The organism is Methanospirillum hungatei, assembly GCF_019263745.1.
Classification (GTDB): domain Archaea; phylum Halobacteriota; class Methanomicrobia; order Methanomicrobiales; family Methanospirillaceae; genus Methanospirillum; species Methanospirillum purgamenti.
In genome coordinates this window covers 460272-517942 of sequence record NZ_CP077107.1, presented here as the reverse complement: position 1 = coordinate 517942, position 57671 = coordinate 460272, and the positions used below count along the sequence as shown (strand labels likewise).

Genomic DNA, 57671 nt, shown 5'->3' with positions numbered 1-57671 from the left:
CAGAAGGGATGCAAACATACCTGTTTTTAATATCTTTGAACTTCGTGCCTGAATAATTTCTTCAGAATTTTTTGCAGATAATCCTTTTATTGAACCATATAGGAGAACGAAGTCAACAAGGAGAATTGCAGCCAGATAGACTATTCCCCATCTGTATACAAGCAATATGCTGATGATGACACCAAATATCGTACTTGCAAGAGCTAGGAGAAGTGTGGGCCGAATACCATACACAAGCGGAAAGGTCCGAGCTCCATGCTCTTTGTCACCTGGCATATCTTCTGCATCTTTGATAAGTTCACGTGCCAGCATCAATCCAAAGGTTGCCCCGGCCACTGGCAAGACGGTAATAATTCCTGAAATTCCTTCAATCGCACCACCAAAGAGGAAGATACTGGCAGCAAGGTATGATACAGAAATATTTCCTATGAGGGGCATTCCCTTCAGATATGCAGCATATAACCAAAGAAGTGCTGAATTGCCCAAAGCAATGCAGGTGAGTGGGACTGGTGTGAAGAGAATTGCAATAGCATTTCCTGCGAAAAATAAAAGAACAGCATAAATGAGGGCATATGACGGAGAGATCAATCCTGCAGGGATGGGTCTGTCCGGTTGGTTTATTGCATCAATATCACGATCATAATAGTCATTGATAACATTCCCTGCACCGGTGATTAACAGGACAATTAAAAATATAAATAAGAATTCTGCTGGAATTGTTCCGGTAGCTATCACAGTAGCTAATATTCCGGCAAGTCCTGCGACCACAGAATTTACCGGTCGGGTAATAGAAAGATATGCTGCGCCGTTCATCTCACACCTTTTTCAAAAAAGAATACGGACGTGGAGGGATTTGAACCCCCGGCATTCAGCTTAGGAGGCTGACGCCATATCCTGACTAGGCCACACGTCCTGCCTTATTACATGTAGCAGGGATAGGTATAAGATTATCGAACACCATTTGTAGCGGAATGGACCTCACCTGGGTCACGGAAGGCAGGACCACCATTGCAGTGCCCTGCCAGAATCCTGACGTTCCTTTTCCGCCTGGTACTGCGCCAGTCTTTTACAACTCCCGAATGGCACTCAACCGGGACACCACAGTCCTGATTGTCAGACAGACAAATCCTCATTCCTACCTTGATGCAATGGCTGCTTCAGGGATCCGGGGATGTAGAGTTGGGTATGAATCTGAAGTACCAGTTACCCTCAATGATCGGGATCCGCTTGCCATTGACCTCATCACGCATAATGTGCAGTCTCTCGGGATTGATGCTCATGTAACGTGTCGGGATGCAAATAGTCTGATGTCTGAAGAAAAATTCGGGTTTGTAGATCTGGATCCTTTTGGGACTCCGGCACCGTTTGTTGATGCAGCAATCCGTTCCACCGGAAAATATCTGGGAGTTACCGCGACTGATACAGCTCCGTTATGTGGTGCCCATCTGAAAGCCGGAATACGAAGATACATGGCACGACCACTCAATACTGAATACCATACAGAAGTTGGGCTTCGAATACTTCTTGGAAATGTTGCCAGGCATGCTGCAGTGTATGATAAAGGTGTTACCCCGCTTTTTTGTTATGCGCATGAACATTTTGTCAGACTCCATCTTCAACTAAAAAGTAGTGCCACAGCTGCAGACAAGAGTATTGCACGACTTGGATATGTGCATCAGTGTCCGAAATGTCCGTACCGGATGGAAGAACAAAAGTTCTTCCCGGGAACATATACATGTCCATTATGCGGAGCCTCTCTTACTCCGACTGGCCCTTTATGGACCGGATCTATTCATGATCCTGATATTCTGGCGGGTATGATCCGGGATAGCGAGACATTTACTGCTGGTGATCCTGCTGGTTTGTCAAAACTTTTAGCAGTATGCAGGGATGAACCTGATATCTCCTTTAGTTATGATTACCACAAACTAGGGAAGTATTATCGGCTCTCACCAGGACCGATTGATGTGTTGCTGAACCGATTAAGAGATAAGGGGTATTGTGCTGGTCGGGTCCATTATTCCGGGTATGGAATTAAGACCGATGCACCATTGGAAATAATCAGAGATTGTCTCATTCAATGAGTAATTTATCGTTCGATGATTATCTGCAGGATATCTCCATCATCCAGGGAATGTGCAATCCCAACCCGTTGTGCCTCATGCTTCACTGATGTACCCCATACTCTTGCATATCTGAATTTATCGACAAAGTCACGGTGAAGTTTCCGGCAGACATCTTCTATTTTTGAACCTATTCGCATGATGAGTGGTTCATCCATATCTGCCGGTCCAGCCTGTGGTTTTAGGTATATCCGAATAAATCCGAGTGCATCATAGACAGCATCCTTTAATTCTTCCATGTGATATCCGGTTGCTGCAGATATCATAAGCGGATTTTGTCCAAACCGTTCGGTAAGATCCTCTTCGATCTTTTTTCTATCTTTCTCATCGATAAGGTCAACCTTATTGACCGCGATGATTGCAGGGATATATACTCTGCTCCCCATGATTGCATCGATCAGGTCATCCTGGGTTGCATTGCCTCTGATGAGAATATCAGCACTTGCAATACGGTTCTCAGTCAGGATTGATCTGACTTCTTCGATATCAAGATCCAATGTACCCACTGCATTCAGGCGTACACCCCCTCGTGAGGTTTTCTTGATGGTGATGTCAGGTTTTGGAACGTTTACCCGTATACCTGCATCATAGAGTTCGCGGAAGAGGACATCGACGTGTTTTTCATTGAATACGTCCACAAGAAGGACGATCATATCTGCATTCCTGACAACGGCAATTACTTCTTTGCCCCGACCTTTTCCCATCGCGGCACCTGCGATCAGTCCGGGAATATCCAGGAGCTGAATCTTTGCGCCTTTGTGCTCAAGAGCGCCGGGAACCACAGTCAATGTTGTGAATGCGTATGCTCCAGTCTCACTTTCAGTGCCTGTAAGAACGTTCAGGAGCGTGGATTTACCAGTAGAAGGAAATCCGACGAGAACCACCGTAGCATCGCCGGATTTTTTGACAGCATACCCCTCGCCGCCACCTCCGGCTTTCATTGCACGGTTAACGGCATCCTCTTTCATCTTGGCGAGTTTTGCTTTTAAACGCCCGATATGCTTTGAGGTCGCCTTGTTATAAACGGTATTCTGGATCTCGTCCTCTATTTCCTTGATTTGATCCTCAATACCAGCCATGTATCCTAATAAGTTCCTCTCTGTGATTCTTATATCTGTGGGATCATTGTTAGAAAAATCGGTTTATTTATATATGACAAATGACAACATTTAGAGGCACAGCTGATATAGTGTAGGGGTCAATCATGCAGGACTCTCACTCCTGCGACTGGGGTTCAAATCCCCATATCAGCATTTTTTCTTCTAATTTTCTTTTAAATTTTAAATTATTAGCGGAATATTTTTTTTCAGGCCGATACATCATGGCTGACAATAGAAAGATTGTAGTCCTGGAATCATTCACATGGAATTCTGAAGAAGAAAATATCAAAATTCATAAGAAACCTTGATTCGCATCTTATGGATTTGCTCATAAAATAATACTGCACGAATCGGTGTAATCTCGCGAAAAATTTCCATGAAAAAAGCGATATTCAGATTCTTATTACAGATGCTTAGTCCCTTGTTTAGTATGAAAATCAACCTTACTTATCTCGCTGGATTATTGAGAATTCGTAATAATTCAGGAAGGTCATTTTTTACAGACTGCCAGATGATATCGGTATCAATCTTCGCATAAGAATGAATAAGAAAATCGCGTGTCTTTGCATATTCAGACCATGGTATTTCAGGATATCGATCTTTGGTATCTGAAGATACTAATTTTGCAGCCTCACCTATCACTTCTAGACACCGAATCAGGGCATACTGAAGTTGTCTATCCTTCATAAGATCTTCCCTAGATCTGTTTCCTAGAAAGGAGATAGCATCAGAACACATTATTTGAATATCTTTGAGAAGGGAGAGATCACGATCCATATATTCTCACCATGGTTGAGAGAATCTCTTGTTTTAGAAATGGATTCATAAAATCATCAATCGCCTTACGAGTGATGATATCAACCTTTCTTCCAAAGGAATTCTCCAAACTAGTTTGCAGTGCTGCAAGCTTGAGAAGTGTTATCTTTGCATCGGGCTTAAATTCGACAATTAGATCAATATCGCTCTCTTCAGAATAATCCTCACGGATTGCAGAGCCAAATATCCATAATGAGGAGATATGAAACTGAGGGATAATCGTTGTTTTGATATCTGATGGAATTTCTGGAATGTTCATCGTTTATCCAAACCGTCAATTAGTAGTACTATATTCCTTGTACCATAGATATCAGTATTGGCTCATAATACTCTCGTAATTCTTCGTAATCTGCTCCAAGAAATCCACGTCAATCTCTTCTCAATCGTTGACACTTATATGTATATATCAAGATTCAGGAGATATCATTTCCCCTCGATCTCTGGTTGTTTAACTCTTTTTCTGACCGTTCACATATCTCTCGCTGGTTGGCTTTTTCTTTTTACGGCTAAAATAACCGATACTTAATATGAATATACCCTCTATCTATTGAGCCGGTTGAAAAAATCTTTCATCGATCAAATAAACCGAGAGGGTTTGCCTGATATGAGATCGATGATGGGGATGCGATCGCCTGGCAGGATCCGGGTGATCACTTTGGGATGTGTGAGACCTGCTTCTCCCAGCTCTGCGAGTCAGAGGTGAGAACGTGATCACTCCCCTGGCCGTGGACCGGTTTCCAGTCTTCCGGAGTATCTACTGCCCGCATACCCTCGGGCAATGTCCGCTGCACCGCTGGCAGATGAACTGCCTGGCATGCGACCGGTATTCCTGGGTAAGGAGGCTTGTGTTTGGGGGTTCTGCATGAAACTGTCCCGAAGGCCGATCATTGAAGCCTGTTTCACGAAACGGTATCCTCACCTGAAGTTCGTGCAATGTTTGGTCCGGAGAAACCGGATCTGTGAATTATCCGGGAAAGGGATCGGGTATCTCCGGGTCTGTCCACTGAAGGAGGCCTGTGCAGCTTGCTGATGCCCTCCAGCTGGTCCGGAGTGAATACCCTGTCTTCGGCATAGAAAGCTCACGGGCATATTATCACCGGAACCGTGAAAAGATCCTGCAGCGGAGGAGAGAGAAGAGGTTTCTGAACTTTTGCGGACCAGAGGCTGCAAGGTCCTGACTGGAAGGAGTACTTCCCTCTGGAGGTGTGTTATGGAAAGGTTTGCGGTTGTTCGAGAGTGTTTGTCTCGTTCGCTGGAGAATCTTGGGCGGTTCCGGGTTGTAGGGGAGATGATTGTGATATACCTGGATGGGATCGGATCGTTTCAGGTCGAGATAGCCCAGGTTATCCCGGTTCTTCTCCGGTTAGGGGATGAGGTAATCCGGGACCGGGTGGGAGGAGCAGTCGGTATGATGAGTCTGTCCGGGAGGGGGAAAGGAGTGAAGGTGGTTAATCGGGAGCGGTTGTATGTGGTTCCGGTCCGGAGGGTAAAGCGAGTACTGGAGGGGAAGGAGAAGAAGGGGGCGGTGTTTGAGGTGAGATAATTAATTAATTAATGAGGAAAGATGTAATGACTAAAAAATTATGACAAAACATTATTAAATAACTCAATGAGGTCCAAAATTTCGTATTTTTCTATTGGAGATAATTTATCACTATGAATTATCGATTGGTTGAAATTGTTGATTATATACGATTTTTCTCTTTGAACTGTTAAATCGTGAAGCAATTTTACAAGTAAAACATTTCGTGAATCTATTTTCTCAGGTTTTTGCCATAATAATTCTGTGAATTGTATTCCAACACTAGTTGAAGAATCGATATCAGATTTACCTTCTTTCAAGCATTCGAGAACTTCAATAAATGGAGATTTAATATCCCATTCAGCTAGTTCCGCGGCTTTCAACAAAACATAAGAATTAACACTTGTGTGGAAATAATGACGCAAAATAAGTTGAATTGTAAATTTTTCTAGTTGATCAGACGTGATCATATTACTAGCAAACAGGTCCATTAACAGAACCTGTGTCCAAACACACGAGCAGGAGTATAGTTGTTTAGCAATTGCCTGAAGGAGTCCATCGTCAGAAAAGAGAATATAATTCGGTTGAGATGCAACAAGAATTGTATCAGTAGACGATTCCCCAAAAAGATTATTATATTCCTCTTTCTTTGTCGATTTTAGATTCAAGGCTGGATAACAAGGGATTATTTCACATTTTAATCGGACCCATTCCAACATTTTCTCGAGGTTCTCTCTCGCCTTTTTTATTTGGTCAGGACTTATTGGTACATAACCGAGATTATCTCCAATTTGGAAAATCGTCATATAACCTCGCGCTTTTTGGCCTTTATAGTTCAGAATAGCACTGTGAATCAAATCTATTGTACTTTGTGTAATCCCAAATTTTCCAAATTTTTTAACAATAATGTCCCCGATGCCAAGAGAATAAACAGTTTGAAGGGCGATAGGATCTATTATTAGTTTACAATTGAGGTTTAGGCTTTGTATTGCCTCATCTCTTTCATTACCATTCCCCGAACAACAGAAAATCCCGAGCGTAGAATCATTAGAGAGGCATTCACAAACCGAGAATATATCTCCCCTAATTCCCTCTGTAACGGCAGCAATGGTTAATTGTCGTTTTTTATAACAATCAAAAATTGGACTGGCATGTTGTTGATTCAGGCTCACTATCTTCTTGAGATTCTGAATATCATCGGGCACAAGTTTCCCATCAGGTCCAGTTCCGAATGGAATACGATAGATTCCAGGACTACTTGGGAATAATTGGTTGAAACTGTTTACACTTTCTTGAAAGGCGTAAATATATTTGCTGAGAATACTTGTAATCTGGATTGTGTTTTCGATGAATGGAGTTTTTTGCAAGGATATTGATTGACCATCACTTTTCCCTAATAGTTGTTTTCCGAGATCGCTATCCAACCTCAATTCAAATTTTTCAGGATCCTTTAGGGATGTGTCAGATATTATGTACTGTGAAGTTTTTCCAAAATGATCTATCAGTTGTACTGCAGAATCAATACCAACAGAAGATGGCTTTGCTAATATGGGTGAGCGGTCTTCAATATTTAAAATTAAATGAATATAATCGAGGTGCGCTTCAGGGAGGCAATAGTATTTATTTCTGAGAACATATGCCAATTGGATTGCATCATCAAACATTCCCATTGAATAGTATAAATGAGCTAACTTCGCTCCCACATTATAAGCAAGGTTCTCATTTTTGGGCCGAGTTTTTAAAAACTCGAGGACTTTTTCGGAATTATCCAAACGCAAATTTACTATTGCCTCATTCAATTTCATTTCATAATCTTCGGGGTGGAGTTTAAGGTATTGTGCACAAACATTTGCAGCTCGAATCAGATCGCCGATTTTATGATAAATTGCTAGTTCAATAGTCGTAGAATGTGGAAGTGGCCCATGGATTGCATGTAATGAGCGGCATAATTCTAACGCACGTTTATGATTACCGCCGAGATAATAAGCGTCAATCAGCTTTTGGGCGAACGGTGTATTTTGTATTGGATCGATGACACTCTCAAATATCGTCGCGGCCTCATCGAAATGGTGTAATTTCAAGAAAATATCGGCAATCTCTAATTTCTGTAATGGAGGAATTGACTCTGAATATAACGCCTTTATTTTTTGAATAAATGGCTCAATTTTATCATTTTCTCCAATGAACTGTAAAAGTTTTACGAGTTCAACTACCTTCGTAACATCATTTTCATTCTTTTCATATTGAGATTGAGCGATGGATTTAGCTTCAGAATAGAACTCTTTTCCTTTATCAGTAGTAAATGCGATTAAAAAATGATAGAGAACACTTTCTTGTTCCTTAGTTCTGTTCTCTCGGAGAAAATCATTTAGTATTTTAATACCTTCATCGAATTTATTCTGCTTTCTTAAAGAATTCAAGTACATCCACAATGCATCGGGCGTAGAAGGATCCCATAGAACTTGTTTAAACAAAGATTCTGCGACAGAAATATGTCCTAACTCAAACTCAACAAGTCCTTTTAGGTGAATATAACTTGGATTTTTTGGATCTAAATCATACGCTTCGTTAATATCTTTTGAGGATTCATTTTTTTGACCAAGAATTCGTTTGGCAACGCCTCTTTCTGCAATCCACGATGAATGTACCTTTTGAAGATTAGGATCGACTGAGATACGTGACCATACTTCGTCAAAAAGTAAAATAGACCTCATTAATAGTTGACGAGGCTCATCTGATAATTGCAGACCTTCAAGCGTCTTATCATTACTTTTAACACCATTTAGGAGGGATGATGCAAGCAATCCTTTTAAGATTAAATCTTCCTTTTGCTCTGTATTCTTGAGTGCTATTTCGAGCCAATTTGAAGATTCTACGAAATTTCCATGATTATAATAAATATGTCCTAAAGCTTCGGCGATATCTTGAGTATCGATCACTTCTTGTGGAATGGATGGCAATATTTTATCTATTGATTCGCTTCGGATTTTCGATTGAATAATTATCGAATAGGCACGTGCACTCGATGGATTATTTTGCAGTACCATATGTGCATATTCTAGGGCTTTACTATAATTTTGATTCAGTAAATACCCAAATGCAACATTTTCAAGAGATTTTTCGCTATTTGGATTATATTGCAAGGCTTGTATCAGTAATTTTCCACCATCTGAAAATTTTTTTAACTGAATATTTGCAACTGCTTCATTCGTAAGTATACGAAATTTTACTTCATTTGAGGCTCTCATTGATGTTCTATCTTTAAGTGAATAGAGCAGGGAAAGAGCAGTTGAGGGATTATATTCATCGAGTAACTTTTTGATAGCGTTTAATTCTGCATTATATTCGGTACTAAGTAGTTCTTCGGTAAAATCAGATGAGAATATGTGTGTATTTTCAAAAGAAAGCCTTTGAATATCCTTCGGGGTATGACATGAAAATTGCGTTAACTGTGTCTTACTTGTTGGAATACGGGTGATAATCTCCAAATCATCCCCTGAACTCTTCTTTAGTGGCCCATAATTTGCTAACACCTCGAACGCAAAAGCGCTTGCATTTTTTACCGCACTTTCCTGTGACCCCGATGCATCGGATTCAGATTTTTTATCAATCAAATCGGATATCCCACGAATCAATAATGCATCTATTTCTCTATGATCTGTTGCAACTTGTAAGAACCCAAGACCTTCCATCTCGACTGCTAGTGCATCGCCATAAAAATCCTTTATTTCTTTATATTCCTTCGATTCTTTTGATGCAATTACTTTCGCACCCGCGACGATTGCTCCCACGAAAGCCTTTGGCGGTTTCTGTTGAAGAGGAAGGTTCAGCCTTTCGACCCATTTTTCCTCCCGTACAATTGCTCGAGAAAGATGTACCATAAAATTATTCGGAGTAACGACCTCGGGTCTTGGATGAAATTCAACTTCAGCTTTTCCAGATTCATACCCGTAAACTTTCGTTGATGACACAACATCACCAACAGCTACATCTTTTAATCCTCCAGCAACACCGACAAAAAGAACAATATTTGGATTGAATATCGCGAGGGCACGTTCTGTTTCTTTAGCTGCTTTTATGTTGTAGGCCCCTGTTTCAACTAAAGTCACTTCCCATTCAAAATTATTTAATGTGATTGAACCTGTCTCGTATATTGATCCATTGTGATGAACTTTTTTTTCCGGGTTAGTGAGATATGACAGAACAGCATTATATTCAAGTCCCAGTGCAGTGAGAATTACTGCTCGATAACGGAAAGGAACTGCTTCTTGAATAAATTCGGAACCCGTACCTGTTTCTTTCGTCATAACTTACTCCAAAATATGTATAAAATCTGTTTCGCTAGTTGAAATTTATAATCTATTTTTAATCTTCCAGCAAAATACGGACTTGGGGCCGTTGAGATGAATCATATTATCCAGTTATTCTTCTAAGAAGACCATAGTCTACAAAGTATTATTGTCTATATTTTTGGGAATTTCAATTATCCTACTTCTGAAATGGATTTTTTTTATTAAATATCAAAACAATCAATCTATTTTTTTTAAAACGTTGGGTTTCTGATTTAATCGATTAAGGGATCTGGTATCTCCGGGTCTGTCCTTTAGAAGAGGCCAGTGCAGCTTGCTGATGTCCTCCGGCTGATTCAGAGTGAATACCTGGTCTTCCGGCACCGGATTCGGATCCTGCAGAAGAGGAGAGATAAGAAATTTTTGGGTTTATGCAGACCAGAGGTGTGTCGTGGGAAGGTTTGCGGTTGTTTGCGAGCGTTCGTCCCATTCGCTGGAGAAAGTTGGGCGGTTCAGGGTGGAAGAAGAGATAGTTGTGATATACCTGAACGGGATCGGACCGTTTCAGGTCGGGAGAGCTCAGGTGATCCCGGTTCTTCTCCGGTTAGGGGATGAGGTGATCCGGGAACGGGATGGAGGAATAGTCGGTGTGATGAGTCTGTCCGGTAGTGGGAAGGGAATGAAGATAGTGATCAGGGAGCGGTTGTATGTGACTCCGGTCCGGAGGATGAAGCGGGTGCTGGAGGGGAAGGAGAAGAAGGGGGCAGTGTTTGGGGGTGAAAAATTATAGTGGAGTACATTTCTTACCATTATACGCCTCCATCTTTATATTAGGGAGTTTATCTTCGATTTCTTTTTTAATTTTAGTAGAATATTCAATAATTTTTGCTTGAGACGTAATATCATTCCCCCAAAAAATCATTGGTTTAAAAAGAATAAAATAAAAAACAATTCTTATTGTAGGTGTAACCTGATATGGAACAAGCTCTACTATTTTATATTTTAGGTCTTTTGGAAGTAATATTTCTCTTTCACGGAGGGATTCATTATCAGAATCATTTACTGGATAATCCCCTATATACAATGCATGACATCCTTTGGGAATAAATGAAGTTAGTATTATTAAATGACCTTGAAGAGATGGTTTCGAAAATTTTATTGCAACTTCTAAATCATAAGAAAATGGCAAAAATGCACATTCTGAATAATATGCCGTTTTATCTGAATAATCACCAGGAAATATGTAAGGTTGAATTCGCACCTGTTCAATATTATTAGTTCCTCGAAAAACGATGTATTCCGTGTTTAGCGTTTCACTTAATATTACTCTCTGAAGTTGATTCGCTTTGGCAATATTTTTTATAAGGCGTTCCCTATCGGCATTAAATAACTCTGATTCAGGTTGACAAAGCACATCATTGATATCTGATTCTTCTCTTATCCAATCTTTAATTAGCTGAATATCTTCGGGAATAAAATCCGTTCTCTCTTTTAATTCAATATCTTTTAGATTTGTATTCATTTATCAAAATATGTTTTCTTTCCAATTATACTTTTAAAAAGGAATAGTAACTATTGATTTGAGTTTAATATTGTCAAGGGTTATTTAAAAAAAACATAAGTTCATGATTTCTTTATTGTCGCTTCTGTCGCCCCGTTCCCCAATCACTCCTCTCTCCTCCTCCCGTTTCAGATCCCGGTTCAACCATTTATATACTCCCGCCAATTTCTATTCAGTCATGATAGATCACGGCAGGGGTCAACGAACATGGCAGATTTCACACCGACTGCAACGGTGAAGACTACATTCAGAGAGCTTGCTGTTCCAGAGGGCAGTATGGCAGTATTCACCTCAAGAGAGGGCGACATTCTGACCAATAACCATTAGGGTGTACGTCTTTGAGAGGCCTGGAGTCACCCTTCCAGGGGTCTCAAAGGCATCCGAGTCCTATATCGGCCGGGTCATTTATGAGAATAACGAGGCCAAGACTGTCGGGACCATCAGCATCAAGGCTCCGACACCTTCAGCTTATCACTAATGTCAACATGATTATCGCCACCACCGCCCTGAATACCGCAATGGGGGGCATTCCGTCCCATGATAGTTCAGAGGACCGGTTCAGCTGCACCCATTTGCCATCACTGATGCGGCTAATCTCTATTTAGTCCGGTTTGCCCGTGATTCCCTAACCCTCTCATCCTATGAGGCTGATGGCATCCGTATCGGACATGACCTATGTGCTCATATTGGTGCACTCGCATAAAAAACACAATATTCCCTTTTACCCTTTTCGAGATATGGAAATGAATTGGATTTACGTAAGAGTCTGAGTGATCTGCCTTTTTACCCATTCATCGGGAGAGAAGATCACCAGTCACCATGTCTTCACTGATGACCGGGCGGTCCTTTTCTGGAATCTCCGGTTCAGCGGAACTGGCTCTCTCCACCATCCGGGTGAATAGTTCCGGAGCATTCGGGTATGATGAGTATATTGAAAATAATCGGATACAGGATGTCTTCTCGTTCCTCTGGTCTTTTATGGGATCGTAAAATGAGGAGAGGCGATCCGGAGAACTGGTTGTCCTGGGAGAAGGTGAATATGATGGATGGAAGTCTCGTTCTGGCTCTGGTTTCAACCGATGCAGCCATTCTGAATGGCATAGGGCTCTTAAAAATATGAAAAAATTTGTGTCACCATTTTTTCCAGTAAAATTGCATTTGTTCGTTCAAAAGCTGATGAAGAAATTAACCAGAATTTCGTAGATAGTTATAATTATAAAAAATATCTTGGACACAACTTTTCGTCGATACTTTTAAATATATGATAATAATAGGGATTGATATGAAATGGGGATCACAGATTATTTGTAATAGGTTTTGCAGAACAGCTCTGGTTGTGCTAATATTTTTATCAGGATGGATGGGAATTTTAAATCCTGCCTCAGCGTCCATAAAAGAGCATGCTTATTATTCGGAAAACTATGAAATGCCACACTCACACAGCGTTGAGAACCTTTCAGTTTTCCTTACTGAAAAGCATCAGGATTACGATCTCTTTGGTTATAATTTCTGGGCTAGCTTAGAAGATACTACAGGAGAGATAACTTCATTTTTCTTTGGATTAGAACAAAAAGGACAAAAAGCCACTGGTGGCGTAGGGTTTCTTAGCAAAAATTTTGAGAATGACTCTCCGGAGAATAATCAGAACGGGTACATCTGGTCAGGATTTGAAAACGACAATCTTGTAACGACTATCAATCCATGGAGTATTGAACTCTCTGATCCAAACAATTCTTCCTCCTATATCCGGATAGAACTTCTCTCCGGATTTTTCGGCTCAGTAAATGCCACCTACCGGCTTTCTGCTGATACTCTGGATGAATCAGGAAAATTGATCAAAGTAAATGTAATACTCAACGATCCCTTCGGAGTCATCAATCAGGGATATGGAACTACTTCTTTCTTCCCTCAATACCTCACCGATCTTCAGCGGAAAGAGATCATGAAGCTACCAGATAAAACAATTGGGAATTATCTTAATGCTACAAATGATCCGATGGATTGGCAGGGTGACTATTACTATGCTCTCCCCTTGATGGATGTTTTGTCTTACACAATTGAATATGAAGGGAAGGTTATGAGCGGAATCAGAGGAAAAAGCTGGTTGGATTACTTTGTCCAGTCTTACAATGTCGAATCATTGAGCAATATGACTGGTTCCAGATGGAATTGGATTGCAATTCAAATGCCAGAAATAAATGCTGCTATCAATTTACTCAGCCTCATTAATGATACGGGTGAATTATCATCAGCAAGACTATTTAATATCACCAATGGAAAATCAAGAAACGGCGCACATATTGCCTCACATTCATGGGAAATTGATAAGATAACAGTTGATCCGGTAAATGGTTCTGAATGGGTAAGTCCCACAGGGAAAGAATATTTCCTCACCTACAATATTACTCTGGAATCATCAACTTTGCCAGGAAAGTTACTTGTAGAGGTTTTTAAAGACCAGGAACTCGTAATGAGTGAAGAACAGACTGATTATCAAGGCCTTGGAAAAGTTACCGGGACTATTGGTGAGTCAGACATTCATAATGGTCAAGCGTGGCTGGAAATTGAAGCAATTTAATCTCTTTTTTATTCTTAATTCGGTTCAATGAATATTTGGTAAGGTTTAAAAAATTGATATTTTCATTCGTTCAATTTAGGTATCTGAGATTAGTTCCGTGGATAATTAATTAACAAACTCTATAGTTCAGGTTGATATTCAGTTATTTCTATCAAATGGGTAACAGTCATCTCATTTATCCAACTCAAGATCAGTCAATCTTGAATTAAGTACACGAATACCCCTCCTTATTACTGATCATTTTCCTCTTTTTTTGCAGGATAAATTTTCTGAATTTCTTTAACTCCCCTATTGAACAGATTCTCCGAAGATTATGAGTCAAATAATTTAAACTTCATCATCCTGAAAATGAGAAATTGTTTAGTAATCCGGGAGAGAATTGTGTGTTATAATTCTAAATCCTACATCATATCGACAATTATTGTCTATTTGATGACTTGAACGAACCCCTTGAAAATAAGAATAAATGATTAAATCTATCATGATTTCCGGATGATAAAATGCTACATCCTGACCTTCATCCCATTAGTTTCATATAATGGGGATTGGTTTAGAATTGAGATTAAATCGATGAGTATGTAACCGAAATCATCATTGGGAACTCAATTTCTGAAACACTTTCGTAATTGCCGGTAAAAATTTAACTGTCTCATTGAAATAAAATGGGTGAATATCACTAAATTATTCGTTCAATTGAAGATCTTTTCCATCTAACCAGGCATCTCCGATATGTTCTCCAAGGTTCCAGTACCGGTTATCTGGCATACTCAAAAATATCGGGTCAATACTATTGATATCTGGTTTGCCATCTGCCATAATTTCACCATCTACCCACACTCCCACTATCTCCCCAAGATACAAACTATTTGTAGGGAGTGGAATGATTTGAACAAGTTTACATTCGATAGAAACCGGACATTCTTTGATGAGTGGAGCGGTTTTTAAATTCCCATAGAAAATGTCAAATACCTTTGATTTATCAGTTTTCGATCCAGAAACGATACCACAATAATCCGTTTTAACAATGAGATCAGTTGAGGGGATATTTACTGAAAAAGTTCCATTCTCCTCTATTCCTTTCGGAGTGTAATGGTGATTTCCAATACCACAAACGATCATAGGTGGATTAGCATTTGCTCTGGCCACCCAGCCAACAGTCATAAAATTTGCATTTCCAGATACCTGTGTTCCGACGAGTACGACAGGCATCGGAATAAAAAAATTGTTACCAATTTGCTCTTTATTCATAGCATCAACCAAAAATTCAATAAAAATCATCGTCCCTTGAGGAGTGAATGATTTAATTATCTGATCAGTTACTGAAGATTAAATAAAAGTCACTATTCCTAAGGAAAGTGACTATCAATAGGGTAAGTTAAGAACAGATTGGTATTAAAAAACAAGTTTTCCTATTCCGATAAAAACACAAACTACTTAATTATTCTATTATAAATGGATTTATGGACAATAATCCTATTTTTAAGATTTTTGAATCATTACCCCGGCTTGGAGGGGGGGATGATGAACACACAAAAAAGGCCTTTTTACTAATTGCTGATCCACCTGAACAAGGAGGTGAGATTCTTGATGTTGGTTGCGGGAAAGGAATGCAGACGATCGCCCTTGCCCGTCTTTGTCCGTCCTGCAGGATAATTGCTTCAGATATTCATCAGCCCTATCTCGATGTGGTGAATGAAAAAATTATTTCTGAAGGTTTTACCGGGAGAATCAAAACAGTCTGTGCATCTATGGATGATCTCCCCTTTGAAAAGGAGGCTTTTGATATCATTTGGGCTGAAGGATGTTCATCTATCATAGGTATCGAAAAAGCCATCAGGTACTGGAAATCACTTCTGAAACGGGGAGGATACATAATGATCTCCGATATTTTTTGGTTTACGAAAACTCCCTCTGATGAGCCACGGGATTTTTTCGACGAATACCATCCCTCTATGATGTTTGAAGATGAAGGATTTGAGATTGTTCGGAATGCCGGTCTTGAAATGGTTGGATCCTTTAGGCTCCCTTCTCATGTATGGGAGGAAAGTTACTATGGAAAAATGAGAGAAAAGTTTGGAGAACTGGAAGAGGAATATGCAAAAGATGAGCCTGCTCTGATGGTAATTCATGGGCTCAAAAGGCAGATGAAGATTTTTGAGAAATATTCTGACGAGTTTGGGAATACATATATTGTAATGAGAAAACCATTATCATGAATTATTGATTTTAGTACTTCTCCTTTTTTAATCAAAAATAATGTTGTAATTTATTAAGAATATCAAATCATCCTAGAATTGGTAAAATATCTGATCACATTTTTATTATGTGGTTATTATACATATATCAATCTGATTTAATAAATAAGTAGATTTTACAACCTTGAAAATAAAAATGAGGTGTTCTCCTCCAGTAAGAGATGAATTTTCATTGCATATCTTTTCGAGGCTAAACCACCAAAATATCTCTTAGTATACTAACTCATTTTTTCTTATGCCTTAAATTATATTTTTTCTTTAGACGGAAAGGTAATCAGGTAATGAATTCCGTTTCCTAAAACGAATTCCAATTTGCCTTCCAGCTGCTTTGTTAATCCTTTAATGAGACTCATCCCTAATGACCCAGTTTTTTCAGGGTTAAATCCTTCAGGAAATCCTATGCCATTATCTGCATAATCAAGAGTATAGACGTTTGTATGCGCATCAAATGAGAACCTGATATGGATTTCACCCTTTGTATCTCCTGGAAATGCATGTTTAAGAGAGTTTGAAATTAATTCATTAACAATCAGACTGCAAGGAACTGCTTTTTCAATTGTAATCTGAACCGGATTTGCATCAATCACCATTTTCACCTGCTGCATATCAGTCCGATATGCATCAAAAAGCGGATGAAACATCTTCCGAAGGTAATCAGAATAATCAATCCTGCTTAAATTATCAGAACGATATAGTTGTTCATGAACAAGAGCTATTGATTTGATTCTGACCATACTTTCTTTAAAAAGCCCTTTAATATATTCATCCTGAATAGTTTGCGATTGTAGGAGAAGAAGACTGGATATCACCTGCATATTATTCTTAACCCGGTGATGAATTTCTTTAAGGAGCATCTCTTTCTCTTTAAGAGAAATTGCAATATCTTCTTCTGCCTTTTTTCTGAGTTCTATTTCTTCTTCGAGTGATTTTGTCCGATCTAATACAATTTTTTCTAGATTTTTATTTAATTCTGCAAGATCTTTTTCTGTTCTTTTTAATTCTGTAATATCACGAATAGATTCAATGGCTCCGATAATATTTTCTCGAGTGTCAAATAATGGTGATACTGCTATCATATAAAATTGAACCTGACCATCAGGTGATGTTATCTTGTTTTCAGCAATGATTGTTGATCCCTCTTCCCGGAAATTTGAATATTTCTCTGTTATATCATCAACAAGGTCTGGATGAAGAACATAATCAATCAAAATAGGTATTCGTTCTCCATACAAATGTTGGCTATACTCGTAGTTTCCTTTCCCGAGAATTTCTTGGGCAGCAATTCTACTCAAACCTTCCATAGCATGGTTCCATGCTAAAATATGTCCGGAGGTATTAATAACAAAAGTAGGATCCGGTAAAAAATTAATAACATCCTCAAAGAATTGCTTTGATTCCTGAAGAGCAATTTCAGCCTCTTTTCTGGAAGAAATATCACGTGAGACACCAACTACTAATGTTTCTCCCTTTTTATTCGTGATAAATTTTGAGGTTACTTCTGTCCAGACCCTCGAACCATCTTTTCGAATTTGCTCTATTTCATCAATATAATAATTTTTTTTATGAGGGTTAGAGAAAAAAAGTGATATTCGATCCGCAAGTGCCTTTGCTAAATAATCATATGATGATTGAGTCATGACCTCATTAATTGTTTTTTGTAGTGTTTCCTCAACTGTAAAACCGGTTAATCGTTCAACTGACGGGCTCATGTAATTCCATGTTCCTGTCTTAATATTAAGAACCCACGGTACATCAGAGATATTATCTGCTAATAGTCGGTATTGTGCCTCACTCTTTCGAATTACTTCTTCAGAAAGCTTGTTTTTTGTGATATCCATCACAACACCGGTAAGAATTTTTGGTTTTTTGTCATCATATCTCTGGGTAATTTTACCTACGTCTCGATACCAATGATAATTACCTGATACATCTCTTATCCGGTAGTCTATAGCATACTCTTCTGTTATACCTTTCAGGTGGTTATTCATAGATTGCATTGCGAGATTCAAGTCATCTGGGTGAATAAGATTGGTGAAATCCCGATAATGTTCAAAAATTTGAGGATCATATCCTAACATTGTTGCTTTTCGATCATCAAATCTGATACGTCCTTCCGGCATATCCATCTCCCACCATGCAATTTTGCCAGTTTTCATGGCGGATTTCAGCCTGTTCTCGATTTGTATTTTTATCTCTTCAGTTTTTTTAAGTTGCGTAATATCCAGTAAATATACTGCGATTCTGGTAATTATCCCATTATCATCTGGAATAGGATACATTGAGGTAAGTGCTGATTTTTTAAAGTGATAATCTTCAAACCGGATGGGTTTTTTTGTTTCAACAATCTCTGCAATTTTATCCTGATAGAATTGTTTAATCTCAGGTTTAAGTTCATCTAACCCATTTTTTCCGATGATCTCCTCTTTTCCAGAAAGTCCTATCCATTCTGCCATTGTATCATTAGCAGTAATGACAAGACCGTTAGTATTAATTAGGAAAGCTGGTTCGGTGATACTGTTTATCATTGCTGATAATGCCTGTTCACTCTCCTGCATCGCAGAAATCGCTTTTTTACGGTCAGTAATATCTCGAAGGAATACCAAGGCTCCATGAGAATTCTGATAGAAGAAGGGGACTGCTGATACCTCAACATCCACTGGAGTATTATCAAAAGTAAGCATTACTTCTTCAATCAATTCCACAGAAATATGATCCTCGTTGAGATTATTGATTCTTTTTTTCACGATATCGCGAAAATCTGGATGAAATCTGTCAATAACTGAGGATCCAAGGAGTTGTTCCTGGGATGTTATTCCAAATAGATTGCATGCTGATGGATTCAGGTAGGAAAATTTTCCATTTATCTGGATAAAAATTGCATCAGGAGCACTTTCTACCACGAGACGGAATTTTTCCTCACTTGCTTTAATAGCCTCTTCAACTTCTTTGAATTCGGTAATATCTTGAACTACTCCAAGAAATTTAATAGGTTTATCAGATTCATCGTATAATGCTTCTCCAATGATTGCAATCCACCTGATAACATTATCTTTTCGTAGAATACGACAGTTTATCTGCATTTTTTGATGATGTTCGATTGCATATTGTATAGAACTCTGAACATATTCCCTCTCTTCAGAAATTATGTGACCTAAAAATATCTCTAATGACCATTCTGATAATAGATCATCGTAACCAAAGATCTGTGCATGGCGTGCATTTCGGGTCTCATTTTTCGTAAACCAGTCTACTTCCCAAACTCCGAGACGAGTTATTTCGAGAGTAAAAGCAAGCCTCTTCTCATTTTTCTGGAGTGTTTCATGAGCAGTAATTAATTCATCGAATTTTCCTATTCGCTGAGCAATGGTGTTTAGTAGGTCCTGTTCTTCTGACATGAATGGTCCAATGGACAATTCTGGTCTCTTTTCTAGATAGGCTATTTCTATTCTACCAACTTCGATGCTATTTGATAGAATAGGTGTTGATAACCTCCAGGATGTTTCTGTGAAGTTGAAATTTTGGAATATCTGATCCCGGAGTATAATATTCACGGTTGTAATATCTGGGAATTGAAATGCCTGTGGAATTACATCTAATAATTGTGATAATGCTGTTTTAACATCATAACCTGATCTGAATAAAATATTTGATACTAATTGAAGGCAATTCAGTTCCTTCATTCGTTCACGAAGATTAAAAGCGGTAACTTCCAGCAAATTTTCTGTCTTTTTAAGTTGGGTGATGTCTGTAAGGACGAACAAATAAGAAGGAATATTATAAAAATCAATTGTATTACTATGAATCAGAACTGTTTCTGTGTCTCCTGATTTATTCTCAAACTCTAATTCATAGGGTTCAATCGATTCGGTATGTTTTTGCAGATTAAGAGCTGAATGGATGTTATCATAATAGTCTGCAAGTATTGAACTTCGCAATAATTGATCAAAATTATTACAGTCACATTGAAGCATTTTCATCATTGATGGATTTGCATAACTAACAACTCCATCATGACCCACAATAACCGGATTTGGAAGATTCTCCAAAACATTGATTAGTTGTTTTTGGTTGGCACCAATTTTTTCCTCGGCCTTTTTTATATCCGTAATATCAAACACAATTCCGTCTACTCCAATAAATGAACCATTATGAGAGAATATTGATGTTTTGTGATCCCTCACCCAGCGAATTTCTCCATTTTTATGGACTATTCGATATTCCTGTACCATAGATTGTACTGGTTCTTGAAGGAGTGCTTGTGATTCCTCAAATACTCTATTAATATCCTCTGCATAAATGAGGTTTATCCATTCTATATCATGGTTCTTGAAATTGTCTTCTGAGTATCCACAAATGTTCTCACTGTTGGTAATAATATTAACAGACCAGTTATAACTGGCACTATACACCATCCCGGGGATATTCTGAATGAGGTTTCGTACCTTTTTTTCACTTTTAATATGGGCGTTATAAACATCTTTCCGGTAGGTAAGGCTGGCAATATCCTTTGCAATTATCTCAAGTAAAGTAATAATCTGTTGGTCCCAGAATTTTTGTTTTAAAAAATTGTCAAATCCTAAAAAACCTATCAGTTTTTTGTGAATAACAAGAGGTACAACAAGAATTGACTGAATACCGAGTTTATTTAGCATCTCTTTTTCTGTATCAGAACCTTTTGTGAGATCTGATGGATGAGAGATATGAATTGGTTCAAATCTGGATAAAATATCAATCCATCTTTGATACATACTGGTAGGAATATTTTGAAAATTATCTTTGAGAGATTGAATACCTTCAGCACACCATTCAAATGAACAACTCATGGTCGTTCCATCAGATGATAAAAAAAACACGTAAGAACGGTCAACGTTTGTAAATGAACCAATTTCTGCAATACAGGCTGTTATTTCTTCATCAATGTTTTCAGGCAGAACATTTACAAATCGGGTAGATATTGTAAGGATCAGGTTGATAATATCTCTTAATCCAGGATTGTTTTCTTCATTCATAATAATCTCCTGTCAAATTAAATGTCTAAAATGAGATTATTCTGACATATCCGGATTAATTCCCATACCATGTTGGTAATGTTTGAATAAGAAAGTGCGGACCTTTTCTGATTTCAGCCACCCTTTATCCAATTTAGTAACTAGATTATCGATCACCGTGATCTGATCGTCTATTTGTTGTTTATATTCTGTTTCACTGATGTCTATTAATAATCGAATGATTTGAAGAGGATTTCGAATCTCATCATTTAAAATTTGAAATTGAGCCATATTATGTTCAATCTGTCCAAATCCCCTCTCACTCAATTCTTTTTCGAGATGTTTATAGTCTGTAATATCATGGTATTGGATAGCAACAAGAGTAATATAATTATTTATTTCCGTAAGTTTGTGAATTGCTAATTCATACCACCTGTCTTCGTGAGAAATAACCATTATTTTCAGGATTTGTATTTGTATAAAATTGTTCAATTTCATTTTCCGAAATCCCTAGTTTTACTTGAAATATTGGTTCAGATATACTGATTTCTTTAAAATTTTCTGTACTGATATCAAGAAGATGAATCATCGGATCATTCACAGCAATAATATTTTTTTTATTATCTAGCAGAATCATAGGATCTGGAACCGAATTTAGGAGTATCCGGTTTGTTCGTTCACTTGAACGTAATTTTTCATCCATTGCATGTTTATACAAAGCCATTTTAATGCTTGCTTTTAAATTTCTCTCTTCAAATGGTTTTACAATGTATCCAAAAGGTTCACTTTCGAGAGCTGCATTTACCGTAGCATCATCAGATTGACCTGTGAGAAATATTATTGGAATGTCATATTTTTCTTTTATTATTGAAGCAGCAGTAATACCGGTCATTTCGCCATTCAGTACAATATCCATAAGAATAAGATCAGGATAGAGCTCTTTTGCAGAAAATATTGCTTCTTCACCGTTGTCTGCCGTTCCTACAACTTCAAACCCAAAATCATTCAAGACTACTGAGAGACTGGCAGCGGTGACAAATTCATCTTCTACAATTAAAATCCTATTCTTGGTCATAGAAGAACTCCTTGAAGTATAGATAGCCTTAAACAAAATAAAATGTTCTGATCCTAATGAATTATAACCATCTAAAAATTCAATATGATAAAGTAATCACTCAAATAATTATCACTCCACATCTTGTAAATTCGAGAAATATATCTTATAGAGATGAAAAAATTCTGTTCTATGGAACATATATGAGTGATATTTAGGGTATTGTAAAGATTTATGTCTGGATGATAACCAGAATTTCACCTTCCGAAAATACAGATTCTCTTAAATTGTCGAGGCATATTCGAGCAATCTTTTATGTCAATAGTCCCAGATATAGTCTAAGTCATTTCTCATATGAAATATAGATATTCATCTGGATGTAATCGGTCAGCGAGTGGTTTTTACACTTTTTATTAAGATCTAAAATGTGATTTATAGCCGAATAATTGAATGATTGGAGATGGAGGGATATATAAATAAAGAAATGAATTTTTCAAGAATGAACCAAACAGATACTTGGATATAAAAAAAGAGACAAATATACATATATTTCATTCAAGTGATAAAAACATGGTTCTACAATCAAATGATCAACCAATTTCTGGATTAAAGATAACCTGGAAATGCACTGTTTGCGGTTTTTTGTTCACCGGAGACAAACCACCGAAAGGATGTCCTCATTGTCATAGTCCCTCCGGAGAGTTCATCCCGGTCCATGAAAAGCCGGTTACCTGTCCGGTAGAGGATTTTGACGTCCTTCTCATAAATGGAAGTTCTCACCGGGCCGGGAACACCGGGGTGATGAGTGATATCGCAGAGGAAGTCCTGAGAGAACGAAACATTTCATATCGAAGGTTTAATCTGAATGAATATTCTATCGATCATTGCTGGTGTTGTTATGCGGTCAGGGCTCAGTCATGTGATTATCCCTGTCGGAATAAAGACGACGACATGCATGTGTTTCATGAGATGCTGACGAAAACTAAAGCGGTGATTATCGCTTCACCTATCAACTGGAACAGCATGTCTGCCAGGCTTAAGACGTTCCTTGACCGGACAACTTGTATGCAGAACCTCTATCATCTGAAAAAACCAGGTCTGACACATGGGAAAGTAGTTGGGATTCTGGTCTGCGGTCATGAGGATGGAGGAATTACTACCGCTATGAATATTTTCCTGAATTTTCAACAGCTTGGGTATATTTTGGCTCCTTTTGGGATTGGATACCGGACCCATGGTGCAGAATACTCAAGTAATGAAGATAGAGAATTTTTCAATACTGATGAACTATTTCGGGCTCATACCCGGGGCGTTGTAAATAATGTCATCGAAATGATGAACCTGAATGTTGAAAAGGAGATACGGGACAGGATAACCCCCGTATCAGAATAATTAATTTTTATTTTTTAATATTTTTATAATTCTAAATTTTTTTGGATCCACATTATGTTTATTTTCATTTTTAATAATTGATTCAGATTTGTTAGATCTTATTTCATATGGAAACTTCTGATCCCTCACTTTTCTTTACATCGGCCAGAAATAAAGTATCACCGGTATCGAAACAATAACAATAACTATCTCTAATGGAAGTCCGAGTTTCCAGTAATCTCCAAATTTCAGACCGGCAGGCCCCATTACAAGGGCATTGGATTGATGACCGACTGGTGTCAGAAAAGCACTGGATGCTCCTATCACGATGGCCATTAGGAAAGGATCAGGAGAAACCCCAAGACCGGTTGCAATGCTAAATGATATCGGAGCCATCAGCACAGCAGTTGCTGCATTATTAATAAGAGCTGAAAGCAACATGGTCACGATGAGGATAATCACAAGCAGGATTACCGGTGAGAGTATAGTTTGAAACGATAATAACGTCGATGCAATCAATTCTGCTCCCCCGGTATCTTCCATTGCCTGACCAACCGGAATAAATGCACCGAGGAGAATGATTACAGGCCAGTCAATACTTTCATAAATTTCCCGAATTGGGACTAACTGGATAAGAACCATTACTACTGCAGCAAGGGTGAAAATTATCTGAACCGGCAATAGACCAAGTGCTGCAATGATGATAGCAAGAGCAAAGATCCCAATTGATTCTGCAATACGTTTTGGTTCACCAATCTTCAGTCCTCGTTCTGCGAGCGGATAAAAGCCTAATGTTTTTATTGCCTCTTTTAAAAGCCCCTCTGTTCCCTGGAGAAGTAAAACATCACCAGCCTGAAATTTTATATCTTTGAGTCTTTCCTTTACCAGGATCCCTTGTCGTGCTACTGCAATAAGAGATACTCCAAAACTTGACCATAAGTCGATATCTTTAACATTCAGCCCAATCGTCGGAGATTCAAGGCTGATTGTTGCCTCCATAAGAAGTGAGTCACCGGTTTGAATGAATCCATCTTGAGTGATTTTTTTCTCTTCCAGCTGAAAACCGGTTATATTCAAAAATTTTTTTAGTTCATCAAGTGCAGCTTGGACAATCAGGATATCTCCGATCTTAATTTTTTCATATATAAATGGTACCGGACGGGTATGACTCCCTCTGATTACCTGAATGATAGTGATCTTTGCATTCGTTGCTTTGTATATCTCTCTGAGTGGTTTTCCGGCAAATTTTGCATCTTCCGGAACATAAATTTCAGTGATATAATCTTTAATATGGAAAAAATCATCTCTGGATCCTGAACCAGTTCGTCTGGGTATGAGACGCCATCCGATGAGACCAATAAATACAAAGGAGAAAAGAGCAATTCCAAGGCCAACAGGTGAAAAATCGAACATACCATATCCCTGACCGAGATGTTCTGCCCGAAAAGCTGAAATTATTAAATTTGGTGGTGTTCCAATGAGGGTTATCATTCCACCAATTTGCGAGCCAAATGCAAGGGGAAGAAGAAGAAGTGATACCGGAAGGGCACTGTTTCTTGCCATTTTTATACCAACTGGCATGAGGAGGGCAAGTGCTCCGACATTATTCATAAATGCAGAAAGCGTTATCACAAGTCCGGTCAGGGCTGATACTTGCATTGTTGGACGGTTTCCTACCTTTTGAAGCCATCCTGAGATCATCTCAACAACTCCGGCATTGAGTAATCCTCTGCTGATTATCAAAACAGCTGCCACTGTTATAATGGCAGGGTTTGCAAATCCTGAAAATGCATGATCCCAAGGGACAACACCGATGATTGTTGCAGAACATAATGCGAGGAGAGCAATAATATCATATCTGAACCGGCCTTGAATAAACAAAACAAGTGATAAAAAAAGGATCAAAAAGACGATTATTTGATCAATTGTTATTGGAAGCATTCTGCCGCCTGAAAATTGAATATTTATCGATAATACAACTATTAAATTGTTTTCTGGGGTTTTGCCAATGATGATAATTTATTCCATCATCTTATACTGGTCCAAGAGGGAAGATATCTTTTTCAAAAATTTCATTTAATACCTGGGCAAGTCCGGTGTATATTGCAGAAAATCCACAAATAATTCCTTCTATACCTGCAATTTTCGTTATTGTTTCAATCTCTGTGATGTTTCCAATTGCGAGGAGAAAAAATAAGATTGTCAGAGATCCAAAGACAATTTGTAATGCCTTATTTATTTTTAATGTTCCGATAAACATAACTCCGGTAAAAATACCCCACATGATGAGATATGATGCAATCGCGATATTTCCCCCGGTTCCTTCTACCAATTGAGATTGGGGAAGAAGAAGTAAGAGCACAAACGAAAACCAGAATAAACCGTATGAAAGAAAAGCTGTCATACCAAAGGTATTATTTTTCTTCCACTCCATAATTCCGGCAATGATTTGAGCAATTCCTCCATAACATAAACCCATGGCAAGAATCATTGATCCTAAAGAAAATAATCCGGCATTATGTAGATTTAAAAGAACTGTAGTCATTCCAAATCCTAGTAATCCGAGTGGGGCAGGATTTGCAGTAATTTCTGATATTAACATATTATGTGGTGAATACACAAGAGACATAATTCCTCCGATAAAATTCTATCGTATTATGTGATTATGTGAGTAATTATCCTGCGAGCTATATGAGGATATGGAAAAGATTCTGATACTGGGGAAGAACTTATTACCAGACCTTTTTTTATATTCCCTCATATTTACGAATAGCAATTTTAAAGAGTGTCTATGAAGTTAATTTTCTAAATAATATTTATCAGTATTTTTTTTAACAAGGAAATGATTTAGTGTCTTTAAGTCTCATGGAATGGGAGTTTTGTATCTATATCTATTATTGTCAAGAGTTGGATAATGAAAGAACATGAAACCATATTAAAAACCGGATTGAATGGAAAAAATCGATCCCAAATCAGGACCGGCCTGTGCGTAGATATTATTCAAAAGCAGGATCAGCGAAGTGGAAAAACAACTCGTGGGATTGTTCGGGATATATTGACCAGATCACCTACTCACCCTCATGGCATTAAAGTAAGATTAGTCAGTGGTCAGGTAGGAAGAGTAAGTTTGATCATTCCTTGTGAGCCTGAGAAAGAATAATAAGTAATAATTGTTCTCGATGAATTTAGGCTTTAACAATATAATACCACGAACTTTTTTTGTACAAAGGTCTGAATGGAAAATTTCAGTAAATATGCGATAAATCTCAAAAATTCCCCCGGAATTCGCATCATAATAATGCAATAGAGAGGGAGCTATTTAACCATACAAATACCTATAGAATATTAAGACTTTCATTATATTCGTGAATAGTAGTATCAAAGAAAGATGCTATATCCTTTTGTATTCATTGGATAGATTAAGATTAAAAAAATAATAAAAATATACGTTTCGCATACTGGACCCCTTCTTTGTTCGTATATTGAAGAAATTAAAGCAGGGCAATTCTGATAATGGTTATTTGGGTAGCTAAAAAATTTGCTATAATTTTAGTAGAATTCTCAAAAAACGAATTAATTAATGAACTATATGGGTGAAGATAATTTTCAGATTATCTCACATCAATAATATTATTATATATATTATTATTATATATTAAATAATATAAATAATATTCTAGTTTTATTATCAATTTTCATGTTTTATGATGGTTAATTTTTATTCTATATGGTTATCCGTTTGTATTATAAGCTTCTGTGACAAGAATCCTGCATTGATGTGTGATAGAAGATGAAAATTGGAGTGAGGTATGATAGGTGATCCAAATGTTCGTCCATCTGACGATCAATCTGAATTAAATTATTCTTCATCTATATCGGAAATATTCACTCAATTTGAAACCCGATCTTCAGGACTGACTGGTGATGAATCTGCCAGGCGAGTACAAAAGTATGGAAAAAATTCTCTCATTAAACCTCGGAAAAAGTCGATATACATCCGATTTCTGGCAAATTTTACACATCTCATGGCAATTCTTCTTTGGGTTGGGGGAATTGTTGCTTTCATTGCCCACATGCCACAGTTAGGCATTGCTGTCTGGATGGTAAATCTTATTAATGGATTATTTTCTTTCTGGCAGGAATTCAGAGCAGAGAAAGCTGCTGATGCTCTGGTTCAGTTATTACCGCTTCATGTGCGGGTAATTCGTGATGGCATAACTAAAAATATTGAAGCAGAAGATTTAGTTCCCGGAGATATTATGGTCCTCAGTGAAGGAGATCATATATCTGCTGATGGTCGTTTAATTGAAGCATCAGAGCTTCGGATTGATCAATCCACACTGACTGGTGAATCTCATCCGGTTAAAAAGATTGCAGATCCATGGTATGATTCTGGTTTTTCGAAGATTGAGTATCCAAATCTTGTTTTTGCTGGTACTAGTGTTGCATCAGGCACAGGACTAGCAGTAGTTATTGCCACGGGGATGAATACAGAATTTGGAAAAGTTGCAGACCTGACTCAGGGAATTGAAGAAGAAAAAAGTCCCTTGCAACAAGAGATGGTTCATGTTACCAGAATGGTAACGATAGTTGCGGTGAGTATTGGTATCTTGTTTTTTTTCATGCTTATAACTCTCACATCAGTCACGCTTGCATCTAGTTTTATTTTTGCACTGGGTATGATTGTGGCATTTGTCCCAGAAGGACTATTACCAACCGTAACTCTCGCCCTGGCCCGGGGGTCACAGCGGATGGCGAAACGAAATGCTCTCATAAAACGATTATCTGCTGTAGAGACACTGGGATGTACATCTGTTATCTGTACTGATAAAACCGGAACTCTTACTCAAAATGAGATGACGGTACAAAAAATCTGGATTCCCGGAGCATCTTTTTCAGTGACTGGAGTAGGTTACAATCCAGAAGGAACGATTACTCCAGATGAGGTTAATATAGATTCTGGCCTTCTTGAAGATTTACACCGTTTGTGTGTCGCTGGATCATTGTGTTCAAATGCACGCCTGATACCACCAGACCATGAAACAGACCCATGGACAATACTTGGAGATCCGACTGAAGCGGCAATTCTTGTAGCATCAGAAAAATTAGGTGTACATTATGAAGAGGAGAATTCGCAATATCCACGTATCCGTGAATTTCCGTTTGATTCACGACGAAAACTCATGAGTACTCTTCATCTGAAGAATTCCGATCAGATATTGTACCTAAAGGGTGCACCAAAATCTGTTCTTGATCTCACCTCGTCATTCATGAAGAATTCAAGGTTGTATCCAATATCAGAAGATATTCGATCAGAAATTATTACGGTAAATGATTTCTTTGCTGAACAAGGGCTTCGGGTATTGGCAATTGCCATGAAAGAAATCACAGACGATGATCAAATAGAAAATTCTGAAGACGTAGAACATAATCTCATATTCCTTGGTTTGATCGCCATGATGGATCCTCCACGGTCTGAAGTATCTGAAGCAGTGAAAAAATGCCATCATGCACAAATCCGGATAATCATGATAACTGGGGATTATGGCCTTACAGCTAAGAGTATTGCACGAAAAATTGGAATCATTACGACAGAAAATCCCCATATTATTACTGGTGCAGATCTTGATCAGATGAATGATGAGGAATTGAAAAGACATCTTACCGGAGAAGTTATATTCGCACGGGTATCTCCAGAACACAAATTAAAAGTAGTTGAAATATTACGAGAAACCGGCCAGATTGTAGCCGTTACCGGAGATGGAGTCAACGATGCACCGGCTCTTAAAAAAGCAGATATTGGTGTTGCAATGGGAATAACTGGCACAGATGTTGCAAAAGAAGCAGCAGATATGATCCTGACTGATGACAATTTTGCATCAATTGTAAATGCAATAGAGGAAGGACGTGCCGTGTATTCAAATATCAAAAAATTTACAGGTTACATTTTTACCAGCAATACTCCTGAAGCAGTTCCATTTATTTTATTTGCATTTAGTAAAGCCAGGATACCTCTGGCACTAGATGTCATGCCAATCTTATCAATTGACCTTGGAACAGATCTGGTCCCGGCATTGGCATTAGGTTCAGAGCCTCCTGAACCAGGTATCATGGATAAACCGCCGAGAAATCTTAAAGAGCATGTAATTACCCGGTCCTTGTTACTGAGATCATATCTTTGGCTTGGTCCGATTCAAAGTCTTGCGGTGATGTCAGCATTTTTCTACCAGTACTGGACGAATGGGTATTGGGGTCAGATTTTTGATCTGCCAGCTGAGGGTCCACTTTATCATTCAGCGGTTGGGATGGCCCTTGCTGCAGTGGTAACAACACAGATAGGAAACGTGTTAGCACATCGGACAGAGCGTAGTTCGATACGGGCAGCGGGACTGTTCTCGAATAAAATGGTCTGGTTAGGTATCGCAAGTGAACTGGTAATTATTCTTATCATTCTGTATGTTCCATTTTTTCAGACAATTATCGGAACCGCACCGTTTCCAGCTCAAAACTGGTTATTTCTGTTTGCATGGGCTCCAGCTTTGCTTATTGCTGAAGAATTCAGAAAAGGTATCATGCGAATGATAGAAAGGCATAAAATTAGTTCTTCATCTGGAGGAATCTCATGAAATTTATCGTTATAGGGTGTGGTCGGATGGGTTCAGGATTGGCACACCGGTTAGTCAGATCCCATCATGATGTGACAGTAGTGGATAATGATCCTTTATCATTTCAAAGGCTGGGTCCGGGATTTTCCGGAACCATTCGAGAACATGACGCTCTTGATAAAGAATCTTTTTACGAGAGCGGAGTTGCAAAAGCTGATGGTCTTGCTGCAGTTACCGGAAATGATGCAATAAATATCGTGGTGGCTCGTGCTGCACGACAAATGTTCCGGGTCCCAAAAGTAATTGCACGAACTCATGAGCCCAGGTATTCTGAGCTATATCATAAACTCGGGATCCAGACCGTAACAAACGTCTCACTGGGAATCGAGCGTATATCAGAACTTTTAACCTTTTCTCATCTTGATATTATTCATGGAATTGGAAATGGAGATGTTGGGATTGTCAGATATGATGTTCCTTCCCTTCTTGCCGGACATCAGGTAAAAGATCTCACGGTCCCAGGAGAAATAATCGTTATCTCACTTACCAGGAAAGGAAAAACCAGTATTCCTACACTCGGAACTACCTTGGAGAAAGGTGATATTATCCACCTTGCGGTAGAGGAACATTCTGTTGATCGTCTCAAACATGGAATACATGCAGCAGGAGGTGGATGATGGTCTTGTCGGTGTTGATAGCCGGAGGGGGAAAAGTTGGAATGTACCTAGCGAAAATTCTCCTGACGGAGGGGCATAGGGTTACGATTTTAGAAGATAATAAGAATGATTTAGACAAATTAAGAAAGGAATTTTCCTCTTCTCTTTTGAGAGAAGGGAATCCGACAAATCCTCATGACTTGAGTGAAGCAGGTATCTCTTCGGTTGATGTGGTTGCTGCTGTCACCAGATTTGATGAGACGAATCTGGTAATAACGAGTCTTGCGAAATTTGAATTTAAAGTAAAAAGAACCATAGCACGAGTGAATATCCCGAAAAATGCATGGCTTTTTACGAAAGAAATGGGTGTTGATGTTACGGTAAACCAGGCTGATTTTATGGCTCATCTTATCGCTCGGGAAATGACAGTTGGGGATATGATGACGATGTTAAAGCTTCGCACCGGAGATTACTCGCTTATTGAAAACAAGGTTACCAGTGGTTCTTCTGCATCCGGAAAAGCGATTAAAGATCTTCATCTCCCGCAGGAATGTGTCTTATCTGCAATAATCCGGAATAATCAGCTTGTCATTCCACGTGGAAATATTATTCTACATCCGGGTGATGATGTGCTTGCGGTTGCACATGAGTCGGTCATTCAGAAGGTCCGGGAGGTACTAGAGAAGCCCCAATAGATGATCATTCCAACTCATTATCTCCTCATATAATCAATACTTCCCATGAATTTTCTCATCTTTGATATTGAATCAACCGGACTTCCGAAAGAAGAGAAAGATCCTTTTCATTATCCTGAATACTGGCCCCGAATGGTGCAGATTGCCTGGGTATTGACTGATGGTGAAACTGTTCGGGTTCGTGAAAATCATTATATTAAACCAGAAGGATTTGTGATACCCCAGTCGGCCATCGAGGTACATGGGATTACGAATGAAAAGGCACAAAGTGAGGGTAAACCAATCATGGATGTGTTATCTGTTTTCTCAGAATCCGTTGTTTTGGCAGATGTTCTGGTTGGTCATAATGTCTCTTTTGACAGAAGTATTGTTACATCGGAATTTGCCAGAGCAAAACAAAATGCACCAATTCTGAAGCTTCCCTATCATTGCACCATGAAAGGTTCTACAGATGTATGTAAATTGCCTCCGAAAGGCGGCCGAAGAGGATACAAATGGCCCTCCCTCTCTGAACTCCATCACCATCTCTTTGAAAGTGATTTTGAAGATGCTCATGATGCCCTTGCAGATGTTGATGCCTGTATGCGGTGTTATCTTGAGCTCCGAAAACAGGGACTTTTTCAGGAGTTATGGATGAAACCTGAAACAAAAGAAATGAAATGGAAAAAGAAAAGATTTAACCCATATTACTGAATATTTGAAATATGAGAATCCCATCATGTTATATGCTATGATTCAAATGTAATATGTATCCAATTGAATGAGAAATATTCATGAAACTTTCATCTGAAAATCTCCTAACCCTGCAATAATCATGACAATCATTAACATTCTGCTTGTGGATGACCAGGAAGAACTATTAGACATCACTCGAATTTTCCTTGAAAAAGGAGGGGATATCCTTGTAGATACATGTACTTCTGCAATGTCTGCAATAGATATGTTGAAGGAAAAAAAGTATGATGCGATCGTTTCTGATTATGAAATGCCACAAATGGATGGTATTGAATTTCTACGAACCATCAAAAGACAGGGTCTGGAAAAACCATTTATCATATTTACGGGAAGAAGCAGAGAAGATGTGGTTATAGAAGCGTTAAATTCAGGTGCTGATTTTTATCTGCAGAAAGGTACTGAACCAAAAGTTCAGTTTGCAGAGCTCAGAAATATGATTCATCAGGCTGTTATGCGGAAGAGAATAGAAGAAGCACTCATTCAGTCTGAAACCAATTACAAAACTCTTGTTGAGTGTACTCAGGACTCTATATACATGGTAGATAAACATGGAAAATATCTCTTTATGAATTCTCATCATAAAAAACGCCTTGATATCAATGATAAAAGGTACCAGGATTTCTATTACGAAGATCTTCACACTGAATCAGAAACGGATCATTTCTTGACATTAATACGAACGGTTATTGAAACGAGCAAGCCACAGCATGATGAATATCAGAAAGGGTATCGGTGGTTTGTGCGGACTATTAGCCCTGTTAGAAATGAGATTCTTGGTCTTACTATTGCTGCAACGGTAATATCAACAGAAATTACCCATACCCGGACACTTGAAAAGACTGTAAATACTCTGGAAGAATATTACCGAATTCTTGTTGAATCTATGCAGGATTCAATGTATGCGGTAGATAAAGAATGCAGGTACCGGTTTATGAATTCTCACCATCAGAAACGTCTTGGTATTACTGGTGATTATATCGGATCCTGGTATGGCGATCACCATGATGAAAAAGCTACCAGTCGGTTTATATCGCATATTCAGGATGTACTAAAAAATAAAAAACCAATTTGTGAACGGTATTCTGAAAACAACCGAACTTTTGTCAGAACATATAGTCCGGTTATGGATAAAGAACACAAAGAGATAGAAGAGATTGTTGTAATTTCAATTGAACCAAAGGAATGTGAAGTTTAATTGAATAGATCTTATTTGTAATTTCACTTTTTTTGCCTTTTTTTCAACATATACATTTTCTGAATCACTTTCTATTCATTAAATAAATCTCCTTTCTGTTCCAGGGAAGGAAATCTTGAAAGAAGTTGATAGAAAAAAATTTAGGATAGATAATTATTCCCGAACGATCACATCTTCGGTTTCTGTAAAAGGATTTGTTCTGACAGCAAGTGAATACAAATAAGGATAATTATTTTTCAGATATTTAAGATAGGAGAGCCATATTGGGATCATAAGCGTATAACTCCGGGTCATATCTCCAGATACATGATTGAGATCACTATCTGGTAGATCTGAACACTCTCCCCGGCGCTTTAATTCTTCTGTCAGATGAAAAACAGCCTGAAGTACTTCTGTGAACAATTCATGTTCTAACAAAACCGGATTTTCAAGCATTCTGACCAGTAGATCTTCTTTTTCTGTCAGAGTTTTTTTCACGAGAATGAGATCACTACAGGTAACATGAACTGAACAGGGAATTAATTTTAACTCTTTTATTTTCTTCTGGTATAATGTATCATCCCAGGTTCTAAGTAAAGAAAAGTATGCAATCTTTTTTGCTCTATCAGTGTCATGATCTGAAAAGAATCTGAGTAATGGTGTTCCGATTTCTGAAAAAAATACTCCAATAACCATATTCAGTTTATTTAGTTTATTTTTCATCGCCCGTCGCTCGAGCATCTGGTGTAGAATGAGAGTAACCAATAATACTTCAATTGGAAGAAATGCCAGGTCATGAATTGTATATATGAAAATATGGTGGAAATCATGAAAAATCTCATAATGTATTATAAAAAGGAGAAAAGAAGAACAACACAGACTAATTGCAAATAATATCAGCCAGGTCCGGTTTGAAATCATTACAGTATTTATGTGATTATTACCGATGAGTTTTTCTTTTTTATAAAAATTTATGCGGCAAACAATTCTCCTGTTCCGGTTGCATAAAGCCAGTATCCATGTCCGGATTTTAAAAGCCGGTCATCTGAATTGGTACCAGTTCCTTTCCTGATAATGACATCCTCATATTTTTGTTTGCTTTCATCATAGCCTATAAGATAAGACCATGTATCTCCAAGGGTACTCATTGCAGTCTTTGCAGGAACAGGTCCGGTTCCAGGAGATCCGATGGCATTCCAGCCAGCATCGATAGTCCGCTTTCCACCACCAATGGGATCGAGCCAGAGTGTTGTATCAATCCGGTTTTTTGAATATATCCAATACCCATGCATCGGGTGAAGGACAGTATCCCTATTCACTTTTTTCCATCCATCGGTAAGATTCTGGAACATAAAGAGTGAATGTCCGGCAGTATCGATAGTTGCAAAAAGTGCGGCAGTATCACTTCCGGATGAGAGAGTTTTGGGTGGAGTAAAAAAGTTCCATCCAGGTAAAAAAGTAAGCGTATATGTATTTCCTGTTCCGGTAACATGAATATAGTGTAATTTTATTTCAGAGTCAGATCCCTTTGGCCCGGTAACCGTAAGTTGCACGTCATATGTTCCAATGGTCTGGTAGACATGGATCGGATGTCTCTCCTGGGACCTGCTCCCATCACCGAAATCCCAGTTCCAACTCTCGATTGTTCCGAAAGATGTATCCTTGAACTGAACGGTAAGAGGAAGAGTTCCGGTTTGTGGAGAAGCTTCAAAAGATGCTGTTGGTGGAACAGAGTCTGGCACTGCGAGAGGTAATTCATCCACATTTTCTCCTCCGATACGGTATACTTCATCACAAAACCCATCGCCGTTATCATCAGGGTGTGTTTCAGAAAATCCTGAACCGTCAGGTGCAGCCCAGAAATTCCCTCCGATGAACGGACCGAGAACAATATTCGGTCCAGTTGTTTTGGGTACATTCCAGGTAGCTTTTGTTTCAGCTGTTAATGCGACATTCTGGGTATTATTGAAATAATTATCATAAAGCGTGATACCTGTTCCAGATAGAGAAAGACCTGTTTTGGTATTTTCAGCGATAACATTTCCCTTGACAACTGAATTATACCCTCCGGTGATGCGAAGTGCAGGGGCCTCTTTTGTCCAGATTAGGGTATTATTGAAGATTTTAAGATATGAGCTGGATTCAGAAAAAATTGCGTTACTGGTCGTATTCCAGATAATATTACTATCTAATGTTCCTCCGGTAACACTTTCAAACCGTACTCCTGCATAATTTTCAAATATCCAGTTATTTTTAATAATGGCCTCATTTCCTCTTACAGCTATTCCCGGACGTATTGCCGTTTCTGACCAGGCACCAGTAAGAGAAAAGTTCTCTACTGTAACTCCTGCTGCAGTAATACTAACCGGTGTGCCGGTGAATTGTGAATCGATGATAGGTTTTTGTCCATCAGCATCAGATTCACCTATCAGGGATAATGGTTTTCCTATGGTAAGTTTTTCTGGATAATACCCATATCTGACAAGAATCGTTGATCCGGGAGGAGCTTTATTGATAGCCTCCTGAATGAGTGAATGATCATCTGGTACGATGATTTCAGTTGGTTCAGAAATTGTAATATAATCTCTCTTTATTGTTCTTGATTCTCCGGCAGGAGTATCACTCGTGAGAGAAACAGAGTAAACACCATTTATTGTATAGGTATGGACCGGGTTTTGCTCAGTTGATGTTGAGCCATCTCCAAACTGCCAGAGCCATCGTTCGGGATTACCTGTTGATGTATCATGAAATGAAACTGTAAGGGGAGCACTACCACTGGTAGGTTCAGCATAAAAATCTGCTTTAGGTCCGGAAATAAGTACATATCCTGCTCTGATGCAGGCATTGGCCTGGGGATCCCATGTTGTAAGATCAGACCATTTCCCTGTTGAAGTTTTCACATAACTCTGACCTGCTGCAGCTGTTGCTTTACTACTATATCCGGGGACTGGATATTCAACCGGGATAGGGAATCCATAATCTGGTGTATGAACGTCTATCACTATCGAAAATTTCTCTCCTTTTTTCACTTTTACGGGAAGATCAAATCTGAGTGTATGATATCCAGGGATCTGGTATACTTCATTATTTGATGTTGCCGGCTGGGCACTTCCAACCGGACCATCTTCAGGGTTTACATATACTGTTGCTGTAACACTTGTCCCGACTTGTGGGATGTAAAATCCGGCATTGGTTATTTCAATATCAGTATCAGCGGTAAAAACATTAGCCGCTGACGCATCATCATAGCCAAACCCGAAGCTATTGACCCAACCCAGTGTATCATATCCATATGTACCATCAGTATTATCTGTTGCAGCAGAAAATGCAGAAACACGCTTTCCTATAAGCACATCATAATATGAGATATAAAAAAATCCTTTTTCTCCCCAGTTTGGACCCCAACTATTTGCACAGATAAATGCTCCATCACCTGGAGGATTTGTAGAAAAGGAAGATGCTTTGAAATTATCATCCCACCCAATAATGGATACTGCATGATTTGGGGTTTTCCCATATGGATTATAAAAAGAACTGGTTGCTGAGTTAAAATGCGTATCTGAATATTCTATGGTAGTATAAAGGCATCCTAGGTTTACTATACCCCATTTGATGTTTTCATTATCTGTAGGCCCTGATCTTCCTGGTATCATGGGGACATCAGAAACAAGGGTTTCTACAGGTAGATTTTGTGGAGAGACGAATGAATATGGATTATAGGGATCTAATTTTTCTGGAACCGGACCGGATCCTCTGAGGAAGTATGCAGCGGCCATAAGATCATTTCCACCATCAGCAAAATCAAAACCTGCAGGATCATAGACCGAAACATGGTTTTTGAGGTTATTTTCTGAAAAGTCTTTTGCTGTTTCAGGAAGCAGAGATGATTCCAGGGACTTTATTGAGGCAAAATCCCAACAACTTCCACTTTGTCCCTGATCCCGAATTGCAGGGACACGGTTAGAATTTCTTAAATCAAATGATGAAGGATAGTCAGCCAGGATGTGAAGACTGCTTACTTTTTTTCCAATTAAATGTGAGAGATCAACCGGACTTTCTCGTAATATTCCACTTCCACAGCAATATTGAGTATTTACCGAAGCGTTTGCAATATGTGTGTCCTGCATCCAGGTAATTGATAGTGGAGCAAATGCCCCGCTCGTTATATCATCAGAATCCGCATAACAATGACTAGCAATTATAGTGAATAGAAAAAAAATCAGATATAACAATATTTTATTCTGAATCCCCATACATACTCATCCCTGTATGGTATATATTCAGCAAAGATACATATTTTCTTTTTCATAAAAAATTGAAAATATATACAATATTCCACTCGGGTTTTGGTGAAATATTCTTATATTTTGTTTATGTGTGAGATTTCGGATTTTTTACTAACATAAATATACCGGATGTAATTATCAGGATAACCGGAAATACTTGAAGACTGGTATACAAACCCGCTATATCTGCAATTATTCCGGATACTGATACACCGATTGCCCCTGCACCCATGGCAATTCCAAGGAATAATCCGGATATAAGTCCTACTTTTGTTGGAATCATCTCATGGGACATTGCAATAGTGACTGAGAATGATGACCAGAGCAAGAATCCGAAGATCATCATGGAAGCAATGAGGAAAATTCCATGAGTTAGTAGTATTGCAATAAAGGCCGGAATGGATGCAATCGTAGTGAAAACAATCACTTGTTTTCTGCCAATTCTGTCCGAAAGGATACCTCCGCCGAGTTGTCCGGCAACACCCGCGATCATCATAATGCTGACAAGAGTGGTGGCCTCCAGGAGAGAATATCCTTCCAGAACCAGGTATGTTGGTAAAAATGTCATTCCACCAAAGGTAACCCATGATCTGAGTGTTGCGCCTGAAAAGAGAAGAATTACGGGTTTCCAGTCCTCTTTTATGGTATTTTGCCTCTCATGTTTTATTGTACATATGTCTTCCAAGGGGTGTAAATGCAAAAATAATGCAGTGGCAATCGCTGGGATAATTAACCAGATGACCTGGGGAACTCCCCCGGTGGTAAGAATAATTCCTGCAATTATCGGCCCGAGAGCCATTCCCATGTTTCCACCAACAACAAAGAGCGAGGTAAGTTTTCCTCGTGAATTGCCTGTAGCTAATGTATTTACCTGACAAAGGGCACCAGGATGAAAACTGGCATGACCTACACCTGAAAGTGCAACACATCCGAGCATAATAAGATAATGGTCAGGTATCAGACCAAGTACAGAAACTCCAATTCCAGAGAGGAGAATAGAAATTCCGACACTTACCTTCATCCCCTTGTTATCTGCCAGATAGCCGAACAGTGGCTGGAGTAGGGATGATGTAAGGCTATGAACAACTGGAAGTAAAGCAGCTTCAAAATACCCATATCCATACATGGTAATGAGAACCGGTTGAAGGGCCATAAGGACCGGGGCATAAATATCGTTAATAAGATGGGCAATGGTAAGTTCTCCAACTTTTCGAAGAGCACTCATGATGCCTGCTCCTTTAAATCAGGTATTTTATCAGATGGAAGTTTCATGGTTTCTCCCTGTCTGACTTCCATAATTCGCTCATCATATACAGATTCTATTGCGTGTAATACTCGAAGTAATACCTGTATTTCATCATCGTCAAGTGGTCCGATCCGATGAATAAGTCGTTGGTAAATCATTTCATGAATTATGTCATGATTTTTGTATGCCATTCTGCCTTGATCAGTTAATGATAAGGTAACTTCTTTTTCATTTTTCAGTCCTCTTTCTTTCACGATAAAACCACGTTTAGATAATTTACTGAGTTGCTGGGATGCAGCTCCAGGAGTGACACCCAAAATTTCTGAAATAATTCTTACATTACTCTCAGGATTATCTCCCACTGCCTGGATAAGATGAATATCTGAAGGGGTAATCAAAAAATCAATTCCAAAATTCCGTGGTATTTTTTCTGATTCATTTAATTTGTTAACTATTCGCATCCAGATTTGGTACAGATTGCGAAATTTTTTATCATCGGACATATCGCTTAGATACTAATTTATTTAGTAACTATATAATTTGGATATATGCGCATCTATCAAACGTCAATTAAAAAAGGTAAATTATTGTTTTTTCTCCCAACGAAGGAGGTTCATAACCTGTGAGAGAGTTTTTCCTCGTCTCAGTTCTTCTCTGATCCGAAGCTCTGTATTGTATACTTCACGTGCTCTCCGTGCAATTTCATATGCACGTGTTCTGGGAATTACAACTACTCCTGATTCATCAGCGATAATCCAGTCACCAGGTGAAACAGATTGTCCGCCACAGGAGATTTCAGACCCGATCTCACCAAATCCTTTCGGTTCTCCGGCATTTGGTTGGAAAGTCTTAGCCCAGATAGGAAAATGCATCTTTTTTATATCGTCAACATCTCTTACGGCGCCATCAATAATTACCCCAGCAACGCCCCGGTTCTGACATGAGATGGTTGCAAGTTCTCCCCATGGTGCCACAAAAGTTCCCTGATCATTGTTAATGACGATGACATCACCTGCTCCGGCACGATCAATCGCTTCTACGGGTTTTGCCCAATCTCCTGCAAATGTCTGGACTGTAATTGCTTTCCCCACCGCTTTTGTTCCAGAACAAACAGAAATCATTCCTACCATTGATCCCTTTCGATGCATGGCATCTGATACATTCGATGAAGAGACCATGTTCAGGATTTCTAAAATCTCTTCTTCTCTTGTTTTTTCCGGGCCAGTATATGGGACAGGCTGGTTCATTGCTTCACGGATTCTGCGCGTTGATCCTGACACATCAGATGACCGGATTATTGATCCCCCAACAATTACAATGAAAGCTCCAGATGCTATTGCTCCAGGTGCTGTTTTTTCAGAAATCCCTCCTGCAGCAGCTACCGGGATGCTCACTTTATTTATCACTTTCATGAGAAGATCCAAAGAATCTGTACCCGTCATCTGTTGGTCTATACCAGTATGAGCACAGATATAGTCAACACCCAATCGCTCTAACTCTTCGGCTCGTTCAGCGGGATTGTGAACAGAAATCAGATCAGCCATTATCCTGACACCATATTTCCGTGCAGCTCTGACTGATTCAGCAATTACTGAATCATCTGAGGCACCCAAAACACAGACAATATCAGCTCCGGATTTTGCTGCCATCTCAACTTCTATCGCACCAGTATCTGCGGTCTTCATGTCCGCAATAATCTTCAGGTCCGGAAATGCTGACTTGAGCATGCGTACCGCCCGCATTCCTTCGCTTTTAATGAGAGGAGTACCGACTTCAAGCCAGTCTGCTCCTCCATTGACCGCTTCCCCTGCAATGGTCAGGGCACGGTCCAGTTCAACCAGATCCAGCGCGACCTGGAGTACAGGACGGTTCATATGGTACACGTTACCGGTTTATGAGATAACTGTTCTCCTCTATGGAGATATGTACACATTTTATGGAACCTGACACTCAATCAGAGAAGATACTTAAATCTCCCAGAATTGATAGATCTTAATACATACAGTCTGTATAAGCTGTCTTTGTGGGGGATGAACATGAAATTCGCGCATATACGTTTTATGCTAAAACTGCTATTATTAACCGGATTATTTTTATCTGGATTTGTTATTGGAATCACCATTGCTGACCAGTCAGAAAACCAGACAGATACTATGAGTGTGGACCAAAATTCTGCTCCATATGTTCCGGGTGAATTAATTGTTAAATATAAAGATGGTACTGTAGCGGCTCTTGCAGCAGAAGGATCTGGTCCAGTGGCTCTGGAAGCTCTCGGTGCAGAAGTCTCTACTGATTTCTCATCGGAGGGACTTTCAAATCTCCAGGCACTTGATATATCAGGTCCATTGTCAGTAAAAGAAGCAATTGACGAATTAGAACAGTCACCATATGTGGCATATGCGGAACCAAATTATATCATTTCTTTATCATTGCCTGAAACCGAACCTGCGGGACCGGATGATCCTGGGGCTCTTTCCGCTCTTTCTGTTCCCAATGATCCGAAGTTCGGAGAGCAGTGGGGACTTGCAAATACCGGACAGACCGGTGGAATGAGTGGTGCGGATATTCATGCAAAAGAGGGATGGGATACGACTACCGGGTCTGATTCAATAGTCGTTGCGGTAATTGATACCGGTGTTGATTATACTCATCCGGATCTTGCTGCTAATATCTGGACAAATTCTGGTGAAATTCCGAATAATGGTATAGATGATGACGGTAACGGGTATATTGATGATGTCCATGGTTATGATTTCATCAATAATGACAATGACCCTATGGACGATAATGGTCATGGAACCCACTGTGCCGGAGTCATCGGAGCTGTTGGCAATAATGGAGTCGGCATTGCAGGTTTGAACTGGAAAGTAAAAATCATGCCATTAAAGTTCCTCCGTGCTGATGGAAATGGAGATACCGCAGCATCACTGAATGCTATCGCATATGCACGTCGTATGGGAGCTGATGTCATAAGTTGTTCGTGGGGTGGCACTGCAAAAAGTCAGGCTCTTGGCGATGCAATTGCCTCAACAAACATTCTGATCCCGTGTGCTGCAGGAAATGCCGGATCGAATAATGATATCACTCCGCATTATCCATCCGGATTTGATTCCCCACAGATTATTTCTGTAGCGGCATCAGATGCAAAAGATGGAATCCCCTCATTTTCTAATTATGGGGCATCAACCGTTGATGTTGCCGCTCCAGGTGACTGGATCATGTCAACCTATCCAAGTTCTCTTGGGTACCCGTATGTAAAAATGAAAGGGACATCAATGGCAACACCCCATGTAGCAGGGCTCGCAGCATTACTCCTTTCAAAGAATCCATCCATGACCCCTTCTGCCCTGAAGGCAAAAATTATGGAGACAGTGGATAAACTCTCTGCGTTTAATGGGAAAACAGTCTCCGGTGGAAGGATTAATGTACAAAAAGCACTTGGCGGTGGAAGTTCATCTTCAGGTGTAGTACCTCTCCCTGGTATGAGTCAGTCACCAAAAGACCTGAATGGTGATGGGAAATTTGAGGATGTAAATGGGAATGGTAGAGCAGATTATTCTGATGTTGTAACCTTCTTCAAACAAATGGAATGGATAAGCAAAAATGAACCGGTTACAGCATTTGACTTTTCAGGGAATAATAGAATTGACTTTACTGATGTTGTAAAATTATTTCAGTCAATATAAATGAGGGTGGATATTCCAGTCTTTTTTTTATTTTTCTTCTGGTGACCACCGATTTGTAAAGAATATCTCTTTTCCTGGTTTTTTACTCGGCACTTTCACTTCTTTCGGATATCCTGCAGGTATTAGAGAAATTAAAGAGAAAGGCTCAGGGATATCCAGAAGTTTACAAATATCTGTTCCATACTCTTTTTTATCACCTGCCACCCAGCACGTTCCAACACCATATGCCTGTAAGCAGGTGATCATATTCATCGTTGCAGCACAGCAGTCTTCCAGGTAATATTTGGCACTTTTATCGCCACAGGTAACAAAACATGCAGCAGCATCTGCAATGAATTTTCCATGATCTGTAAAATCAGCGATCTTCTTTAAGAGATCGCGGTCGGTTACAACACCTATCAGCCATGGTTGAAGGTTCATCGCAGTCGGCGCTAGACGACCGCATTCAAGCGTTTCTTTTATAATTTCATCACTGAGCGGTGAGTCAGTATATGACCTGACGCTACGGCGTGATTTGATTATCGTAGCTCCAAGATTCATGACATGTAATGGTGTCCATTACAAAAAAAGGATCCTGTTCTCTTCAGGATCTTCTGATAATAAACAGGACTAATAATGCCCCTGTTATGGATGCTAATCCCAGAGGTGTTTGAGTTTGTGTCGCATACGGGGTGGTCTCTGTGGTTGGTTCTTCCTCAGCAGTATGAATTGTTATTGTTGGCTGAAGTAATACCGAAGATTCCGTAATTTTTTTCTGTGCATTGGGCAGTTCTGACTGAGTGAAGACAGGAGTTCCTTGTGAAGTTGGTGTCGTTTGTATTGTTGGGGTTCGTGTAATTTTGGGTGTAATAACAGGAGTACTTGTTTCTTTTTCTATGGGTTTTTCCTGAGTTGGTGTTCCAACTTCAATGGCGACTGGAGATTTTATCAGGGGATTGACATTTTGAATTAATATTTCAACTTGTGTAGAAATTCCTGATCCCATGTCTGGGAGATTGTCTTTTATTCGGTTCATGGAAAGTTCTGCCTGAACTATCCAGGTTCCGCTGTCTACACCACCAGTACTCCAGACCGGGCCAGTTGATGTGAGTGAGGAAGTAAGAGGAATCCCGGTCAGACTAAATGATCCGGAAGGACCTGAAACAGAAGAAAACCTGGCACCCTGTGGGCTGATTAGGACAATATCTACTTGCCCATCAGGTCCGCCTCTTGAATTTGCCTCATAGACGTTTGATGAAATTCTAAACGAAATTGCATCTCCTCTGGGAACCCATTTTCCTGAAGCATCAAAATCCGAAGATTCATCATACACTCGTACAGAAATCTGGGGTTTTTTTACCTGAAAAACCGGAGTCTGGTCAGGCCATGCATACCAGAGCCCTTCTTTTCCAGAGAACGTTGATGGAGATACATAAAATGATGTTGGATTAGAGACACTCATTATCTCTGTTGGCTCTGAAGATCTGCTGCTACCTGGAGCCCACCAGCCAATTTGTCCACCATCTTCTATCCCTGATGCTGTGATGTCAAGTCCCTCCTCACCCAAAAAAACGGTTCCGCCTGCCCTGATTATCTTCAAGTCTGCCACAACCGGAGAAATAAATATTCCTGCCAAAAAAATGAAGACGATAAGGAGTGTCTGTGTATTCATATCAAACAATTTCTTTCTGACAATATAGTCTTCTCTACTAGACCAGATCCTATATAGTTATCAGGTCAAGATTCAGTATATGGAAGTTGCTTTTTTTGCTGGGGGTTGTTTCTGGGGTATAGAAGCAGCATTCCAGCAGATTCCAGGAATTAAAAGCACACGTGTTGGATATATGGGGGGGCATACCAATGAACCAACATATCAGGATGTCTGCTCAGATAAAACAGGTCATGCTGAAACTGTTGCTATTGAATTTGACGAAACAATAGTATCCTATCAATCGCTTCTCAAACATTTTTTCTCTATGCATAATCCTACCGAGATAGATCGGCAAGGTCCGGATATCGGAAGTCAATATCGTTCAGTTGTTTTTTACACTACAAATGAACAAAAAGAGCAGGCAGAAAAGTTTATTGCAGATATCAATCTGTCCGACCGATATAATGTTCCAGTAGCCACGGAGGTAATTCCAGCATCTACATTCTGGCCTGCGGAAGATTACCATCAGTCATATTTTATGAAAATTGGACAGCGTTATGGTCGGAGTCTGTTTTGATATGAACTCTTCTTTTCGATATGGTTTGATAAAAAAATTTGTGCTGATTCTCATTTTCATTCTCTCAATTGAGATGGGATCTGCAGCATCACCAGATCCTTATGGAGTTATTCTAATTTCCTGGGATGGGATATCAAAAGATACTCTGGAAAACCTTCTGGAAGGAGATGGTCTCCCTCATCTAACCAATCTTTTAGAAAACGGGACTATTATTAACATTTCTATTACAGATCATTATCCTGATTCCATGGCAGGCCATGCCCAGATTTTAACAGGCTATTCTCCAGAACAGACCGGCGTTTTTAAAAGTATGCGGTATGGTGAGATTCCTCTAGGAATGACAGTTTTTGAACGACTTGAAGATACCCTTGGATCAGATAACATCAGTACTGCAATTGTTGCATCACAGGAGAAAAGTCTTGGGACACTCAAAGGTCTGCCCTTTTACCATGCAGGCAGGGTGGTTGATTATTATTATGGCCGGAACAGTGATGCCGGACTGGTTGGATCAGTAGCATCCGAGTCAGTCTATCATTTTGGTTCTCTGGGACGCTTTTTTATCTTCGCTCACTTCAGAGATGCGGCAGATGCAGGATATGCATACGGGGCAGGATCTCCTGAGCAGATTGCGGCTATCCGGGAGATAGATGAAGCTACCGGGATGATTTTACAAGCATTAGATGATCTGGGGATATCAGATAAGACCGTCCTTTATGTAACCACAGATCATGGGTTTAATACTGGTCCCAAGGATCATACCGGACAGATATCTCTCTGGATGGTAACAAATGAACCTGGATATAACCTGACCGGAGATCAAAAAGATATCGTTCCGACAGTTCTTAAGCGACTGGGCGTTCCCTACCATGAGATGAATCCTCCGTATAATGCAACGGCTCTCATCCCCTGATTTTTTCAGTATAGATTCGTCTCTTCTTTGAGGGATTTATAAACCGGGAACAATTCGATACTATATCGTACGAGAAAAAAGAAAGGGTTTAGCCGAAGAGGGCTCCGAGCCCTGCCATTCCACTTTCTTCTTCAGCTTTCTTGTCTTCAGCTGGGGCTTCTTCTGCTGCAGCTGCTGCCGGAGCGGCTCCAGCTGCTGCAGGTGCTGCTGCAACAGCGACTGGGGCTGCTGCTGCCTTGCTGATTGCGTCCTCAATGTCTACACCATCAAGGGATGCAACAAGTGCTTTTACACGTGATTCGTTGACAGCGATACCAGCGGCAGAAAGTACTGCCTGAACAGAGGATTCGTTGATCTCCTTTCCTGCTTTGTGCAGAAGGAGTGCAGCGTATACATACTCCATGTTTAATTCACCAATTATTTTTTCCGATAGTTCGTATTGTTCTCATATTGATTAATTGACAACGTTTGAAAGGGCCATGGCCTGAGCCTGTGCCTTTCCAATAACGGCGTCAATAACGTCACTGCTAGTGACCGCAGCTTCGACAGCAACTCCCCGTGCATCACGAACAGCTTTCGTAAGCAGTGCAGATGCGGTATCCTTGGTTGGATATGCAGCATTGACTGATAAGTTAAAAGCATGTGTTGCAGCGGTGATAATGCTGTTGTAGAATGCAGTCTCATCGATCGCAAGGACATCAGACTCATAGATACTTCCTTCATAGAAGGCTGCCTGCAGAACCAGACCGACATCCATCGGTTTGATATCTAACTTGGCGAGTGCATCTGCAAGTTTTTTGTTGATCTCCTCACCGGCCTTTACCACTGTTTTTGTTTCACGAATGGTAACTTTTCCTGCCTCAATTGCCGCAGGAATACCGGCTTGTTGAAGTTCTCCTACGATCGGACCAGGACGGAAACTGGTCGGTCCTTTTGAAATGACGATATCTTCCGGTGCAGTCTCACCAGGACGTGCTGCCATCTTCGTTTTTGTCTTTTCAAGCATACTGTAGAGCTTGAAAGGATTTTCATTGGTAAAGATGAGAGCAGAGTGTCCGGATAGGTGTGAAGAGAGTTCTAATATTGATCCTTCATTCTCACCAAACGCATGTTCGATGAGTGTGTTCCGGGTCATTATCAGTTCGGCTTTGCCGCGAAGATTTCTTCTGATATCCTGCACCTGTCTGGCTGGGATTCCATACATATCAACAAGACCTACCAGTTTATATTCACCGGTAAGACGTTTGATAGTTGAAATCTCATCCTTCTTCCACTGGGGCAGATGAGCGGTATACAATGCCATTATAACTCCACCTTTACAGACGGCCCCATGGTTGTCTTAACATAGACCGATCTGACCTGGAAGTCACCCATCTCCAGTTTTCCAAGAATACGCTTGAGGATTGCATCGATGTTCTCTGCAACTTCCTCTTCACTCATAGAGGTAGTACCAACTTTGAGTGAGAATGACATCTTGTCTTTGGTTCTGACTTTTACAGATTTCCGAAGTCGTTCCACGATTGGACGGATGTCCACACCGGCGGGAATCGGCTGCGGCATTCTGCCACGGGGACCAAGCCTTGGACCCAGCCATCTTCCGACAAGACTCATAACCTGCGTTTCTGCAAGGAAAAACTGATGCTCGGATGCAACTTTACGTGCTTCACGAGGGGCACCTCCAAGGCGCTCAATCTCTTCCGGTCCCATGATGAGTTCGACACCGGATTCTCTGGCCTGGGTAACAATGTCACCAGATCCGAGAACGGCAATCTTGACTACTCTTCCATTCCCATTAGGAAGGAGAATTGTCTCATCAATACGGTTTTTCGGCTGAGACATGTCGATATTTTTCAGGTTAATGGTCATATCGACACTCTCGGTGAATTTCCGTTCAGGCGCCTGTTCTTTTGCCTTTTTCAATGCGTCAATAAGGACGCTTTTCTCTACCATCAGGTTCCTCCATAGTGATGCGACCGTGAATTACGATCTTCTATGGTTACTTATCGATCCTATCCCACGAGAACTGCGTCATGAGCGCCCGAATCAATCTCTTTGAGCATATCTTTGGGCTTTTTGCCTGAAACGGTTATACCTAACGAGACGCAGGTACCGATAACCTCTTTGACCGCATTTTTGAGATCATAAGAAAGCATATCATCAAGTTTCATTTTGGCAATCGTGACAGCAGACTCAAGCGGCATGTCCCCGACAATATTGGTATTCGGCTCTCCAGAGCCTTTTTCAACGCCTGCCTCTTTCATGATGAGAGCTGTCGTGGGCGGAATACCGACCGAGATGGTGAAATTCTTCTTATCATCCACCTCAACACGGACAGGGACCTGCATACCATTGAAGGATGCGGTCTTTTTGTTAATCTCATCAACAACGGCTTTGACGTTGATACCGAGGGGACCCAGCGCCGGACCAAGTGGTGGACCAGCTGTTGCTTTACCACCGGGTACTAGTACCTCGACTACTTCTGCCATTGTGTATCACCAGTCAGGACGGTTCATGTCCATCTGGGTTCATGAAGGTTGGAAGTCTAGATAAAAAAGAATATGTCCGAATGGGTACTGAGAGGATGTTATGAATCATCCTCACCACGGTCAATAACGCGGACATGATCGCCGCGAACCGTGATTGGAATTGGCAGTACACTTTCGTAGAGTTCAACTGTAATCTCTTCTTTAGAGGCGTCAACTCGCTTGACAACCGCTTTTTCACCCTTAAAGGGACCATTGATAAGTTCGACAATAGTGCCTTCATCTATCCCGCTGACTGCAGGTTTTGGAATCAGGTAATGCCCAACTTCCTCAAGGGTGGTTATTCCGGTAAGCACAGTGCGCGCACTCGGTACATGTTCCATCAGTTCCTGAACTCTGGCCAATGGTTCATCTGTTTCTACCAGAACGTACCCTTTCAGTTCATCAGGAACAATTACCGACATTACCCGGATATCATTATCCTCGTCCCGCACCGCCTTGTCGATATTGTCTGCGACCGACCGTTCTGCCCGGTTCGTGGTCTTTACCGCAAAGATGCGGGTAAGACGGTGTTCAGTCTCCATGATGATCAGGCCGGGAGCAGCAGGAAGAGTTCGTAGATGATGAACCCGATGATACCTATGAGTACGACACCTGCCGCAGCAACAAGAGCGATTTTTGTATATTCATCTCTGGTTGGAAAGCGGGCGAGTTTGAGGATACGCACGTATTTGCGGAAGAGTTCCTCGTTTAAGTTGATGTCCAGTTTAGGGATTTCCATATATATCACTTCAGAAAATCAATCTCAAAGTGTCTCTGAAATTTCGGGTTATTTTTTTCATTCCTACCATATATTTGTGGCGACCGAACACCAGTCAGGATAAGGAGAGTCCGGATAGTGTTCTGCATGGTAGGATCTATTTGAGCTCCCCAGATTATACGTGCATCCGGGTCAATAAGATTATAGACTTCTTCTACAACTCCTTCTGCTTCGCCCATGGTCATGTCAGGACCTCCGGTCACATTAACGAGTGCAGATGTGGCGCAGGAAATATCTATGTCAAGGAGTGGAGATCTGATGGCCTTTCGTACAGCATCCGCAGATTTGTCTTGTGCTTCACTCTCGCCCATACCGATCATGGCGACACCTCCTTTTTCCATAACCGCACGGATATCAGCAAAATCCAGGTTAACCAATCCGGGAACGGTAATGAGTTCTGTGATCCCTTTTACTGCCCGCATAAGAACTTCATCAGCCACTTTAAAAGCAGCGTATAAAGGAAGCTTTGGAACAACCTCCATCAAACGGTCATTTGGAACGACGATAACCGTATCTGCAACATCTCTGAGCCGTTCAAGTCCTGCTTCAGCATTTTCCATCCTGATAGCTCCTTCGGATGAGAAAGGAAGCGTGACAATTGCTATAGTTAATGCTCCCTCTTCATGAGCTGCCCGGGCGACCACTGGTGCACATCCGGTCCCGGTCCCCCCACCAAGACCGGCAGTAATGAATACCATATCTGAGTCTTCAACAGCCCGACGAATTTCATGTTCACTTTCAAGAGCAGCTTCTTCCCCGACCTGTGGGTATGAGCCGGCTCCAAGACCCCTTGTTCGTTGCCGTCCAATTAATATCCGGTGATCCGCTTTCACGGTTGCAAGATGCATGGCATCTGTATTAATGGCATACAATGTTGTGCCTGCAATCCCCTCATCCATCATCCGGGTAATGGTGTTGGATCCGGCTCCACCACAACCGACAACAGAAATCCTGGTGGTCATCGTCCGGAGGACTGCATCCAGATCGCTGTTGTTTTGCGGAATCTGCTGTTCTGCTTTTGCCCTGTTAAGCGCTTCTTCTACGATAGATTTCATCAAATCTGCCTCTGCGATATCATTATCCGATGTTCTGTTTCAGTCATCACCATATCCGGATAAACCATAGATTCTCCCACAAGTATTGATTTTCCTGCTATAAGTTCGCTATAAAGTGGTCCCGGAGAGATTCCTAGTCGTTGAGCTTTTTTCGGATCAAACCTGGTTTTTTTGATAATGAGTGTATCCCCCTCAAAAGAACAGGCATATCTGTCCTGTATCAATGTTAGACAGAGAGATATTAATTGATCTGATAATCCAAGGCTGTATTTTTTGTCCGTGATAAACATCGAATGGCATGATTTTCCTTTCCCGGTAAGATGAACAATCGGAAGTGGTCCCAGGGTTTGAATAAACTCATCTGGTGCAGTCTTCATAACTTCCTGTAAAAGATCATCGGGGATAGTACATATTACAGGTTCATAACAATGAGGTAAATCATGGACAATACATGAGCATCCAGGAGCTTCTTTCAACACAAGATTTCTGATCTTCAGGTAATCTGAAAAAGGTAACTGTTTGAGCCGGATTAAATCTCCTTGTCCAAGCACCGGAATAGCATATTTTTCTGCTAATCCCGATATCATTCGTTCTTCCTTTCCGGACATAGCTTTTCCATCGACGAAAATCGCTTGTGCCTGAGAACATGAGATTACCTCCAGAAACATCTTCTCGGTCAGATACTGGATATCTCGAGTTGGCATGATATGTCCGAAACCACCTCTTGTTAACTTAGAGATTTCAGTTTGCCTTTGTGCATAATGGGTTCCTCCAAATCCTGCCATCCGAATAACTGTTGATGTATCATTTACGAGAGCATCACGGACTGTCATTGCTACTGCCCGTGCACCTCCCCGATCATTCCATTCAATTGAAGAACTACCAATTTCTATGAAACAGGATGGTAGGGGAATATTGGTTGGTCCATGATGTGTTGCTTCGTACATGACTTCATATCCTTCCGGAGCATATCTGACAAGACCATTTAACAGGGCATGCATAAGTTCTGAAGCAGCCGGAGTTAATGTGTGTGGGGTTCCGCCATAATCAGCCGGCCCAAAATTACCAGTCACATGGACAGTCATAACTGGTCGTGGCCGCTCACTCGCATGACGAGAGAGAAAAATTATTCTTTCAGAATCCCCGGGTATTGATGGACCATTGAGAAAAATTAAGCGTTCATCGCTGTATAGATGCCTGATATATGGTGCAATCCCAGGTTCATTTTTCAGTATCATGCAGAGTTCCTCGTGAATTAATGTACCTGCAGGATCTTTGCGTGAACTAATCAGAAGCGTTCTGGGAATTGTTGATTTGGATGTCATTGGTGGTAACTGATAGCTATAACCTTTATTCTCAGGTACATAATTTATACATATGGAAAATGAACAGATAAAAACCATCTTTGAAAAAGAAGGTATTACTTCAGAAATCCAATGTACGAAAGCTTTTGAAATATCAGAGAAATATGGCGTATCAAAAATGGAGATCGCCAGATATTGCAATAAGAACAATATAAAAATCCGCGCCTGTCAGCTTGGCTGTTTTAAATGAGCCGATTCCTTTCGGTTGTCTCTGTTCAGAATGCCAGAGACACTCTTACTTTTCTTGCGAGGAAAACAGCAGATAAAAGTGTTTTATTAGGAGATTCATTGGGACTGATTCTCCGAAAAGATATCCTATCTGATTGTGATATACCCGGATTTAATCGATCATCAGTAGACGGATATGCAGTCTGTGCATCTGATACTGTCGGAGCTGGTGAGAGTATTCCAATAATGCTTACTCTTATTGGACGGGTTGGAATGGGGGAGGAACCATCTGATCCAATTACTCCGGGAACATGTATGTATATACCAACTGGAGGTTTTCTTCCACCAGGTGCAGATGCAGTTGCAATGATTGAATATTGTGAGGAGATAGGAGAAGAAGTTCTCATTTCAAAACCCATGGCGGTTGGAGAAAATATTGTTTTTAAGGGTGAGGATTTTTCTACAACAAACCCTGCTTTAAAGGCTGGAACGAAGATCTCCTCACGTGATATGGGAGTCCTTGCTGCTTGCGGAGCACAGGAGGTTATTGTCGCATCTCCCCCACGGGTTGCTATTATCTCGACAGGAAATGAAATTATTGCAGTTCATGAAACTCCCAAAGCTGGTCAGATCAGGGATGTCAATACGTACCTTTGCACAGGGTTCATTGCTGAATGTGGTGGTACACCAATTGTTATCGGAACTATTCCCGATGAACGAGAAGCACTAGAAACAGCGATACATGATGCAGTTCAAAAAGCGGATATTGTTTTAATATCCGGGGGTAGCTCCAAGGGAGAACGGGATATGTGTGCTGATATTATTGCTGCTCGTGGAGAAGTTCTTATTCACGGAATTGCATTATCTCCAGGAAAACCTACAATAATCGGAAAAATAGATGGCAAACCGATAATTGGACTTCCAGGACATCCTGCATCGGCATATATTGTTCTCATTGCATTGGTCAGAGATCTTCTTTATGCGATGACCGGTCAGATACGATCACCGGTAAAATTATCTGGAACACTCTCATCCTCGGTTCCATCAGCAAAAGGTCGTGAGGATTATATCAGGATTATACACGATGGAGATATTATTACGCCTGTGTTTGGAAAATCAGGGCTTACCAATACTCTGGTGATGAGTGATGGCTTCCTTTGTATTCCTGCTGATATTGAGGGATATGAAAAAAACACACGAATTTTTGCTGAACCATGGAGTTCTGAATGAGTGACCGATATCTGCACCTGACCTCTCTTCCTGATGCTTTGAAGTTACTTCGTGATAAGTTTCCTGCAATCCGGAAGATTGAGAAAATTCCTGTGTCTGATTCTATTGGACGAGTTACCGCTCATGCAATTCATGCTCCATTGTCATATCCTGCGGGTCACCTTTCTGCAATGGATGGTATAGCGGTAAAAACGAATGACACTCATGGAGCAACCGATCAACACCCAGTAATCATTCAAGATTTCATTCGGGTAAATACTGGAAATCTTGTTCCATATGGATATGATGCTGTCATTATGATCGAAGATACCGAAGAGGATGAAGAAGGTTTCCTGATACGAAAACCAGCATATCCCTGGCAACATATTAGACCGGTTGGAGAAGACATTGCCCAAGGTGAAATGGTCATTCCTGGAGGTCATGCTATCAGATCTTGTGATGTCGGAGCTATGGCCTCTTATGGAATTACCGTTGTTGATGTCCTTTCTCTTCGTGTAGCGCTCATTCCAACTGGAAGTGAGATAGTCCCTCTTGGAACAACTCCTGGACCAGGACAAGTTATTGAAAGTAACATGCTTATGGTTGCTGCAGAGATCCAAAAAACCGGTGCTTTTGTAACTTTGTATCCTATTGTTCCAGATGAACCAAATCTCATTTCATCCGCTATTCAGAATGCAGTAGAGACTCACGATCTTGTTCTTATATCTGCAGGATCATCCAAGGGAACAAAAGATTATACAAATTCTATTATCGCTGATCTTGGTTCTGTATTTGTTCATGGTGTTGCTATAAAACCCGCAAAGCCAGTAATTCTCGGAGAAATTTCTGAGAAACCCATTATCGGGATGCCGGGATATCCTGTTGCCTGTCATACTATTCTTCGTGAGATCGTCAATCCTTTCCTTTCCTGGCAAGGTCTGTGTACTGAAGAATATCATAAGATATCTGCGCGTCTTGCCGGGCCATTATTTTCAGATATAGGTGTGGATGAATTTGTCCTGGTTACCATAGGAAAAATTGGAGAACAATGGATTGCTCTTCCATTATCCAGAGGATCTGGCGTACAGATGAGTATGGTCAGATCGAATGGATACATTTGCATCCCATCATCTTCAGAAGGATTTGAATCCGGGTCAATCGTTGATGTTTTTGTCACAACATCGATTTCAGAAGCAGAAAAAACTATTCTAATTACCGGGAGTCATGATCCGGTTATCGATTATCTGGCAGATCAACTTCGCGATTTTGGAATATTTCCTGCATCTGTACATGTAGGAAGTATGGGGGGACTTCTTGCACTGAAAAGAGGAGATTGTCACCTGGCACCGATGCACCTGTTATCCGATGATGGAGACTATAATATTTCATACCTGAAACGGTACATGTTAGGGGAAGAACTGGTCCTTATCTGTGTCGCAGAACGAGAACAAGGCATTATATCAAAACAGAATTTGTCATTTAATGACATAACAAAATACCGGTTTATTAATCGTCAAAAGGGTTCTGGAACCCGTATGCTTCTTGATTATCTTTTAAAGGAAAAAGGAATTTTGCCGGATGATATTGATGGGTATACTCGTGAAGTAACAACTCATCTCGCCGTATGTCTAGGAATTATGTCTGGAGATGCAGATATGGGTATGGCTGTTCATTCAGCAGCAAAAGCATATGGTCTTTCATTTGTTCCGGTTGGGACTGAGCGATATGAAATTGTCATGAAAGCCGAAAGTTATGATCATGATGTAAGAATTCAGCAAATAATTGCAACCATACAATCACCATCATTTAAATCTCTCCTCGACAGACTTGGAGGATACCAAACAAAAGAAACCGGAGTTATCAGAAGGATTACATAAATTTCAATCACATAAACATTAACTACAGATATAAAATAAATTATATTTCACTCAAAAAATGTTCCGGGATTTTTTGAATTTACAAAAGTATATAGAAGTTTCATCGCTCGTTTTTCTGATTCTCCTCCACATCTCATAACCAGGTCCCCATGATGCCTGATTAGCTCTGCAAGCTTCGTATCCTGGTATAAAATATACCGGGTTGCATGAACTGTTGCTTCAATTACATTGTTAAAACCACGATGGACCGGATGTGGTGGTTCTGGTGTCAATGCAATATGGACTGGTTCCAATCCAACAAATATTTTTTCAGAGGTTTTATTCAGAATTTGTGCTTTACAAAGAATCCAGTTTTGAACACTGCGCAGACGTTGGATATGATATTCTCCAATTTTCTCTTCAACATATGATTCACTAGAAAGATCTTCAAAGGTAGTTCTTACAAAAAGAACAGGATCATGTGTAATATGTGCAACTATCCAACCATCTCTGATTATATTTTCAGCAGTATGACTTGTTCGGAACACAATCATCGATAAGGAATTATTCTTCAGAATAATGCCCATTGGTGCAGCATTATAACTGGTTGAGACGATAACTTCGTTGATTCCCTCAATAAAAATGTTGTCTATTGGATACAATCGTGATCCCACTGCCACCCCTCTCCCAAAGCAATATAGATTCCTGATATCATAATATCTGCCAGGGAGCCGGGATTGTATCCATTCATCAGACAATAATTATCTAGTTCTTCTAAAGTCATAGATCCTTTCTTTACCATAATTGCCATATCTCTAACTTTTTCTGATGCATGAGATCCAAATTTTTTTGCAATAAATGTATCCGGATATTCAGAAAGGAGGGTAAGAAATACCTGTGATATCTGACATTTGTCATTATGAGATGAAAAAAGAAGATCTGCTGTATATCTGGTGAGAGGAAAACCAGATATTATTTCTTTAGCAACCAGGTCATGAGGTGAAGAATATTTCATTACATCAAAAAATGTCATTCCCCGGCTTTTTAGTTCTTCTTTTGCCTGAGGATCATTGATATCCAGTTCATCAGATTCTCTGACCCTCACGGCAGTATGTGCAAAAGCATCATAAAAATCCAGTGCATCATCAATTGTCGATTCTTTTACAAGCCGGTAAGCTTCTTGTATTGTTCCTCCCATAAGAAGTGGTATGAGAAGGATAAAAGCTCCAAAATGAGTATTCCCACCTTTATGTCGTCCGGTAAGAATGGTAGCCTCCTTGATGAGTGTTCCAATTGAACCATTATTTTGTTCTGCTTTTTCCAAAACCGGTCTGCAAAAGATTACTGAAGCAAGAAAATGTTGCAGTTTTGTATCAGGATAATCATGACACCGATCTATATTTCCAGGTTTATTCCAAGCACATACCTCTAAAGTCATCGCAAGCTGGGCTCGTTCAGTTCTAGATATTTCGGGAATCATGAAAAAATTTTCTTTAGTAATTTTTTGGAAACTTCCCGCTTTAAATCCATATAAGTAGATTTTTTTAGACCTGCCTGCCGAAGTGTTGCATCGCGGAACATACAGGGTGTAGAATCTTTGCAGCAGTATGCCAGACTACCAAAACAGGTATTTGCTCCTTGTTCAAGAGGTGTTCCTTTGACAGCTTCCATCTTCATTGAGACAAACTCCTGAGGAGATATTTTGTATTTTTCTAGGGTGGGAAGAAGGGGGCATGGTTTTACCGGCATACAACAAAAGGCAAGTGATCTAATATCTCCCCCACGACACAATTGTTTTGGGGCATTATACCAGCCATGTTCCTTTGTATATTGGGCTATTTGTGCTCGTAAAGAGGAAAGTGTTTCAGAATCTGACTTTCTTGCCAGTGATATCATATCTGCACCATGAGCAAACATGTCTTTGGCTTTTTCAAAGGTATTAATGGAATTATTTGCTATGATAAAAATTGGTGATGCGTCGCGAATTTTCTTCAGATACGAATAACCATAGTCCATCAGGTCGATATGTAAGATATCTGCTCCGGCCTTCCAGAGAAGACGGGATAATTCAACATCATCTGATGCTACTCCTGCGCGTATCTTGACCGATACCAGAACTCCAGATATTTTTAATGCCTGAACATAAGCTATCAGAACCTCCGGATGATGCAGTAGAAATTCACCACTTCGTGCATCTATCATAGGTTGCTGTCGGCAATGTGCATCAATCTCATATACTATTGAATTATCGAGCTCTTGAGCAAGGGCAGCCAAAGACCCTGATTCCGAAGCCCTGATATTTACTACCGGTACAACACCAGATGCTTCAATAAGCGCTACCTGACCTTTGATGTCCTCCACAACATTTCTAGGTAAAAACTCTTCTCTTCCCTGATCAGAGAGTGCTCGTGCTGCCTGAATAGTAAGGTCATCGATTGCATAACCTCCTATTATTCCAAGACCGATATGTTCTGCGACATTGCGAATATATGCACCATCTGTTATACCTGCCATGCAGGCTACAGCAATTGGAGTTTTTATTAGTTTTTCCCCGATAAAGAGATTGAAATTCGTATCCATTAGTAACCCTTGTCCATAATCATCGATCCTACTTGGGTATAAGGTTCTCTCTGGTTTCTCAATAAAAACCAGAACAATACTTTTCTATAATTATGAAGAATGTATCCCAGATGAGAAGATCTTGATACATATTTCTAAAGAGTATAACATTTGGTAACTATTTTATTACGTGCAGGAGTACCTATTGAGAATGACAAAAACTGGAATTCTTCTGGTAGGGCATGGTAGTAAAAAGGAATACAATAAAGATCTCATTACAAAAACTGCAGATCTAATTCA

The 57671-nt window shown here is 40.0% G+C and carries 54 protein-coding genes, 2 tRNA genes and 1 pseudogene (2 of these 57 cut by a window edge); 24 read left to right on the top strand and 33 right to left on the bottom strand.

All coding sequences use genetic code 11. The features are described 5' to 3' along the window. Both KSK55_RS02500 and KSK55_RS02495 read right to left on the bottom strand, forming a co-directional pair. Positions 1 to 813, bottom strand: the 5' portion of a protein-coding gene (locus KSK55_RS02500) for a geranylgeranylglycerol-phosphate geranylgeranyltransferase (protein WP_218608048.1). It extends 30 nt beyond the left edge of the window; the window shows 813 of its 843 coding nt (coding positions 1-813); the start codon lies at positions 811 to 813; its stop codon lies beyond the left edge, outside the window. A gap of 25 nt (positions 814 to 838) precedes the next feature. Beyond that, positions 839 to 913: transfer RNA gene (locus KSK55_RS02495), tRNA-Arg, on the bottom strand. 58 nt (positions 914 to 971) lie between these two features. Here KSK55_RS02495 and KSK55_RS02490 point away from each other — a divergent pair. Next, a complete protein-coding gene (locus KSK55_RS02490) occupies positions 972 to 2084 on the top strand; it encodes a tRNA (guanine(10)-N(2))-dimethyltransferase (RefSeq protein ID WP_218608047.1) in 1113 nt (370 codons plus the stop codon). Positions 2085 to 2089: 5 nt separating this feature from the next. Here the strand turns inward: KSK55_RS02490 and KSK55_RS02485 are convergent, their stop codons facing one another. Further along, positions 2090 to 3202, bottom strand: coding sequence for an OBG GTPase family GTP-binding protein (locus KSK55_RS02485; protein WP_214418566.1), 1113 nt, complete (start codon positions 3200 to 3202; stop codon positions 2090 to 2092). A gap of 101 nt (positions 3203 to 3303) precedes the next feature. Between KSK55_RS02485 and KSK55_RS02480 the strand changes: the two genes are divergently transcribed. Further along, positions 3304 to 3376: transfer RNA gene (locus KSK55_RS02480), tRNA-Glu, on the top strand. 294 nt (positions 3377 to 3670) lie between these two features. On the opposite strand, the gene KSK55_RS02475 is transcribed toward KSK55_RS02480, so the two are convergent. Continuing rightward, positions 3671 to 4000, bottom strand: coding sequence for a HepT-like ribonuclease domain-containing protein (locus KSK55_RS02475; protein WP_214418565.1), 330 nt, complete (start codon positions 3998 to 4000; stop codon positions 3671 to 3673). Then, positions 3990 to 4298 carry a nucleotidyltransferase family protein gene (locus KSK55_RS02470; protein WP_214418564.1) on the bottom strand — a complete coding sequence of 103 codons (309 nt, stop codon included), beginning with the start codon at positions 4296 to 4298 and terminating at the stop codon, positions 3990 to 3992. Before KSK55_RS02470 ends, KSK55_RS02475 begins: the two co-directional genes overlap by 11 nt. Before the next feature lie 448 nt (positions 4299 to 4746). Here KSK55_RS02470 and KSK55_RS02465 point away from each other — a divergent pair, with 448 nt between their 5' ends. The 3 genes from KSK55_RS02465 to KSK55_RS02455 all read left to right on the top strand — a co-directional run bounded on the left by KSK55_RS02465 (position 4747) and on the right by KSK55_RS02455 (position 5582). Beyond that, the gene (locus tag KSK55_RS02465; RefSeq protein ID WP_218608046.1) at positions 4747 to 4905 is read left to right on the top strand and encodes a hypothetical protein; all 159 of its coding nucleotides are present in this window, start codon (positions 4747 to 4749) and stop codon (positions 4903 to 4905) included. Beyond that, positions 4902 to 5069 carry a hypothetical protein gene (locus KSK55_RS02460; protein ID WP_218608045.1) on the top strand — a complete coding sequence of 56 codons (168 nt, stop codon included), beginning with the start codon at positions 4902 to 4904 and terminating at the stop codon, positions 5067 to 5069. Before KSK55_RS02465 ends, KSK55_RS02460 begins: the two co-directional genes overlap by 4 nt. Positions 5070 to 5249: 180 nt before the next feature. Further along, the gene (locus tag KSK55_RS02455) at positions 5250 to 5582 is read left to right on the top strand and encodes a hypothetical protein (RefSeq protein WP_218608044.1); all 333 of its coding nucleotides are present in this window, start codon (positions 5250 to 5252) and stop codon (positions 5580 to 5582) included. Positions 5583 to 5620: 38 nt separating this feature from the next. On the opposite strand, the gene KSK55_RS02450 is transcribed toward KSK55_RS02455, so the two are convergent. Beyond that, a complete protein-coding gene (locus KSK55_RS02450) occupies positions 5621 to 9868 on the bottom strand; it encodes a PIN domain-containing protein (RefSeq protein ID WP_218608043.1) in 4248 nt (1415 codons plus the stop codon). A gap of 265 nt (positions 9869 to 10133) precedes the next feature. Further along, positions 10134 to 10340, bottom strand: coding sequence for a hypothetical protein (locus KSK55_RS02445; RefSeq protein ID WP_218608042.1), 207 nt, complete (start codon positions 10338 to 10340; stop codon positions 10134 to 10136). Between the two features lie 27 nt (positions 10341 to 10367). On the opposite strand from KSK55_RS02445, the gene KSK55_RS02440 reads away from it, so the two are divergent. Further along, entirely contained in the window at positions 10368 to 10640 is a 273-nt protein-coding gene (locus KSK55_RS02440; protein ID WP_218608041.1) for a hypothetical protein, read from the top strand. On the opposite strand, the gene KSK55_RS02435 is transcribed toward KSK55_RS02440, so the two are convergent. After that, entirely contained in the window at positions 10635 to 11372 is a 738-nt protein-coding gene (locus KSK55_RS02435) for an ADP-ribosyltransferase (protein ID WP_218608040.1), read from the bottom strand. The two genes, KSK55_RS02440 and KSK55_RS02435, sit on opposite strands and share 6 nt — an antisense overlap. An 858-nt stretch (positions 11373 to 12230) precedes the next feature. Here KSK55_RS02435 and KSK55_RS02430 point away from each other — a divergent pair. From KSK55_RS02430 to KSK55_RS02425, 3 genes are all read left to right on the top strand, one after another. Further along, positions 12231 to 12401: a hypothetical protein gene (locus KSK55_RS02430; protein ID WP_218608039.1), complete on the top strand. Its 171-nt coding sequence runs from the start codon at positions 12231 to 12233 to the stop codon at positions 12399 to 12401. A 1-nt stretch (position 12402) separates the two neighbouring features. Next, positions 12403 to 12531 carry a hypothetical protein gene (locus KSK55_RS16345; protein WP_256664155.1) on the top strand — a complete coding sequence of 43 codons (129 nt, stop codon included), beginning with the start codon at positions 12403 to 12405 and terminating at the stop codon, positions 12529 to 12531. Between the two features lie 162 nt (positions 12532 to 12693). Continuing rightward, a complete protein-coding gene (locus KSK55_RS02425; RefSeq protein WP_218608038.1) occupies positions 12694 to 13989 on the top strand; it encodes a hypothetical protein in 1296 nt (431 codons plus the stop codon). A 363-nt stretch (positions 13990 to 14352) separates the two neighbouring features. Here KSK55_RS02425 and KSK55_RS02420 read toward each other — a convergent pair. Both KSK55_RS02420 and KSK55_RS02415 read right to left on the bottom strand, forming a co-directional pair. Continuing rightward, positions 14353 to 14591 (bottom strand): annotated as a pseudogene (locus tag KSK55_RS02420) (transposase); the annotation flags it as partial. A 79-nt stretch (positions 14592 to 14670) separates the two neighbouring features. Next, positions 14671 to 15237: a flavin reductase family protein gene (locus KSK55_RS02415; protein ID WP_218608037.1), complete on the bottom strand. Its 567-nt coding sequence runs from the start codon at positions 15235 to 15237 to the stop codon at positions 14671 to 14673. 212 nt (positions 15238 to 15449) lie between these two features. Between KSK55_RS02415 and KSK55_RS02410 the strand changes: the two genes are divergently transcribed. Next, a complete protein-coding gene (locus tag KSK55_RS02410; RefSeq protein WP_218608036.1) occupies positions 15450 to 16205 on the top strand; it encodes a class I SAM-dependent methyltransferase in 756 nt (251 codons plus the stop codon). Positions 16206 to 16489: 284 nt separating this feature from the next. Here KSK55_RS02410 and KSK55_RS02405 read toward each other — a convergent pair whose 3' ends face one another. From KSK55_RS02405 to KSK55_RS02395, 3 genes are read right to left on the bottom strand one after another with little or no spacing between them, the layout of a single operon-like run. Next, positions 16490 to 21253 carry a PAS domain S-box protein gene (locus KSK55_RS02405; protein ID WP_218608035.1) on the bottom strand — a complete coding sequence of 1588 codons (4764 nt, stop codon included), beginning with the start codon at positions 21251 to 21253 and terminating at the stop codon, positions 16490 to 16492. 36 nt (positions 21254 to 21289) lie between these two features. Next, positions 21290 to 21688, bottom strand: coding sequence for a nitrogen regulation protein NR(II) (locus KSK55_RS02400; protein ID WP_218608034.1), 399 nt, complete (start codon positions 21686 to 21688; stop codon positions 21290 to 21292). Continuing rightward, positions 21657 to 22307, bottom strand: coding sequence for a response regulator (locus KSK55_RS02395; RefSeq protein ID WP_218608033.1), 651 nt, complete (start codon positions 22305 to 22307; stop codon positions 21657 to 21659). The genes KSK55_RS02400 and KSK55_RS02395 overlap by 32 nt, the downstream gene beginning before the upstream one ends. Positions 22308 to 22856: 549 nt before the next feature. Here KSK55_RS02395 and KSK55_RS02390 point away from each other — a divergent pair. Beyond that, positions 22857 to 23678, top strand: coding sequence for a flavodoxin family protein (locus KSK55_RS02390; RefSeq protein ID WP_218608032.1), 822 nt, complete (start codon positions 22857 to 22859; stop codon positions 23676 to 23678). 135 nt (positions 23679 to 23813) lie between these two features. Here the strand turns inward: KSK55_RS02390 and KSK55_RS02385 are convergent, their stop codons facing one another. Both KSK55_RS02385 and KSK55_RS02380 read right to left on the bottom strand, forming a co-directional pair. Next, positions 23814 to 25598 carry an SLC13 family permease gene (locus KSK55_RS02385; protein WP_214418547.1) on the bottom strand — a complete coding sequence of 595 codons (1785 nt, stop codon included), beginning with the start codon at positions 25596 to 25598 and terminating at the stop codon, positions 23814 to 23816. Between the two features lie 91 nt (positions 25599 to 25689). Further along, positions 25690 to 26286 (bottom strand): acetate uptake transporter, encoded by a 597-nt coding sequence (locus KSK55_RS02380; RefSeq protein WP_214418546.1) that lies wholly within the window; start codon positions 26284 to 26286, stop codon positions 25690 to 25692. Between the two features lie 285 nt (positions 26287 to 26571). On the opposite strand from KSK55_RS02380, the gene KSK55_RS02375 reads away from it, so the two are divergent. From KSK55_RS02375 to KSK55_RS02350, 6 genes are all read left to right on the top strand, one after another. Next, positions 26572 to 26817, top strand: a complete 246-nt coding sequence (locus KSK55_RS02375; protein WP_214418545.1) for a YwbE family protein — start codon at positions 26572 to 26574, stop codon at positions 26815 to 26817. A gap of 649 nt (positions 26818 to 27466) precedes the next feature. Further along, positions 27467 to 30283, top strand: a complete 2817-nt coding sequence (locus KSK55_RS02370) for a cation-translocating P-type ATPase (RefSeq protein ID WP_218608031.1) — start codon at positions 27467 to 27469, stop codon at positions 30281 to 30283. Beyond that, positions 30280 to 30939 carry a potassium channel family protein gene (locus KSK55_RS02365; RefSeq protein WP_218608030.1) on the top strand — a complete coding sequence of 220 codons (660 nt, stop codon included), beginning with the start codon at positions 30280 to 30282 and terminating at the stop codon, positions 30937 to 30939. Before KSK55_RS02370 ends, KSK55_RS02365 begins: the two co-directional genes overlap by 4 nt. Further along, a complete protein-coding gene (locus tag KSK55_RS02360) occupies positions 30936 to 31613 on the top strand; it encodes a potassium channel family protein (protein ID WP_256664154.1) in 678 nt (225 codons plus the stop codon). The genes KSK55_RS02365 and KSK55_RS02360 overlap by 4 nt, the downstream gene beginning before the upstream one ends. A gap of 45 nt (positions 31614 to 31658) precedes the next feature. Beyond that, the gene (locus KSK55_RS02355; RefSeq protein ID WP_214418542.1) at positions 31659 to 32306 is read left to right on the top strand and encodes a 3'-5' exonuclease; all 648 of its coding nucleotides are present in this window, start codon (positions 31659 to 31661) and stop codon (positions 32304 to 32306) included. A 121-nt stretch (positions 32307 to 32427) separates the two neighbouring features. Then, positions 32428 to 33543 (top strand): response regulator, encoded by a 1116-nt coding sequence (locus KSK55_RS02350; protein ID WP_218608029.1) that lies wholly within the window; start codon positions 32428 to 32430, stop codon positions 33541 to 33543. 153 nt (positions 33544 to 33696) lie between these two features. On the opposite strand, the gene KSK55_RS02345 is transcribed toward KSK55_RS02350, so the two are convergent. From KSK55_RS02345 to hxlA, 5 genes are all read right to left on the bottom strand, one after another. After that, complete coding sequence (locus tag KSK55_RS02345) at positions 33697 to 34443, bottom strand: hypothetical protein (RefSeq protein ID WP_218608028.1); 747 nt, start codon at positions 34441 to 34443, stop codon at positions 33697 to 33699. Between the two features lie 50 nt (positions 34444 to 34493). Then, positions 34494 to 37775, bottom strand: a complete 3282-nt coding sequence (locus KSK55_RS02340) for a lectin like domain-containing protein (protein ID WP_218608027.1) — start codon at positions 37773 to 37775, stop codon at positions 34494 to 34496. Between the two features lie 118 nt (positions 37776 to 37893). Next, entirely contained in the window at positions 37894 to 39033 is a 1140-nt protein-coding gene (locus KSK55_RS02335) for an MFS transporter (protein ID WP_218608026.1), read from the bottom strand. Next, positions 39030 to 39515: a MarR family winged helix-turn-helix transcriptional regulator gene (locus KSK55_RS02330; RefSeq protein WP_218608025.1), complete on the bottom strand. Its 486-nt coding sequence runs from the start codon at positions 39513 to 39515 to the stop codon at positions 39030 to 39032. The genes KSK55_RS02335 and KSK55_RS02330 overlap by 4 nt, the downstream gene beginning before the upstream one ends. 123 nt (positions 39516 to 39638) lie before the next feature. Further along, positions 39639 to 40928 carry a 3-hexulose-6-phosphate synthase gene (gene hxlA / locus KSK55_RS02325; RefSeq protein WP_218608024.1) on the bottom strand — a complete coding sequence of 430 codons (1290 nt, stop codon included), beginning with the start codon at positions 40926 to 40928 and terminating at the stop codon, positions 39639 to 39641. Positions 40929 to 41090: 162 nt separating this feature from the next. On the opposite strand from hxlA, the gene KSK55_RS02320 reads away from it, so the two are divergent. Beyond that, positions 41091 to 42740, top strand: a complete 1650-nt coding sequence (locus KSK55_RS02320) for a S8 family serine peptidase (protein ID WP_218608023.1) — start codon at positions 41091 to 41093, stop codon at positions 42738 to 42740. Between the two features lie 27 nt (positions 42741 to 42767). On the opposite strand, the gene KSK55_RS02315 is transcribed toward KSK55_RS02320, so the two are convergent. Next, positions 42768 to 43280 (bottom strand): nitroreductase family protein, encoded by a 513-nt coding sequence (locus KSK55_RS02315; RefSeq protein WP_218608022.1) that lies wholly within the window; start codon positions 43278 to 43280, stop codon positions 42768 to 42770. 43 nt (positions 43281 to 43323) lie between these two features. Next, positions 43324 to 44391: a DUF3821 domain-containing protein gene (locus KSK55_RS02310; RefSeq protein ID WP_218608021.1), complete on the bottom strand. Its 1068-nt coding sequence runs from the start codon at positions 44389 to 44391 to the stop codon at positions 43324 to 43326. A gap of 79 nt (positions 44392 to 44470) precedes the next feature. Between KSK55_RS02310 and msrA the strand changes: the two genes are divergently transcribed. Then, complete coding sequence (msrA, locus tag KSK55_RS02305) at positions 44471 to 44947, top strand: peptide-methionine (S)-S-oxide reductase MsrA (protein WP_214418532.1); 477 nt, start codon at positions 44471 to 44473, stop codon at positions 44945 to 44947. A 1-nt stretch (position 44948) separates the two neighbouring features. After that, the gene (locus KSK55_RS02300) at positions 44949 to 45857 is read left to right on the top strand and encodes an alkaline phosphatase family protein (protein WP_218608020.1); all 909 of its coding nucleotides are present in this window, start codon (positions 44949 to 44951) and stop codon (positions 45855 to 45857) included. An 88-nt stretch (positions 45858 to 45945) separates the two neighbouring features. Here KSK55_RS02300 and rpl12p read toward each other — a convergent pair whose 3' ends face one another. The 8 genes from rpl12p to KSK55_RS02260 all read right to left on the bottom strand — a co-directional run bounded on the left by rpl12p (position 45946) and on the right by KSK55_RS02260 (position 51540). Then, a complete protein-coding gene (gene rpl12p, locus KSK55_RS02295) occupies positions 45946 to 46260 on the bottom strand; it encodes a 50S ribosomal protein P1 (RefSeq protein WP_214418530.1) in 315 nt (104 codons plus the stop codon). 51 nt (positions 46261 to 46311) lie between these two features. Continuing rightward, positions 46312 to 47160 (bottom strand): 50S ribosomal protein L10, encoded by an 849-nt coding sequence (locus KSK55_RS02290; protein ID WP_218608019.1) that lies wholly within the window; start codon positions 47158 to 47160, stop codon positions 46312 to 46314. Next, entirely contained in the window at positions 47160 to 47807 is a 648-nt protein-coding gene (locus tag KSK55_RS02285; protein ID WP_218608018.1) for a 50S ribosomal protein L1, read from the bottom strand. The genes KSK55_RS02290 and KSK55_RS02285 overlap by 1 nt, the downstream gene beginning before the upstream one ends. Before the next feature lie 59 nt (positions 47808 to 47866). After that, on the bottom strand, positions 47867 to 48343 hold the full coding sequence (locus KSK55_RS02280; protein WP_214418527.1) for a 50S ribosomal protein L11: 477 nt from the start codon (positions 48341 to 48343) through the stop codon (positions 47867 to 47869). A gap of 98 nt (positions 48344 to 48441) precedes the next feature. Continuing rightward, positions 48442 to 48924, bottom strand: coding sequence for a transcription elongation factor Spt5 (locus KSK55_RS02275; RefSeq protein ID WP_214418526.1), 483 nt, complete (start codon positions 48922 to 48924; stop codon positions 48442 to 48444). Positions 48925 to 48929: 5 nt separating this feature from the next. Then, a complete protein-coding gene (locus KSK55_RS02270; RefSeq protein WP_214418525.1) occupies positions 48930 to 49121 on the bottom strand; it encodes a protein translocase SEC61 complex subunit gamma in 192 nt (63 codons plus the stop codon). Between the two features lie 5 nt (positions 49122 to 49126). Beyond that, complete coding sequence (gene ftsZ, locus KSK55_RS02265; RefSeq protein WP_214418524.1) at positions 49127 to 50215, bottom strand: cell division protein FtsZ; 1089 nt, start codon at positions 50213 to 50215, stop codon at positions 49127 to 49129. Continuing rightward, positions 50215 to 51540: a D-aminoacyl-tRNA deacylase gene (locus KSK55_RS02260; protein WP_218608017.1), complete on the bottom strand. Its 1326-nt coding sequence runs from the start codon at positions 51538 to 51540 to the stop codon at positions 50215 to 50217. Before KSK55_RS02260 ends, ftsZ begins: the two co-directional genes overlap by 1 nt. Positions 51541 to 51592: 52 nt before the next feature. On the opposite strand from KSK55_RS02260, the gene KSK55_RS02255 reads away from it, so the two are divergent. Genes KSK55_RS02255 through KSK55_RS02245 form a run of 3 tightly spaced genes read left to right on the top strand, consistent with a single transcriptional unit; the run spans position 51593 to position 54833 of the window. Continuing rightward, positions 51593 to 51769, top strand: a complete 177-nt coding sequence (locus KSK55_RS02255) for a hypothetical protein (protein ID WP_218608016.1) — start codon at positions 51593 to 51595, stop codon at positions 51767 to 51769. After that, a complete protein-coding gene (locus tag KSK55_RS02250) occupies positions 51766 to 52977 on the top strand; it encodes a molybdopterin molybdotransferase MoeA (RefSeq protein WP_218608015.1) in 1212 nt (403 codons plus the stop codon). The genes KSK55_RS02255 and KSK55_RS02250 overlap by 4 nt, the downstream gene beginning before the upstream one ends. Beyond that, the gene (locus KSK55_RS02245) at positions 52974 to 54833 is read left to right on the top strand and encodes a molybdopterin biosynthesis protein (RefSeq protein WP_218608014.1); all 1860 of its coding nucleotides are present in this window, start codon (positions 52974 to 52976) and stop codon (positions 54831 to 54833) included. Before KSK55_RS02250 ends, KSK55_RS02245 begins: the two co-directional genes overlap by 4 nt. Before the next feature lie 47 nt (positions 54834 to 54880). Here KSK55_RS02245 and KSK55_RS02240 read toward each other — a convergent pair whose 3' ends face one another. The 3 genes from KSK55_RS02240 to KSK55_RS02230 are packed head-to-tail and all read right to left on the bottom strand — an operon-like array spanning position 54881 to position 57392. After that, positions 54881 to 55492, bottom strand: coding sequence for a DUF447 domain-containing protein (locus tag KSK55_RS02240; protein WP_256664153.1), 612 nt, complete (start codon positions 55490 to 55492; stop codon positions 54881 to 54883). Next, positions 55462 to 56292, bottom strand: coding sequence for a triphosphoribosyl-dephospho-CoA synthase (locus KSK55_RS02235; RefSeq protein WP_218608013.1), 831 nt, complete (start codon positions 56290 to 56292; stop codon positions 55462 to 55464). The genes KSK55_RS02240 and KSK55_RS02235 overlap by 31 nt, the downstream gene beginning before the upstream one ends. Beyond that, on the bottom strand, positions 56289 to 57392 hold the full coding sequence (locus KSK55_RS02230; protein WP_218608012.1) for a methanogenesis marker 9 domain-containing protein: 1104 nt from the start codon (positions 57390 to 57392) through the stop codon (positions 56289 to 56291). Before KSK55_RS02230 ends, KSK55_RS02235 begins: the two co-directional genes overlap by 4 nt. 190 nt (positions 57393 to 57582) lie before the next feature. On the opposite strand from KSK55_RS02230, the gene cfbA reads away from it, so the two are divergent. After that, positions 57583 to 57671, top strand: partial view of a sirohydrochlorin nickelochelatase gene (gene cfbA / locus KSK55_RS02225; protein WP_214418517.1) — the 5' end (the start) only. Its footprint extends 313 nt past the window's final position; 89 of the gene's 402 nt are visible here — the first part of the coding sequence; it begins with the start codon at positions 57583 to 57585; its stop codon lies beyond the right edge, outside the window.

What these genes read in the sequence shown, in the direction of transcription:
- KSK55_RS02490 (WP_218608047.1), top strand. Translation starts at nt 972, where the DNA reads ATGGACCTCACCTGGGTCACGGAAGGCAGGACCACCATTGCAGTGCCC.
- KSK55_RS02485 (WP_214418566.1), bottom strand. Translation starts at nt 3,202, where the DNA reads ATGGCTGGTATTGAGGATCAAATCAAGGAAATAGAGGACGAGATCCAG.
- KSK55_RS02475 (WP_214418565.1), bottom strand. Translation starts at nt 4,000, where the DNA reads ATGGATCGTGATCTCTCCCTTCTCAAAGATATTCAAATAATGTGTTCT.
- KSK55_RS02470 (WP_214418564.1), bottom strand. Translation starts at nt 4,298, where the DNA reads ATGAACATTCCAGAAATTCCATCAGATATCAAAACAACGATTATCCCT.
- KSK55_RS02460 (WP_218608045.1), top strand. Translation starts at nt 4,902, where the DNA reads ATGAAACTGTCCCGAAGGCCGATCATTGAAGCCTGTTTCACGAAACGG.
- KSK55_RS02455 (WP_218608044.1), top strand. Translation starts at nt 5,250, where the DNA reads ATGGAAAGGTTTGCGGTTGTTCGAGAGTGTTTGTCTCGTTCGCTGGAG.
- KSK55_RS02450 (WP_218608043.1), bottom strand. Translation starts at nt 9,868, where the DNA reads ATGACGAAAGAAACAGGTACGGGTTCCGAATTTATTCAAGAAGCAGTT.
- KSK55_RS02445 (WP_218608042.1), bottom strand. Translation starts at nt 10,340, where the DNA reads ATGGGACGAACGCTCGCAAACAACCGCAAACCTTCCCACGACACACCT.
- KSK55_RS02435 (WP_218608040.1), bottom strand. Translation starts at nt 11,372, where the DNA reads ATGAATACAAATCTAAAAGATATTGAATTAAAAGAGAGAACGGATTTT.
- KSK55_RS02430 (WP_218608039.1), top strand. Translation starts at nt 12,231, where the DNA reads ATGTCTTCACTGATGACCGGGCGGTCCTTTTCTGGAATCTCCGGTTCA.
- KSK55_RS16345 (WP_256664155.1), top strand. Translation starts at nt 12,403, where the DNA reads ATGAGGAGAGGCGATCCGGAGAACTGGTTGTCCTGGGAGAAGGTGAAT.
- KSK55_RS02425 (WP_218608038.1), top strand. Translation starts at nt 12,694, where the DNA reads ATGAAATGGGGATCACAGATTATTTGTAATAGGTTTTGCAGAACAGCT.
- KSK55_RS02415 (WP_218608037.1), bottom strand. Translation starts at nt 15,237, where the DNA reads ATGAATAAAGAGCAAATTGGTAACAATTTTTTTATTCCGATGCCTGTC.
- KSK55_RS02410 (WP_218608036.1), top strand. Translation starts at nt 15,450, where the DNA reads ATGGACAATAATCCTATTTTTAAGATTTTTGAATCATTACCCCGGCTT.
- KSK55_RS02405 (WP_218608035.1), bottom strand. Translation starts at nt 21,253, where the DNA reads ATGAATGAAGAAAACAATCCTGGATTAAGAGATATTATCAACCTGATC.
- KSK55_RS02400 (WP_218608034.1), bottom strand. Translation starts at nt 21,688, where the DNA reads ATGGTTATTTCTCACGAAGACAGGTGGTATGAATTAGCAATTCACAAA.
- KSK55_RS02395 (WP_218608033.1), bottom strand. Translation starts at nt 22,307, where the DNA reads ATGACCAAGAATAGGATTTTAATTGTAGAAGATGAATTTGTCACCGCT.
- KSK55_RS02390 (WP_218608032.1), top strand. Translation starts at nt 22,857, where the DNA reads ATGGTTCTACAATCAAATGATCAACCAATTTCTGGATTAAAGATAACC.
- KSK55_RS02385 (WP_214418547.1), bottom strand. Translation starts at nt 25,598, where the DNA reads ATGCTTCCAATAACAATTGATCAAATAATCGTCTTTTTGATCCTTTTT.
- KSK55_RS02380 (WP_214418546.1), bottom strand. Translation starts at nt 26,286, where the DNA reads ATGTCTCTTGTGTATTCACCACATAATATGTTAATATCAGAAATTACT.
- KSK55_RS02375 (WP_214418545.1), top strand. Translation starts at nt 26,572, where the DNA reads ATGAAAGAACATGAAACCATATTAAAAACCGGATTGAATGGAAAAAAT.
- KSK55_RS02370 (WP_218608031.1), top strand. Translation starts at nt 27,467, where the DNA reads ATGATAGGTGATCCAAATGTTCGTCCATCTGACGATCAATCTGAATTA.
- KSK55_RS02365 (WP_218608030.1), top strand. Translation starts at nt 30,280, where the DNA reads ATGAAATTTATCGTTATAGGGTGTGGTCGGATGGGTTCAGGATTGGCA.
- KSK55_RS02360 (WP_256664154.1), top strand. Translation starts at nt 30,936, where the DNA reads ATGATGGTCTTGTCGGTGTTGATAGCCGGAGGGGGAAAAGTTGGAATG.
- KSK55_RS02355 (WP_214418542.1), top strand. Translation starts at nt 31,659, where the DNA reads ATGAATTTTCTCATCTTTGATATTGAATCAACCGGACTTCCGAAAGAA.
- KSK55_RS02350 (WP_218608029.1), top strand. Translation starts at nt 32,428, where the DNA reads ATGACAATCATTAACATTCTGCTTGTGGATGACCAGGAAGAACTATTA.
- KSK55_RS02345 (WP_218608028.1), bottom strand. Translation starts at nt 34,443, where the DNA reads ATGATTTCAAACCGGACCTGGCTGATATTATTTGCAATTAGTCTGTGT.
- KSK55_RS02340 (WP_218608027.1), bottom strand. Translation starts at nt 37,775, where the DNA reads ATGGGGATTCAGAATAAAATATTGTTATATCTGATTTTTTTTCTATTC.
- KSK55_RS02335 (WP_218608026.1), bottom strand. Translation starts at nt 39,033, where the DNA reads ATGAGTGCTCTTCGAAAAGTTGGAGAACTTACCATTGCCCATCTTATT.
- KSK55_RS02330 (WP_218608025.1), bottom strand. Translation starts at nt 39,515, where the DNA reads ATGCGAATAGTTAACAAATTAAATGAATCAGAAAAAATACCACGGAAT.
- hxlA (WP_218608024.1), bottom strand. Translation starts at nt 40,928, where the DNA reads ATGAACCGTCCTGTACTCCAGGTCGCGCTGGATCTGGTTGAACTGGAC.
- KSK55_RS02320 (WP_218608023.1), top strand. Translation starts at nt 41,091, where the DNA reads ATGAAATTCGCGCATATACGTTTTATGCTAAAACTGCTATTATTAACC.
- KSK55_RS02315 (WP_218608022.1), bottom strand. Translation starts at nt 43,280, where the DNA reads ATGAATCTTGGAGCTACGATAATCAAATCACGCCGTAGCGTCAGGTCA.
- KSK55_RS02310 (WP_218608021.1), bottom strand. Translation starts at nt 44,391, where the DNA reads ATGAATACACAGACACTCCTTATCGTCTTCATTTTTTTGGCAGGAATA.
- msrA (WP_214418532.1), top strand. Translation starts at nt 44,471, where the DNA reads ATGGAAGTTGCTTTTTTTGCTGGGGGTTGTTTCTGGGGTATAGAAGCA.
- KSK55_RS02300 (WP_218608020.1), top strand. Translation starts at nt 44,949, where the DNA reads ATGAACTCTTCTTTTCGATATGGTTTGATAAAAAAATTTGTGCTGATT.
- rpl12p (WP_214418530.1), bottom strand. Translation starts at nt 46,260, where the DNA reads ATGGAGTATGTATACGCTGCACTCCTTCTGCACAAAGCAGGAAAGGAG.
- KSK55_RS02290 (WP_218608019.1), bottom strand. Translation starts at nt 47,160, where the DNA reads ATGGCATTGTATACCGCTCATCTGCCCCAGTGGAAGAAGGATGAGATT.
- KSK55_RS02285 (WP_218608018.1), bottom strand. Translation starts at nt 47,807, where the DNA reads ATGGTAGAGAAAAGCGTCCTTATTGACGCATTGAAAAAGGCAAAAGAA.
- KSK55_RS02280 (WP_214418527.1), bottom strand. Translation starts at nt 48,343, where the DNA reads ATGGCAGAAGTAGTCGAGGTACTAGTACCCGGTGGTAAAGCAACAGCT.
- KSK55_RS02275 (WP_214418526.1), bottom strand. Translation starts at nt 48,924, where the DNA reads ATGGAGACTGAACACCGTCTTACCCGCATCTTTGCGGTAAAGACCACG.
- KSK55_RS02270 (WP_214418525.1), bottom strand. Translation starts at nt 49,121, where the DNA reads ATGGAAATCCCTAAACTGGACATCAACTTAAACGAGGAACTCTTCCGC.
- ftsZ (WP_214418524.1), bottom strand. Translation starts at nt 50,215, where the DNA reads ATGAAATCTATCGTAGAAGAAGCGCTTAACAGGGCAAAAGCAGAACAG.
- KSK55_RS02260 (WP_218608017.1), bottom strand. Translation starts at nt 51,540, where the DNA reads ATGACATCCAAATCAACAATTCCCAGAACGCTTCTGATTAGTTCACGC.
- KSK55_RS02255 (WP_218608016.1), top strand. Translation starts at nt 51,593, where the DNA reads ATGGAAAATGAACAGATAAAAACCATCTTTGAAAAAGAAGGTATTACT.
- KSK55_RS02250 (WP_218608015.1), top strand. Translation starts at nt 51,766, where the DNA reads ATGAGCCGATTCCTTTCGGTTGTCTCTGTTCAGAATGCCAGAGACACT.
- KSK55_RS02245 (WP_218608014.1), top strand. Translation starts at nt 52,974, where the DNA reads ATGAGTGACCGATATCTGCACCTGACCTCTCTTCCTGATGCTTTGAAG.
- KSK55_RS02235 (WP_218608013.1), bottom strand. Translation starts at nt 56,292, where the DNA reads ATGATTCCCGAAATATCTAGAACTGAACGAGCCCAGCTTGCGATGACT.
- KSK55_RS02230 (WP_218608012.1), bottom strand. Translation starts at nt 57,392, where the DNA reads ATGGATACGAATTTCAATCTCTTTATCGGGGAAAAACTAATAAAAACT.